This window comes from Actinoplanes sp. KI2 (assembly GCF_025630775.1).
Classification (GTDB): Bacteria; Actinomycetota; Actinomycetes; order Mycobacteriales; family Micromonosporaceae; genus Actinoplanes.
The window spans coordinates 57672-104222 of the sequence record NZ_JAOSZE010000040.1 but is presented as its reverse complement, the minus strand read 5'-3'; the positions used below and the strand labels follow the sequence as shown (position 1 = coordinate 104222).

Genomic DNA, 46551 nt, shown 5'->3' with positions numbered 1-46551 from the left:
AACGGTCGGGCCAGGGGCCGCCGGAGCTGTGTTCGTCGACGACGGGGTCATCAGCAGCCGAGACTGAACCGGCGCAGCACCCGGGGCATCGCCACCAATGAATCACCAAAATGGAGCCGGGCATGCCGTGGCCCGGTCACGCAAGACGAGATCCTGGGAGGACTCATGGGACACGTTGCCCGTCGAATCGTAACCGTCTCGCTGGCCGCGGCCGGCTTGTGCCTGGCGGCCGCCGGTTCCGCAGGCGCTTCGCCGGCCCCATCTTTCCAATGCGGAACGGACGTCCTATACGGGCCCGGCGGCCCTCAGGCCGGCGGGGAGGTCTGTGTGTGGATCGACAACGGAGAGGTCAGTGGGGTAGACAGCTCTCAGTACACGTACATATATACCTGGATCACCCAGTGCAATGCAGCCCAAACGGCCTGTTCCATGATTCCGAGCACCGAGGTTTCCTCGCCGGCGACCCCATCGGTGTCCACGACGCCCGGCGAGTACTACGAAGCCTGCTCGACTGTGATCCTCAACTACGGTGGGGTCCAAGCTTTCGGCGGTGGATGCAGCCCGTTGGTTCCGGCCTGACGCAGGGACGCCCAACCGGCCGCGCGGGCACGCCGCCTTGTGTTAGCTCGGCGCCCACCCGCTGAGCATGAACGGCTGTCCGTCGCGGTAGGCGCGCACGCACGCGGCCGTGTACGGGTAGGTGTTCTGCGGCAACAGGTCGGCGGGGAACCATTCGATCTTGGCGCATTTGTGCGGCTCGGCGTTGACCGGTTCGCCGTGCCGCGCTGGATCGAACGCCACCGCGAACGCCAGCCCGACGCGGGAGAACCCGGCCGCGTTGCGGTGGTGCACGGTGGTGACCATGCGTGGTTCGGAAAGGCCGAGGCGTACGCCGATTTCTTCGCGTGCCTCCCGGATGACGCCGCTGATGGCGTCCTCGCCGTGCTCCAGTTTCCCGGAGGGCAGGTTCCATTGCCCGTCGGCGTAGCCGGTGCCCTCGCGCAGCGCCAGCAGGACGTGATCGGCGTGGGTGAGCAGCAGGAGCACGTCAACGGGGTGGGTCGGTGGGGCGGTCACGGCCGCTGAGGCTAGCCAGTCCCGCCGCTCAGTAGGGAATCGACCCGCCGGGCCATCCAGGCGACTCGCCCGGACGTGTCCGGTCCGGCGGGTACGTCGATCAGCGCAAACCGACGTGCGCCGCCGGTCAGTCGGACCGCTTCGGCTGGCTCGGTACGGGGCTGCGCTTGCGGTTCGCCGCGAGCTCGTAGGCGCTCGCCACGATTGCGACGGCAGTGAGCCCGATGCTGAGCCATAGGTACACGGCTCCTCCTGCGACTCATCCGGCGACGGTGCGGCGCCACGTGAGGGACATCTGCGGGGAGAAGGCATGGACGACGATCAAGAGCATGACTACCTCGCGTACGCGGGCGGTAGGGTTCCGGCGCTGAGACGCCTGGCGATTCTGTCGTGCGGCGACGACGACCGGGCCGACGACCTCGTGCAGGAGACGATCACCAAGCTGTACGCGGTCTGGCCGCGGGCCGGCAAGGTCGAGAACCTCGACGCGTACCCGCATGCGATGCTCGTGCGCGCGTTCCTCGACGACCGCCGTCGCGGCTGGTGGAAGGTACGGCTGTTCGACGCCGTGCCCGAACCGCCCGCATTTACTGTCGGTCGGGTATGGGTGTTCCTCGTCGCGCCTAATGGCTGGTGCTCAGTTGCCGGGCCGGGCACACCTCGAGCGTTTTGGGGGCCGGGATGCGGGCCGCGGGTGAGCAGTCGAACTGGGCGGCGATGAGGTTGCGTACCTGTGGGCTGGATCGGTTCACGTTGAACCAGCCTGGTTGCAGGATCAGGTAGCGGGCCTGGTGGTCGTCGGTGAGGCAGCGCAGGTTGTCGGCGTAGCTGGGGTAGGCCCGCACGCGGAGGATGCCCGCGCCGCGCTGTAGCCATTGCGGTGACGGATACCGGCAGGACGTGGGGTTGCCCATCAGGTTGTTGACCGAGCCGAACGTGAGGTAGAGCACCGGCGTGTTGGCGCCGATCCGGGCCCGCAGCGCGGTGAACGCGGCCGTCGACTGGTGGTTGATGTGGTACTGGTAGTCGTAGGTGCTGAACGCGTACGGCGATCCGGGTAGCGAGGCCACCGCGAGGGTCGCGCCGAGGGCGGCCGTGCCGAGCACGATCGGCGGCGACCACGGTCGGCGATTGGCCGTGACCCAGACGACGACGGCTACCGCGATGGCGGCCACGGCAAACGCCGAGTCCACCGCGGTTGCGTGCGTCAGTCGCCACGCGGCGGGCCGGTGGAGCAGCAGGAATGCGGCTACCGCCCCGAGCGCTGCGGTCGCGGCCAGCGGCAGCCGCGCGGCCGGGCAGAGGGCGAACGCCGCGCCGACCGTGCCGGCGGCGAGTACCGGGACGCTGGCGTAGTGGTACATGTAGAACTCGCCCTGCCCGTACGCGGCGGCCAGAGACAGCCCGGCGGCGACCACCGCGACGGCGGCCCCCACTACTCGGGAACGGCCGGTGGGAAGCCGGCGGATCAGTGCCACCGCCGCGGGCGGCGCGGCGAGCATGATCGGGCTGAGCACGGCCACGTCGCCGGTGCCGATCAGCAGGTGGTGGAAGTCGGCCCAGCGCAGGCCGTGGTGGATCGGCGAGTCGTCGACCAGGTTCGCCTGATCGTTGAGCCAGGTCCATTCCCAGGGCAGGAAGTGCTTGGTGGCGGCGTACCAGAGCACGGTGAAGCCGGCCGTGGCCACGGCGGTCCACGCCGCGCGACGCCGGTTGAGCACGCCGACCAGCAGCACGGCCAGTATCGCGATCGGCAGGGTGGCCAGCTTGACGGCGATCACCAGGGTCACGGCGAGGCCGCCGAGCAGGGCGCCGGCCCAGACCGGTCGCGGCGCGCACGCGGCCCCGACAGCCAAGACCGCGGCGAGCGCGGCGACCCAGTCGGGTTGCAGGAAATGCCACGGCGGCGCGGCGATCAGCGCCAGGCCGGTGGTCACCGCGGCGATGGCGGCCACCTGGGGCTCGAGGAAGTGTCGCAGGCCGAGGAACAAGACAGTGGCGACGGCGGCGACGAGCAGACCGGTCTCGGCGCGGATGACCAGTTGTGTGATGGTGAGCGACGGGTCGCCGACCAGCAGGGATCGGCCGCTGTCCAGGCCGTGGATGAGCAGGCGGTAGGCGATGGGCCGGGCGACGAAGACGTCCCAGACGCTGACCCCGCCCTTACCGGCGTTGGCGATGCCGCCGAACGCGTACGTCACATCGTTGTTGAGGCTCGGCCAGACCGTGCCGGCCATGGTGGCGAGCACGACCAGCAGGGCCGCGATCACATTGCGGCGCTGCGGCGCCGGTGGCGCCGTTGGGCGTTCGGCGCTCTCATGGCTGCCGGTCAGGGCGATCGGAAGCGTACTCATCGAACGCGGACTGTATAGCACGGTGTGAATCCCGGCCAAACCGGGAGGTCTTTGTCCGGGACGGATCGTTGTGGTTTGTTCGTGGGGCGTGCCGATCGCGTGTTGCGGGCGGCACGCCCCCGGTTTGATGGCTAGTTGGCGGCCTGGTTGGTTATGTCATCGATGGCGAGAATGCCCTGATACGCGTGGATCGCGTCGATATCTCCGGTGAAGTAGTTGGTGTTGGTGTCGGCAGACCGGTTTCGGCCTCCGGCAAAGGCGCCGGTGGCGGTCCAGGTTGCGGCGGGCACAGTCTGGCTGGCGGCCTGGGTGCCGTTGACGTAGAGCGTGGCGGTGTTGTGCTGGGCGTCGTAGATCGCGGTCAGGTGGGTCCAGGCGTTGAGGGTGGCGGCCGGTCCCTGCACCGTGGTCACGGCCGGCGTGGCGGTGTCGGTTTGGGGTAGGACGAAGGTCCAGCAGCCGCAGCTCTTGGCGAATTGCAGCTGGAATCCGCTGGAGTGGGTGCCGTCCTGGCTGAGCACGGTTGCGGTGTTCGCGGTGGAGGTCAGCCGTGCCCAGGCTGTCACGGTGAAGGACTGGTCGGTTCGCAGGACCGGTGCGGCGGTGATCGCCGCGTTGGTGCCGTTGAGAGTGAGTGCGGCAGGGTCGATGGCGTTGTGCCCTGGTGCGGTCCAGGTGGCGCCGCCGGCGATGGTGCCGGGGTGGTTGTAGGTGCTGGTGTCGTTCACCGTGGTGGCGGAGCCTTCGTCGAGTTCCCAGTCGATGACCGGGGTCGCTGCCGTTCGTGCTACGACCTCGGCCGGGTCGAGGGCCCGCTGCCAGACGTCGACGTCGGCCATGGCTCCGGCGAACCAGGTGCTGGATCCGCGGCCGATCCACATTGCACCGTTGGGGTCGTTGAACGGTGTGACGTCGGCGGTGCCGCCACCGGAGGCGCCGTTGACGTAGAGCGTGAGTGTGGTGGCGTCGGCGTCGTAGACGGCGGTGAGCTGGGTCCAGACGCCGACCTGCGGTGTCTGGTCCGATCCGGCGACGAACAGGGTGGCCGCGCCGGAGGTGGCCGATGGCATCTCTGCCAGCCACTGGTCGGTGGATTGCTGGTAGAGCAGGGAGAAGGACGCGTTTCCGCTGGCGTCGCGGCTGAAGACGGTGCGGTCGGCGGACTTGTCGGTCAGGCGTACCCATGCAGACACCGAGAAGCTCTTGGTGGTGTCGATGGTGAGGTCCGTGCCGGCGTAGCTGCTGGTGCCGTTGAAGACGGCGGCGTTGTCGCCGACGAGGCGGCCCGCTCCCCAGGTCGCGTTGTGCAACGTGGCCGGGTGGGTCTGTGTCGCGCCGGTGTCGGCGGCGGTCGTGCCGGTGCCGTCGTCGAAGCTCCACGATCCGGCCGGGTCGAGACCGACCGTGCCGGAGCCGCCGTCGCCGGAGGAGTCGTCGATGTTGCCGGCGTCGGCGAGGTACCGGGCCGCGAGGTCCTGATAGTAGAGATCGTTCGGGTACGTCGTGCCCGAGCTGGTGAAGAGATCGACGCTCTTGACGGTGTCGGAGGTGTCGTTGGCCCCGGTGGAGACGGCGGCGGCGAAGTCGACGACGCCGTCGGCGTTGCCGTTGAGGTAGGTCTGTCCGGAGCCGAGAATGTACGCGTTGACGTTCTCGCGGGCGGTCTCCTGGGCCGCGGTGTGTGTGCCGGTGAACGGCGGGATGGTGGCCACGTAGACGGTGAGGGCCCCGGTGCCGTTGTCGAAGTTGACGTTGAGGTTCAGGGCGTCGTCGGCGTAGTACTTGCGGAGCTGGCCGGCCAGGGCGACGAGCTTGTTCTGCACCGTCGCGGCGCAGGCGGCGGCGGTGCCGGTGCAGGTGAGCAGGTCGGCGGTGCCGGCCGAGATGAGCACGGTGCGGACGTCGGCCTGGCTGAGGACCTCGCGGTCGACGAGGTCGACGGCGCTCTGCGGGTTGGCGCCCGGGTCCACGGCCACGTTCGGCAGCAGGAAGGCGTTGCCCCAGCTGCTGCTCCCTTCGTTGAGGACGCCGAAGGGCACGTTCCCGTCACCGTTGGGATCGGCGACGAAGGCGTTGGCGATGTCGTCGCTGAGCAGGCTCTGCCCGTCGGGGGTGGCGGTGTCTGAGTTGACGGTCTGGTCGCCGTAGAGCACGAGCGCGCCGACGGGTCGGGTGGTGGAGGTGCTGACGTCCACCGCGGAAAGGAAGGGCAGGCCGGTCATTGCCGACTTCGTGAAGTTGGCCGCTGTCTGGTCCTTGGTGTGGTCGGCATTGTCCGAGGCGCTGGCGTAGACGGCATTCTTGGAGTCCTTGTGCCCCTGCATAGAGCTGAGGCTGCCGTGCACCTTCAGGCTGACCAGCAGGGTTCCTTGCGGGGGAACGCTCAGGGTGACCGGATCGGTGAGCAGGTCCGTTCCGGCTGGCAGCGTTGCGGTCGCGTTGCCGGCGAAGGTCAAGGCGATCGGTGTGGCCGCGGCGTTGGCGCCGCCGGCCGTGCTGTCCTGCAGGGCGACGCTGACCGCGTCGAAGGTTACGGGCGTGGTGCCGAGCTGGTTGGACAGGTGTATCCGGATCTGGTCGCCGGTGAGTGTGCCGGTGCCCAGACTCAGGTGGACGGGGATGCGCAGCGTCTGGTTGTTCAAAGTGGCTGTGGAGGCGGGGCTGGTGTCGCTCGTCTGGGCCTGGACGGCCGCGGTGTCCTGGGCGGCCGCCCAGCTGCCGACCCAGCGCATCGCGGTGGTGTCGCTGCCGGTGGCCGAGATCGGGCGTACGCCCAGGCCGATGAAGTGCGCCGAGGGCACCTTGTCCTGGGCGCTGTTGGAGACCAGGGGCAGGGTGATGCTGGCGATGGGGTCGCCGGGGCAGCTGAGCGGCACACTCATCGCGAACAGGCTCGGGTGAACCGTGGTGTCCTGGGTGGCGTTGTTCCAGTTGCGGCGCGGCATGGTCAGCACCGTCCCGCCCGCGGATCCTTGTGCCCAGTCGGTCACGTTGTCGATGGTGTATGCCTGGCTGCGCAGGCAGCTTCCGGCGGCGTAGTTGATCGTGCCGGTGATGTTCTTGACCGAGGCCTGGGTGGCGAAGCCGACGAAGACCAGGGCGTTGCCACGGTCGACCGCGTTCCCGCCCGCGAACGTGATCGTCTGGCCGGAACCGAGCATGTTGTCGCTGGCACCGTTACCGAAGGCGGCGGGCAGTTTGACGGCGGCGCCGTCGACGGTGACGGTGCGACCCGCGGTCCAGCCGGCGGCGGTCAGGTCGGCGGCGTTGATGGTGTAGCCGCCGCCGTCGGCATCGCCCGTGGTGACGGTGGCGGGGCTACCGGCGGTGTAGGTGGTTATTGCGGTGTTGTTCAGGCATTTCGAGGTGTCGTCGATGGTGCAGGTCACCGACGGTGCGAGCCGGATCAGGTCGATGCCGGCCTGGTAGCCGGCGGAGCCGGGGTTGATCCCGACCATGGTGAAGGTGAGGGTGTGCACGCCCTTGGCCAGGGCCAGCGGCTTTCCCTGAGCGTCCTTGATGATCCCGAAGTCGACGTACTGGGTCGACAAGGGCGTCCCGGCCGCCGAGTATCCGTCGTGGTTGGTGAGCACCGTGGTGGCGGTGGACTTGCCGGCGTCCAGCACGATGTCCCAGATGCCGTCGGCGGTTCCGCTGGTCAGGTCGGCGCCGATGTCCCAGTTGCCGGTGGCCGGGATGTCGAAGGAGAACGTCGCGGTGTCGCCCTTGGCGACCTTGCCGGTGTTGTGATTGCTCAGCACGGCGTCCCAGCCGTCGCCGAAGTAGAGGCCGGGGATCGCGGCCTGACTGACCAGGTATCCGCCGGTGGTCGTCGTGGTGGCGGCGGGAACGACCGTGGTGGTGCCATCCGTGTTTGTGGCCGTCCAGCCGCTGATCAGCTTGTCGCCGTACGCGTAGGTCGGCGAGCCGGCGCCCGCGTAGAACAGGTAGGGCGTCTGGCCTGAGGTGGAGCCGGCCTGGTCGACCGCCTTGACGTAGAGGGTGTGCGCGCCGGCCGTGCCGGGAGCGAAGGAGATCCCGGCGTTTCCGTTGATCACCACGGTGCCGGTTCCGGTGGCGTTGTCGGCCTTCGCGTAGTAGATCGTGCCGGCCTTGATGGTGGTCGAGGTCGTCCAAGCGGTGCCGTGGTTGGCGGCATAGGTGGTGTTGGCCAGGGTGCTGTCCATGGCGAACAGGTAGCCCATGACGTTGTTGGCCTTGTCATGCGGATTGATCGCGAACGTGCCCTTGTCGCCGTAGGCGGCGCCGACCTGTCTCGGCGGGAACTGCTCCGACGTGATGTTGGGCGGGGCGGGGGCGCTGGTGTCGATGGTGAAGGTCTGGTTGGGCCCGAAGCCGACCATCCATAGGCCGGCGGCGTTCTTGGCGTTCACCTTCCAGGTGTATGTGCCGTCGGCCAGCGAGGGTGTGGTCCAGTCACTGCCGTTGGTGTTGTAGATGGTCTTCGGTCCGTAGCCGTAGGCGACCTGGGTTCCGGCGGAGTTGTAGACGTGGTACTCGACCTCCACCAGTTCGTTGCCGCCGGCCAGATCGGGGTCGATGGCCCGGGAGGACAGGGTGGGCGTATGCGTGGTGGTCATGATCTTGCCTTGGTCGACCACCGACGGGTGCACGGCAGGGTCGCCGGTTCCGTCCTTGAGTTTGGGCCGGTAGCTGTAGGTCACCGACAGTGTCGCGCCGCCGCCGTAGCCGAGCTGCTTCCAGGAGTACTTGTCGCTCTCGTTGGCGGCGACGACCGCGAAGTTCGCGACCGACCAGTTCCCGCCCGCGGCATTCTTGATCCAGCTGCTGACGTCGAAGTCCAGCTTTGCCGGTGTCACGTAGGGCGTCGAGCTGGAGCAGTTCGCCTCGTGGCTCGCCGCCGTGTCGACCGCCGACGAGGAGCGGCCCGGTTCGTGTCCCCAGTACAACGTGGAGGAGCTGAACCCGGTGGCGCCGGCGCCGTAGACGGCGGCCGTCGTGTCTGAGCAGGAGGCCGCCCAGCGCTCGGTGACGTACAGGTGAGCGTTGAAGATCACCGCGCCCTTGATGCCGGACGTGTTCATCTGGTAGTACGTGCGCGCCTTCTCGGCGTCGCCGGTCGGCCAGTTGTCGTAGCCGATCCGCGCGCTGGTGGACCCGGTCGTCGAGGTCGAGTTGTAGACGTTCCAGCCGTTGCTGGAGATCCGCGCCCAGTTCAGCTGAGACCTGCCCGGCGAACCGGACCACTCCGGGTCCACGAAGACCGGGAACTTGGTGGTCTTCGCCGTGAGCAACGACCTGTTCAGCGTGAGGGTCTGCTTGCCGCCGCTGACCGAGACCGTGACGCGGGCCCGATGCCCACCCACCCGGGCGGACGCCGCATGCTCCGCGTTCGGGCCGGCGAGCGCCGCCTTGGCGCTCGGCCCGGCGGGCTCACCCGCGGCCGGGCTGCTGTCCCACATCAACGCCGTGTCGCTGTGAAAGACGGTCCGTCCGGTGGCCTTGTCGATCGCCTCCGCGCCGTCCCGGGTCGCGCGTACCTTCACGCCGGTGCCGCCAAGTCCGAGCTGGAGGCTCGCCAGAGCCGGATTGGCGGCGGCCTCGGCGGTCTTCACGACCAGCATCGAGGAATAGCCGGTGGCGTCCGCGGTGATCTGGAGGTCGACTCCGGACAAGACATTCGCGTACGTCGCGGTGTCGCCGCTGACCGTCGGGACCGGCAGCCTGCCGGGCCAGGTGAAGCCGAGGGAGTGCCCGCTGTCGGCGAGCGACACCAGGCGGGTGCTTCCGCCACCGCCGATCGTGACCGAGGTGACCGCCGCCCGGGGTGCGTAGCTGCCGTCCGTCCGGCGCACCAACGTGGTGTCGATCGGCACCCACTTACCGTTCTGCAGCACCCGTTGGGGGTTGGAAGATGAGATCTTGGTGAGCGTGCCGTCGGGGTTGGCGAGCACCGTGGACGACTCAGTCGTCTGGGCCGCGATGCCGACCGCGGCCCCGGTCTGCTTGGCCTTGGCGATGGCTGCCGCAGTGGGGTTGGTCGGCTTGGCCACGGCGGGCGGCGTCTTCGCTGCCGGGGTGACCTTCGCGGCGACCGGGGCGGCGTGTGCCGGTGTGGCTACGCCGATGGCGCTTGCGAAGCACAGTGTTGCCATGGTGGTCGCCAACGCGAGGCGGCCAGTGGGCGTCGAACGTCGCGACATGTCTTTCTCGTGACCCCTTCGTCGAGCGACAGCTAATTAGACGGAACTCAAAAGAATGATTAGACAGAACTCGAAATTTGTCTTATCGGATGGCCAGGCGCCGGCGATGATCGCCGGTGCGCGGCAGCCATTGTGGCCCCTTGTGGCCCCGACTTCGACCCCGCCTGCCCCGGCTGAACACCGACGTTCCAGGCCGAATAGGGGTAATTGGACTAGCATCCAAAAATTTAAGTGACCAAATGCATGGCGGTACAGACAAGGACGCTGTGCGGCCGTAGTCTGCTCCCGCCGGAATCGGCGATCATTCGGTAGGAATCACCGTCGTACCACCGTCCTCAGAGGACTTCCGGCACGACGTACGGGGAAAGGCCGCGGTCGATGCTGTCCAGAAAACGCCTTCGTGCTCCTCGCCGAGCGCATCTCGCCGCCGCCGTCATCCTGGCGGTGATCCCGGCCTTGACCAACACCGTCCTGCCGGACGACGCGGCTGCCGCACCTCGCGGCGTGACGTTGCCGACCGCACCGGCCACCAAGCGGGTGACCCTCGGCAAGTCCAGGGCCGTACGCCATCAGGCGCCGCCGAAGCCGTACGCCAAATTCGACCCGTCCGGTCATGCCTCGTTGCCGGGCGCGACGACGGCGGACGTGACGTTGACTGCCGCGACGGCCGGCAAACGCGTCCCGGCCGGCTCGTCGCCGGTGTCGCTGTGGCCGGCCGGTCATGGCACCGCACCGATCGGCGTACGTGTGCAGACCGTCGATCAGAAGACCGCCGTCAAGGCCGGCGTCCACGGCGTCATGTTCACGCTCAAGAGCACCGCCGGCGCCGGCGCCGTCGGCGTCACAGTGGACGACACGACCTTCCGCAACGCGTACGGCGGCGACTACGCGGCCCGGCTGCACCTGGTCCGGCTGCCCGGCTGCGCGCTGACCCAGCCCACCGCCGCCCGCTGCCAGACCCAGACGCCGCTGACCACTCCGGCCAGCACGCCCCTGTCCGCCCAGGTCACCCTCACCGCGCCAACCGCGGCCGGCGCGACGACGGCGAACGTCACGGTACTGGCGGCCACCACGAGCACCAGCAGCTCATCCGGGGATTACACGGCCACCAGCCTCTCGCCCGGCGGAACCTGGTCGGCGGCCGGCAACACCGGCGCGTTCACGTACAGCTACCCCGTTTCGGTCCCGGCCGCCGTCGGGGGTGCCGCGCCGACCATCGCGCTGAGCTACAACTCGTCGTCGCAGGACGCCCGCACCGAAGGGACCAACGACCAGTCCTCCTGGCTGGGCGACGGGTGGTCCTCGACCGAGAGCTACATCGAGCGCACCTACAAGTCCTGTACCGACGTCACCGGCTCGGGCGCGCCGACCGGCGACGGCGACCAGTGCTGGGACGGGCAGATTCTGACGCTCTCGCTCAACGGCACCTCGACCCCGATCGTGTACGACGCCGGCGCGAACAAATTCCGCCCGGCCGACGACGACTCCACGACGAAGATCGAGGACCTCAGCGGCACGGCCGGTACGGACAACGGCACGAGTAACCGTGAGTACTTCCGCGTCACCGAGGACGGGGTGCAGTACTACTTCGGCCTCAACCGGCTGCCCGGCTGGGCCGCCGGCGACGAGACCACCCAATCGGCGTGGACCGTTCCGGTCTACCGGGCGCACGCCGGGGTGGGCGACTGCCCCGACGGATCCTTCGCCGACACCGCCTGCACCCTGGGCTACCGATTCAACCTCGATTACTCGGTCGACCTGCACGGCAACGCCACCGCCTACTACTACACGCCGGAGACCGGCTACTACGGCGCCGACATGAAGAACACCGCGGTGGCGTACACCCGCGGCGGCACGCTCAAGCGGATCGACTACGGCATGACCGCGTCGACGATCTACTCCGCGACCGCGCCCGAGCAGGTGGTCTTCGACGCCACCGCGGAGCGGTGCATCGCGGGCGCCCCGGCGGGCAACACCTGCTCGAACGACCAGTTCACGGTGTCGCACCCGGAGTACTGGCCGGACACACCGATCGACCTCAACTGCGCCGCCGGAGCCACCGACTGCACCAACCACGGCGCGAGTTTCTGGTCACGTAAGCGACTCACCTCGATCACCACCCAGGTGCAGGTCGGCGGCGCGACCAAGCAGGTCGACCGCTACGACTTCACGCAGACGTTCCCCGACGGCGGCGACCACCCGCCCACCCTGTGGCTCGCCTCGATCACCCACACCGGCCTGGACCGGCTCGGCGGCGCGGCCGCCGACACATCCGCGGGGACGGTGAGTTTCGGGACACCGCTGCAGCTGCCGAACCGAGTCGGCACGCTGCCCGGCCCGCAGCTGATGTACCACAACCGGATCCAGACCGTGCTCACCGAAACCGGTGCGGAAACGACGATCGTCTACAACACGCCGGACTGTTCGGGCCTACCGGCCACCAACACGCAGGATCCGGCCGACACCGACGTGAAGGCGTTCGCGTCGACCAACAAGACCGGCTGCTTCCCGGTCTACTGGACGCCCGAGGCGCAGCCCGCCCCGCTGGTGGACTGGTTCTACACCCACCCGGTCCGGTCGGTGACCACGACCGACGGGCACGACAGCTACCAGGACGGCTCCGAGCCGGAGCTGGTCACCGAGTACAGCTACGTGGGTAACCCGGGCTGGCACTACGACGACAACGAGGTGACCAAGGCCAAGTACCGCACCTGGGGCCAGTTCCGGGGCTATCCCGAGGTCGACGTGACCACCGGCGATCCGAGCATCTTCCACAAGACCAACGGAGCCAAGGTCTTCGACCAGAAGACGTTGACCAAGACGTACTACTTCCTCGGCATGAACGGCGACACCATGCCGAGCGGCACCCGCAGCGTCCCCGCACTGACCAGCCAGGACGGCACCATCTCGGTCGCCGACAACAGCGTCCTGGCGGGTCAGGTCTTCGAGACCGACACCTACACCGGCGTCGGCGGCACGATCGACAACACCGCCGTCACCGTCCCGACGATCATCGGACCGACCGCCACCCGTACCCGATCGGGCTTGCCGGCGTTGACCGCCCAGATGGTGCGTACCGCCAAGACCGTGACCCGGCAGTCCGTCTCCTACGGCTGGCGCAAGACCGAGAAGGACAGCTTCTACAACACCACACTCGGGCAGAGCACGACCGGCATGGAAGTCCAGTCGGACGACCGTGGCGAGGTCGGAGCCGCCGGCAACACCCCGGTGTGCACCTTCACCCGGTACGTCGACGGCGCCAAAGACACCCTGGTCCTCCCGGCCGAGATCATCACCACCACCCAGGACTGCAACGGTGGCGCAGCGACACCGACCGGCACTCTCACGGCGGACGCCCGAACCTCCTACGACAACCACGGCTTCGTCTACAACGGCGACGGCCAGAGCAACCCGGCCCTGCCGACCGCCGGTGACGCGACCCTGATCCAGACCGCCTCCACGGCCAGCGGCACCACGGTCAGCGCCTTCGTCGACACCGTCAAGACCGCCTACGACTCCTACGGCCGGAAGACCTCGATCACGCGCACGCCCAACTCGAAGTCGCCCAGTGGCTCGAGCCTGTCGCAAAGCTCGTATTCGAAATTCTCTCCCGCAACCGGAGCGCTACCCACCCAGGTCACCACGATCACGCAGGTGACACCGGGCGCGAGTTGTGCCGCGGCCACCTCGTCGAGCAAGGACTGCGAACTCGCCACCACGGTACTGGACCCCGCCCGCCAGCAGGCAACCGCCAAGACCAACGTCGCCGGGCAACTCACCTCGCTGACCTACGACGCGCTCGGCCAACTAACCGCGGTGTGGCTGCCGAACAAGAGCAAGGCCGCCGGAGCCGCCGCCAACCTGACCTACACCTACCAGCTGTCCAGCACCGGCCCGACCGTCATCACCAGCAACACGCTGCTCGAGGACGGCACCTACAGCCAGAACGAGACCCTCTCCGACGCCTTCCTGCGCCCATTGGAAACACAGAAGACCGGAGAGAACGGCAGCATCACGGTCACCGACACGCAGTACGACTCAAACGGCTGGACCGTGATCACCAACAACGGCTACTCCGCCGCCGGAACCCCGAGCAGCAAGCTCGTGTCGGACCAGCTGTCACAGGTGTCGATCCCCGACAGTACGGTCATCGACCACGACGGCCGCGGCCACGCCACCCTGACCACCGAGGAACACAACGGCATCCGGACCTGGGACACCCGAGTCGCCTACCGCGGAGACACCACCACCGTGCTCCCGCCCCAGGGCGGCGTCGCCACCACCACGGCCGTCGACGCCCGCGGCCGGACCACCCGACTGGACCAGTACACCGTCGCGCCAACGCTGAACGGATCGGCAGCCACCGGATACGCCGCCTCCGGGGGTACCAGCCAGGCCATCACCTACGAATACACGCCCGGCGGCAAACAATCCAAGGTGACCGGGCCGGACGGCTCGGTGTGGACCTACGGTTTCGACCTGCGTGACCGGCAGATCTCCTCGACCGATCCGGACAGCGGCACCACCACCGTCGGCTACGACGACGCGAACCAAATGGTGTCCACGACCGATGCCCGCAACATCGAGCTCGACTACACCTACGACCTGCTCGGCCGAAAGCTGACGGCAACCGACAAGACGAACGGCAACTTCAAGTTCGCGTCCTGGACGTACGACACGGTGCGGATCGGGCAGCCGACCTCCTCGACGCGGTACGTGCCCGGGGTCACTGGCGGCTACACCGTCGCCGCCACCGGCTACACCGCCCTCAACCACGTGTCCGGCACGACGATCACGCTGCCCGCCGCGGAAAGCCCACTGCCGACCACCTACACCACCAAGTACACCTACAGCACCAACGACGAACTGCTCACCTCGCAGACCGACCCGCGCACCCAGGGCCTGATCGGCGAAACCATTACCTACAATCACGACACCCTCGGCGCGGCCACCACCGCCTCCGGCACCGACCTGTACGCGGCGAGCACCGTCTACACCGACTTCGGGCAGCCCTCGAAGATCACCATGGGCGCGTCCACGAACCAGGCCGCCGAGATCTTCTCCTACGACGATCAGACTCTCCGCCTGACCGAGCGGACGGTGTCCCGGACCCAGGCTCCGGGCCCGCTCGTGGACGACACCACCTACACCTACGACGCCGCCGGCAACCCGCTCTCGACCGTGGACAAGCAGTCGGAGACCGGTAGCACCATCACCGACACCCAGTGCTACCAGTACGACGGGCTGAACCGCCTGACCCAGGCGTGGTCGGCCGTCGGCGACTGCCCCGCGCAAGGCACTGACCCGACCGCGGCCACTGTGTCGAGTTCGGCCGGCTCGTACTGGCAGTCCTACGCATACAGCGCGGTCGGCAACCGCACCCAGGTGGTCGACCACTCGACCACCGGAGGCGTCGACGCGACAACCACTTACCACAACGCCTGCGACAGCAACTGTGCCGGCGTGACCCAGCCACACACGCTCGCCTCGACCAGCGGAGGCTCGGCCCCGACCACCTTCGGCTACGACCCGGACGGACACCTGCAGACCCGCACGCCCACCACCAGCGCCGGACAGAGCCTGAAGTGGGATGACGAGGGCAACCTCGCCGAGGTCGACACCACCGGCGCCAGCCCGACCAGCACCAAGTACCTCTACGACGCCGACGGGCACCAGCTGATCCGCCGCGATCCTGGCCGTACGACGCTCTTCGCCGGCGACACCCAGATCGTGGTCAACACCAGTGTCACCCCTAACGTGCTGCTCGGTGCCGTCCGCACCTACAGCCACGGCGGGACGGGCCAGGCCATCGCGACGCGCTCCAGCCTGGACGGCGGCACCGTCGACTATCTCTTCAACGATCCGCACGGCACCGGCACGCTGGCCCTGGACACCACCACCCAGCAGGCATCCCGCCACCAATACACGCCTTACGGCACTCAACGCGGCAGCGCCAACGCCACCGCCTGGCCGGACATGACACACGGCTACCTCGGCGCCGCGCAGGACACCAGCACCGGCTACACCGACCTCGGCGCCCGCAAGTACGACCCCGCACTCGGCCGGTTCATCAGCGTCGACCCCGTGCTGGAGACCACCGACGCCAACCAGCTCGGCGGCTACGCCTACGCCGGCGACAACCCCATCTCCCACTCGGATCCCAGCGGGCTCTGCAATGCCGACATCTGCGCTCCCAATCTCGACCCTCAAGACAACGGCAAAGCCCCGTCACCCAAGCCGAAGCACCCACGCGTTGTCCACCATCGCCACCTCGATGAAGTCAATAACCTGGACGGCTCGATCGAGCTCGGCGGCATCCACGTCGACGTCGACGCGGTCACCGACGTCCACCAGTTCGCGGTGGACGTCGACCAGCAACTGGACTCCCTGTACAACACGTACGGCCCCGATTGGAGCCTCGACGACACCAGCAAACTCCTCAGGGCGATGAACCTTGCCTGTGCCCTAAAAGGCACCGCCTGCAGAGCCATATACGCAAAGGAACTCTGGGACACAAACGCCAAGCGCCTCGACTATCTCACCCACTGCGGCAGCAAATGCACCCTCGGCAGAGAGATCATGACAGCCAGCGTCGCAGGCCTGGTGGCCGCAGGCGCCGAGGCCGGTGCAGCGAAGGCGTACTCGAGTGCAGAGTCGGTCGCCCTCACCCAAACCGAGCTGGCTGATATCGCTGCTGGAACCTCCTCGCCCGGCTGCCTGACAAACAGCTTCTCCGCGGACACGAAAGTCCTGATGAGCGACGGCTCCACCAAGCCAATCTCACAGGTACGCATCGGCGACAAAGTCCTCGCCACCGACCCCGCAACCGGAAAGACCGCCGCCCACGAAGTCACCGCACTACACGTCAACACCGACACCCAGCTGACCGACCTCACCATCAAAACGCCCGATGGCCGGACTGCAACGCTGCACACCACGGCGCACCACCCCATCTGGAGCCCGCAGCGACACAAATGGGTCGACGCCGCCGCTCTCGGCGCCGACGAGAGGCTCGCCGCCCCGATCCCTCTCTCTCGCCCGATCGTGGGCGCGGTCCGCGCCTTCGCGGGCTCCCGCACGATGTACAACCTGACTGTCGCCGACATCCACACGTACTATGTACTCGCCGGCAACACGCCTGTCCTCGTACATAACGACGGCGGTTTCGTTTGGGTCATTCCCGGCCCTAACGGCGAATTGCTTCCGGGAATACCCGACGGGGCAACCGGAACAATTTCCGATAACGGCAAGGGGATGACCTACCAGATTCCTCGCGGGACCGAAGGAGTCGATCCCCGGGTCACGCAGATGCGCGTTATGGAGCCAACGTCTCGATACCCGAACGGGTACGTTGTGTATATGAACCAGTCTGGTCAGACGGTGAACCCCACAACGGGCCGGACTACAATGGGTAAGAGTGACCCCTACGGACACATTGGGCTGGCGCCATCATGCAAATAGAGGATGTTCTCAAGAAATCGAGCAAGGTGCGTGCAGCGCCCGTGGACGTGGATCCGTTGCGGCAGGAAGATGTCCTTCACGAAGCCCAACTTCTGAGCGCACGCCTGGATGCACTTTCGTCCACGGTTGGACTGTTGTTTGAGCTTCGCACTGCGATGAATTTGATGGAAGGCAATACGGCGGTGCTTGCTGCGCGCGGTGTGCGAGAATTCACATGGTCAGCAGATGAGCAGTACATCGACAAGACCGCTTGGAATATCGTTGGCTCTGAACCGCAATACCTCGACGGGATTTTCGTGCTCAAGATGGCCTTTCTCCCGGTTGCAAGGATGCGACTCGTCGCGACGTCGGCGGCATTTTATGTCGGAGACGTTGTTGGTCTTGCCGAACAGCTGCCCGACTATGTAGAGGACGACGAGGCAACAATCGCAGGAAACTTGCCCAATTGGCAGTCTGTGTTCGAACCGATCTGGGCGACCAGAATCGATGACTCGCTAGTCTGACATTGTGCTGGGGCAGCTACTCTATGTGACGAATGGGGTTCGCCGTCGCTGGAGGGTCTGTCAATTTAACGGCTCTGTCTCATTTTCGGTGGTGACTGTCGGTGAGTGTTCAGCCGAGCAGGATGCGGTGGCGTAGGAGTTCGAAGCTGGCGCGTCCATACATTCGGCGTTTCAGCAGTTTCGTCGGGTGAAGGCGTTCAGGTGGGGCAGGTCTTCGTCCCGGACACCGGTGATCCAGTCGGTGAGCAGCTCCGCGTTGTCATCACAGGGTGTGAGCAGCGCGGCGAACGAGGTCACCAGGTTGGCCAGGGTGGTCATCTGCGGGCAGGCGGTCGGCCTCGACGCGGCCTTGGTGGATGTACTTGTGGAGCGGGTTCAGGCTGCCGGTGTAGCCCGGGTCTTGATCTCGTGGAACAGGTGCAGCACCGGGATCGCGGGGTTCTGTTCGCGGCGGCGGCGTAGGTGCTCGCGGTAGGGGTCGACGAGGGTGAGCCGGTACTTCGGTGCGCGGACCAGCCGTCTGGTTCGGTGACGCTTGACCGTGTTCAGGGACAGGTTCAGCCGGCGCGCGCATTCGAGCAGGCCGACGCCTTCGTCGAGCAGGGCGTGGATCTGCTGCCACCGTTCCCGGGTCGTCGCGGCCTGGGGCCCGTCGCGCGGTGGCGGGCCGGCCTTGGCCCAGCAGACGCTGTGCGCTGCAACCTCTTTGACGACGGCTTCGGCGAGGTTGTGCCACAGATGCCAGCGATCAGCGACCTGGACCGCGTCGGGCAGCGCACGACGGATCGCTTCGGCATAGGTGGCGGGCGAGTCCCGGCAGACGATCTTCACGCCGCGATGCCCACGCAGCCAGGCTTCCAAAGTGTCGGCTCGGCGGCCGGGCAGGACATCGACACGTTCATGAGTCTCGGCATCGATCAGGACCGTCGCGTACTGCCGGCTGCGGCGCAGCGCGAAGTCGTCCACCCCCAGCACCCGCGGCGTCGGCCGCGGTGATGGCGGCAGTCCGAGCAGGATCCGCAGAGCGGTGTGCCGGGAGATCAGCACTGTCAACGCCGATAACAGGCGAGCACCGGCCCGGCCGGCTAACTCCCTGACCACGGCGCCGATCTGGCCGGCCAGCCGTGATGTCCGGCGTTGACAGCGTTCCAGCACGCCGGGGACCTGTTCGCGGCACGTCTGCCGGCAGCCACGGGTCGGGCAGACAAGGCGCCGCACCCGGACCCGCAGCACGACCCGTCGGGCATCGACCGGCACATCGGCGACGACCCGTTCGTGATAGCCATGCACCCGCTGCGACGGTGCCCCGCAGCCCGGACACGCCACGATTCCCAGCGGTGTTCGTGCCTGAATCAGGATCAGTTCGCCCTGCTCAGCGACCCGTTCGATCACTAGCGGAGACAGGCCCGAAAACACGATACGGACCAGTTCATCGACATCAATCATGCGGGCACAACGAGGCCGATCACTTTCCGTCACCACTGAAAGTCAGACAGAGCCGTTAGCGAGACAGTCCCCGATCCACAGGTTCTGAGCATTGCTCGGCTTCGCTGGCTCGGGGGTTGCTGGTGCGGCGTCGGCTGGGTCGGTGCCGGTGTTGGCCTTGTACTTCGCGATGTCCTGGTGCGCGGCCTTGAGGTCGGCGAGTTCCCGGGGCGTTCGTCTGGTCGTGCAGTTAATCCCCGTACAGTGCCGACACCCACAGATGGGTCAGGGTGTCGACGAGGACCGCCCGGTCGTCGAACGGCGGGACGCCGCAGGCGGCCAGGTAGTACAGGCGCTCGCCGGTCCAGGTCAGCGAGGCGGCGAGCGCGTGCACGTCGAGGTCGCCGACCCGGGCGGTGACCTCGGGGTCGTCCTTGATCCGGGCGACCGCCGCCTCGGTGAACGTCGCCATCTGGGCCAGCCATAGTTCGCGCAGCTGCGGGTCGGAGGCCCAGCTTTCCACGATCGCGCGGAGCACGGCCGCGTTCTCCTGCCACAGCCCGGCGCCGGCGTCGATGCCGGCGCGGAGTGCCTCGCGGGGGTCGTCCTGGGCCCGCACCCACGGCTGGGCGGCCCGGTGGCCCGCGCCCACCGCGCGGCGCACCAGGTCGGCCAGCGCCGCCTGTTTGCCGGGGAAGTAGAAGTAGAAGCTGGCCCGGGAGACGCCCGCGGCGGCGATGATGTCGGCGACGCTGAGGGCGTCGAAGGGGCGTTCGCTCAGCAGCCGGCGCAGCGCGTCGAGGATGCGTTCGCGCAGCTCGGAATCGGCCTGCTGGGGCGTGTCACGGCGGGCAACCACGCTGACACCGTACCGCATAGATTGTCTGGACACCGTGACCAGACACTGTGTATGGTCGGTGCATGACGCAGATTGCTGTTCATCTGGTGGTGCACGATCCCGACGCCGCCGCTGCGTGGTATGCCGAGGTGCTCGGCGCGCGGGAGACCGGCCGGGTTCCGCTGCCCGACGGCCGCCCGCTGACGGTGGAGCTGCACGTGGGCGACACCGTGCTCGCACTGGCGGGGGAGTGGCCCGACCGGGGCATGCGCACGCCGGCCGCGCTGGGCGGCACGCCGGCCGCGTTCCACCTGCCGGTGCCGGATGTCGATGCCGTCTGGGACCGGGCGATCGCGGCGGGGGCCACGGCCTTCGAGGCGCCGCACGACGCGTTCTGGGGCGACCGTACGGCGCAGTTCCTCGATCCGTCCGGCCACCGCTGGGCGATCGACCGGCACCTGCGCGACGTCTCCGCCGACGAGATGGCCGAGCAGGTGGCGGCGATGTTCGGCTGAGGTGGACGCCGCCCTCTCCCCAGAGATCGCCGCTCTCTCCCAAGAGATCAAGGACAGTATTGGTGATCCGGGTCGGGCTGGGCGGTAAGACGTAGCGGAAGGAGGCGATTCGCATGGCAGGCACATTGAGCCCGTGGCCCCAGATCAGCCAGGGCGCCAAGGAACATCCGGTACCTACTCTGCAATATCTGCTGCGGGCGCGCGGCAAGACGGTGACGGTCGACGGCCAGTTCGGGCCGCAGACCGACGCGGCGGTCCGTAGCTTCCAGCACGACAAGGGCCTCACCGTCGACGGCATCGTCGGCCCGAAGACCTGGGGTGCGCTGATCATCGAGGTCAAGCAGGGCGCGCAGGGCGACGCGGTGCGCGGCGTGCAGGAGGAGTTCCAGTTCCGCAACCTTTCCGGCGACCCGTCGAAGGGACTTGCGGTCGATGGCATCTTCGGGCCGAAAACCGATGCTGCCGTACGCGATTTCCAGTCCGCGATCCACGCCGACGTGCCGTCGATGGCGGTCGACGGGATCGTCGGCCCGATGACGTGGCAGGCGCTGGTCAGCGGGATGCTGTCGTTCTGACCTTCCGGGAGACACGCCGCTCGGTGGTGATCGCGGTCCCGGTCGCGGTCACCACCGGCCTACCCTGATCTCCGGCGCCTGCTGACACCACCGAAGGGATCACGGCAATGGCAAAGGTCGTCTCCACGCTGTTCATCTCGGCCGACGGTGTGGCCGAGATCGATCTCGACTGGCATTTCCCGTACTTCGACGAGAACATGGGCCGCGCCGTGGGCGAGGACTACGACACGGCCGACGTGCTGCTGATCGGCCGGGTGACGTACGACAGCTTTGCCGGAGCGTGGCCCGGCCGCGAGGCGGCGGGTGGCGACGACGCGTCGTTCGCCAAGCAGCTCGGGGACGTGCGCAAGGTGGTCGTCTCGCGCCAGCCGCTGGAGTTCTCGTGGCGCAACTCCGAGCTGATCGGGGGCGACCTCGTCGAGGCCGTCGCCGCGCTCAAGGCCGATGCCGGCAGCAAGGGCATCCTCATCCCCGGCTCGATCTCCGTGGTGCAGCAGCTGCTCGCCGCGGGACTGATCGACGAGCTGCGCCTGTTGGTGCATCCGGTGGCGGCGCGCAAGGGCCGCCGGCTGTTCGACGACGGAGACACGCCGTACCACCTGAAGGTGACGGCGACCGAGACGTTCCCGACGGGTGTGCTCCGGGTGATCTACGTGCCGACTGAGGCGCCCGCCAAGGTCAGCTACGACGAGGTCAAGGGACAGGTGCCCGAGGGGAAGTAGAACGCCGTCCTTCTCGCCGGAGATCATCCCTGATCCGGCACTACCGCATTTCCGCTGAGGCCTTCCTGGATCGGGAGTGCGGGTGCGCGCCGGGGACGTGCCACGGCGAGGGCGGCGGCGAAGGCGAGCAGGCCCGCGACGGTGCCGGCGGAGGTCAACGGGAAATCGCTCGGGCCGTAGACGACGTAAGGCTCGGGAGAGCCGTGGGCGTAGACCATCACCTGGTACGCATCGCAGTAATGCTGGTACGCGGCGATGATCGCGGCCGCGAAGCCCGCCGTGGACAACACCGTCGCCAGCCGGCGAGGAATTGGTCCGCTTCCTCGCACCCGATATGCCCCCGCCGCGGCCAGCAGCCAGCCCAGCACGGCACCGACGACAATTCCGGCGACGGTCAACGGCCGTACCAGGATCGGCTCCCGCGGCCAGACGTCGATGCGGTAGTCCCCCTGGCCGGCCACGCCGGCGTCGTTGGTAACCGTGCCGCTGCCCGAGAGCCTCGTCGCCCCCTTGGTCGCCTGGAAATAGGCGGACGTCTGCGGGGGGATGGTTATCCCGCCTGTGCTGCTTTCAATACGGGTGGACTGATCGGTGGCCTCCTGCCGGAAGGACGTGAGGTGCCAGCCGGCGGCCGACAGGGCGGACCGGATGCGCTCGGCCGAGTAGTCGCCGGTTCCCGAGGCCCGCACCGCCATGCTCGGTCCGCCCATCGCCGAGGTGTCCGACGCCACCCACGAGAACGAGGGGGCCGACATGCCGGTCACCGCGGTGTTGAGCGCCCACATCTCCGAGGTGGACGGAAGCGGTGCGGCGGTACGCCAGCCCAGCCACGTGCCGGCCGCCGCACCGAAGCCACCCAGCACCACCGCCGCGAGCACGGCGGCCACCCACGCCAACGGCCGGCGGGCGGGCAGCCGGAACCGTTGCCGCAGCCCGCACAGCACCAGATGCAGCATCTGCCCGGCACCGGGGGCGCGCCCCGCCTCCGCCAGATCCACCATGGTCGTGACGATCTCCGGCCCGTGACCGGCCCGGTAATGCCGCGGATAGGCCCACATCAGCCGCCGGAAGCGGCGTTCCAGGCGAGCGCCCATCAGGCACCGCCGAAGGCGATGCGCAACCGCGCCGCCGCCGCTTCCGCGTTCCGGCGAAGCCGCTCCACCTGCGCCGAGAGTGCCGCGGCGCCGGAGTCGGTGAGCCGGTAGTAGCGGCGCAGCCGCCCGTCGACGGCCTCCTCCCGATCAACCTCCACCAGGCCCTGCTCGGTCAGCCGGTCGAGGGCGCCGTACAGCGTCCCGGGCCGCAGCACGACCTCCCCTTGGGACAACTGCTCGACCGCACGGATCACCCCGTACCCGTGTGCCGGCTCCGCCGCCAAGGCGGTCAGGATCAAGAACGTCGGCTCCTGCATGCGCCGGACACTACCTCCACCGATATATAACGTCAACCGTTATATAGGGAGACTCGGCGCGAGTTTTTGTCGGACCCATCCGATACAACTACGCGCACCTGTTCGAAGGAGGATCGGTTGTGACAAGCGAGGGCGTCGCCTACGAGCGGCGCAGCGCAGCCCCTGTCATCGCGTCGGTGCGGCCCCGCAAGCTGGCCAAGGTGCCGTTCGTGGAGCTGGCCGAGGGCCGGCTGCAGGGAGTGGTGTCGAGCGGGTCGGACGTCTCCCGGGTCTACGTTTCGTCGATCACCGCGGGCGAGCACGGCCTGAGCTGCAACACCAACAACAACCGCCCGTGCGGTGGGCTCAGCGGCGCCCACCCCTGCAACCATCTGCGCGCGCTGGTCGAGGCCGCCGTCGCGCAGTACGGTGCCGACCGCGTCGCCCGCTACCTCAAGGTCGAGCCGCCCGAGGACGAGACCGACCTCTGGTCGATGCTGCACCCGATCGCCGCACCCAACCGGACGCCCGAGGTGTTCAGCAGCTTCCTGCGCCACCTTGCCTATCTCGCGTTGCCGCCGAGCGTCGATCCGCTGCCCGAGCTGCAGTGGTTCCCGGCCACCGGCGCGGTGGTGCGGTGATGCTCGCCGACGCGCTCCGCGCACACCCGGCCGGCCTCGACGAGGCGTTCGCCCTGGTCGACGGCCTCGACGACGCTCTCGTGCACGGCCTGGCCCGGCTCGACGACGATCGCGCCGCCGCCCTCGACGCCCTGGTCGCGGCCTTCTCGGCGGCTCCGCTCGCCGATCGGGTCACCGACGCGATCGGCAAGATCATTTCGGGTACGGTGACCGACGAGCATCTGGTCGTGCTCGCCGGTTGCCGGGTGGCCCTGCTCGGTGCGGCGCACGACGCGCTGCTCGCCGGCCTCGACACCGCACTCGGCCGCACCCGCGAGCCGTATCCCGCCGCCGGCGCCACGACCGACGCCGGTCACCCGGCCGCGGGCAGCCGGTCCTGGCTGCGCGAGCTGGCGATCGCCGGCTGGCGGGGCGTCGACCACGAGCTGGCCGCCGGCGGTTCCCCGGCGGTGCAGGCGCTGCTCGACGTCGACCCCGCCATCCCCGACGAGACGAGCGGGCTCCGCCGCCGGCTCGCGGTGCTGCTCGACGGCTTCGCGGCCGAGCTGCGGGCGGCCGCCCCGGTCGCCACCCGGCCGCGGGTGCCGGTGCGTCGCTGGGCCGACCTCTGGGCCCGCGCGCTGATCCTCTCCCAGGACGGCCTGCCCGCCGAGCCGTCCGCCCCGGTCGACGGCCGGCTGTTGATCCTCGGCGCCGACCTGCACGAGCACCCGACCGTGTTCCGTTGCCAGGTGCACGGCCTGCTCGAAACGGCCGGCGGGGTCCGCCTGGTGCGCACCAGCGTGGCCGCGGCCAAGGTCGACACGATCAGCGGTGCGTCCGCCTGGCGCATGCTCTCCGCGTTCCCGATCCTGCTGGCCGGCCTGGCCGAGCATCGCTGCCTCGCCGTGGCGCAGATGACGCTGACCGCCGGCGGCGATCTGATCTGGGACGAGGCGCGCGCCTCGGCAGGGGAGCCGGCCGACCCGTTCGCGAGTGCCCGGGTGCTGCTCGCCGGTGCGGTTGCGGCGTCCACCGCCCCGCTCGACCGGCACCCGTCCGCGATCGCCGAGCCGGTGCTGCTGGAGGGCTACACCGCGACCGCCGAGGCGTTCGATCTGGGCGGCGTCACCGTCGGCCTGGATGTCGACCGGCTGCCCGCGGCCGGCCCGCTCACCCCCGAGCTGGTCGCCGCCTCCACCGCGTGCATCGGGCTGGTGCGGTGCGACGGCGGCCGCTGGGTGGTTCAGCCGATCGCGGTGCAGGCCACCGTCCGCAAGAAGGTGGTCGCCATGCACACCGGCGACTGGGCGCTCGGCCCCCCCGACGCCAAGGCCGCCAAGGCGGAGGCGGCCGCCGGCACCGCCGTCGACGTGTTGCGCGAGCGCGCGGGAAGGCTGCTGCGCCAATGACCACCGACGAGCTGAACCGGCGCACCGAGGCCGAGCGCGCCGACGCCGCGGAAAACCGGCGACAGGTTCTCTACTGGCGACTGCTGGCCCGGCTCTTCGATCCCGAGGAGCAGGCCACGCTCGAGTCGGCGAGCGTCGCGGTCGTCGACGAGCTGGGGCTGCCCACGGCACTGCTCGACCCGACCGTCTCGATCGACAACGTGGTGCAGCGGTTCCCTCAGCTGGCCGCCGAGTTCGACGGCCTGATGACGCCCGGCGACGACGATCGCGAGGGCGAGGTCCGCCGCGCCGCGCTCGCCTCGAAACTGCTGCTCAACGTCTTCGCCACCGGCTCCGGCGAGGTCAGCGCGGGTCAGCTGGCCCGCTGGCAGGCCGACGCCGGCTGGTTCGAGCGCGCGCTCGGTCACGAGCCGGGTCAGCTGCGCGGCCGTCCCGAGGGGGAGGTGCTGGCCGGTCTCGAGGGCGACCTGGTCAAGCGGATGCACCTGCGCGAGGTGCTCGCCGATCCCAAGCTGGCCAAGCAGCTCACCCCCAGCATGTCGTTGATCGAGCAGCTGCTGCGGGACAAGAACAACCTCGACGGTGTCGCGCTCGCCAACGCCAAGCGGCTGATCCGCCGGTTCGTCGACGAGGTCGCCGAGGTGCTGCGCACCCAGGTCGCGCAGGCCGGCGCAGGCACGATCGACCGGACGATCCCGCCGAAGCGGGTGTTCCGCAACCTCGACATCGACCGCACGATCTGGAAAAACCTGCCCAACTGGAACCCCGACGACCAGCGCCTCTACGTCGACCGGCTCTTCTACCGGCAGACCGCGAAACGGGTCACGCCGGCCCGGCTGATCGTCGTGGTCGACCAGTCCGGGTCGATGGTCGACTCGATGGTCAACTGCACCATCCTCGCGTCGATCTTCGCGGGGCTGCCCAAGGTGGACGTTCACCTGATCGCGTACGACACTCGCGCGCTCGACCTCACGCCGTGGGTGCACGACCCGTTCGAGGTGCTGCTGCGCACCAACCTCGGCGGCGGCAACGACGGGCCGGTCGCGATGGCCCTGGCCCGCCCCAAGATCGCCGACCCGCGGAACACCGTGCTGGTGTGGATCTCCGACTTCTACGAGTTCGACCGGTCGCAGCCGCTGTTCGACGGCATCGAGGCGGTGCACCGCTCCGGCGTCCGCTTCATCCCGGTCGGCTCGGTCAACAGCTCCGGCGCCCAGAGCGTCAACCCGTGGTTCCGCCAGCGCTTCAAGGACCTGGGCACCCCGGTGATCTCCGGTCACATCCGCAAGCTCGTCGTCGAGCTCAAGAACTTCATCGCCTGACTCTTGATTCTGGAGAACCCATGACTGAGATGCTGCGCCCGCCCGCCGAGGTCAAGTACGCCGACGAGCTCGACTGGCTCGAGTCGATCGACGACGGGCCGAAACCGTTCTCCTGGCGCCTGAGCCCCAAGATGGTGCGCCTGTTCATCCTCGGCTCCGAGCGCGCCGACGGCCTCGACCGCGAGGTCGAGCAGAAGTGGTACGGCGACCGCAGCTTCGTCGAGCGGTCGATCGTCACCCTCGCCTCCGACCGGGGCCTGCTGCTGATCGGCGACCCGGGCACCGGCAAGAGCTGGCTGGCCGAGCTGCTGGCCGCCGCGATCAGCCGCAACTCCACCCTCGTGGTGCAGGGCACCGCCGGCACCACCGAAGACCACATCAAATACTCGTGGAACGTCTCGATGGTGATCGCCAAGGGCCAGTCCCGGGCCTCGATGATCCCGTCACCGATCATGACCGCGATGGAGGGCGGCGTCATCGGCCGCTTCGAGGAGCTGACCCGCTCCACCAGCGACGTCCAGGACGCGCTGATCTCCATACTCTCCGAGAAGTACATCTCCATCCCCGAGCTCGACGCCGACAACATCGTCTTCGCGAAGCCCGGCTTCTCGATCATCGCGACGGCGAACAGCCGCGACCGCGGGGTCAACGATCTGTCGTCGGCGCTCAAACGGCGGTTCAACTTCGTCCGCATCCCCGTGGTGACCAACAAGAGGAGCGAGGCGGAGATCGTCCGGTTCCGCACCGAGGAGCTGCTGCGCCGGCACAACATCGAGCTCGAGGTGCCGCCCACGCTGCTCGACGTGCTGCTGCAGAGCTTTGCCGACCTGCGTGCCGCGGCCGGCGCGGCCACCAGCGACGAGGAGAAGCTCGAGTCGGCACTGTCCACCGCCGAGCAGATCGGTGTGCTGGAGGACGCGATCCTGCACAGCAACTTCTTCGGCGCCGCCGCGCTGAACGCCGAGACCCTCGCGGGTTCGCTGGTCGGTTCGCTCGCCCGGCGCAGCCCGGAAGACCTGGCCATCCTCAACAAGTACTGGCACGGCGTGGTCGAGCCGCGCAGCAAGGAGAACGGCGGCGAGTGGACCGGCTTCCTGGAGGGCGGCCGCCAGGCGATCGCCACCCTGTCGTGAGCGGGCCCTTCGACGCCCTGCGGGCCCAACTCCTCGGCGCCGCCGAGGCACTCGGCGACGGCCCGGACGCGCTGCCGGAGATCCTCGCCGGGCTGGTGGACGACGTCGAGCACGCGCTGCGCGAGCCGCTGGAGATCTTTCCGGTCTGCCACCACTCGCCGGCCTCCGCGCTGGCCATGGTCCGCCGGCTCCGCGAGAAACAGCCGAAGGTCATCTACCTGGAGCTGTGCGAAGATCTGACGCCGCTGCTGACCGAGCTGCGCAACTGCCGGCTGCCGGTCGCGCTGCAGGCGTTCGCGTCCGAGCTCGACGGATTCCCGGTCGAGTCGGCGCCGCTGAGCGTCATCGCCCCGGTCACCGAGGGCTCCGCCGAATACCAGGCCATCGCGTACGCGGTGGAGACGCCCGGGGTGGAACTGGTGCTCGTCGACCGGTCCACCGACCACGTCTTCCAGTGGCAGCCCTTGGCCAGTGGGCCGCCGGCCGATGCGCCGGAGGATGATCTGCACGGCGACGCGGTCGGCGTCGAGATCGGCGACCTGCGACCCCGCTTCGCCGAGCTGGAGGAGCACCTGCTGCACCACGGACGGGTCCGGCACTGGTCGGAGTGGTGGGACCAGTACGTGGAGCAGCCGCTCGCGGGCGCCGACCATGACACGTACCGGCAAGTGATGGTTTTGATCGGAAGTTTGTTCCGGCGGCTCGCGCCGCACGACACCGCGCGGTGGGACAGCGACGAGGACCGCGAACGGTACATGTGGACCCGCATCCGCGAACACCTGGCCGCGACCGGTGCCGATCGGGCCGACTGCCTGTACGTCTGCGGGGCGTTCCACGCCGCGAGCCGGCTCGCCGAGGTGGGTTCGGCGGACGGCACCCCCGACTTCGAGATCACTCCGCGCACCGGCACGAAGTGGCTGTACGGCCTCATCCCGAGCAGTCACTCCGCGATCGAGGCGCAGTTCGGCCTCGCGCCCGGCTCGGTCTCGATCGCGGCCGCCACCTGGCAGAAGTCGCTCACCAAGACCCGCCTCAAACCGTTCCGCCTGACCGGGCAGAAGGGCCGGGCCGCGCTGCCTTTGCCGAGCGCCGAGGCGGCGCCGACCGATCAGCTCACCGGCTACCTGTCCGGCCCGCCCGTGCTCGGCGGCCTGGACGAGGAGGAGCTGCGCGGCTGGTGCGTGGACATCGTCCGGCTGGCCCGCCGCAACGGCTACCTGGCGAGCACGGCCGACGCGATCGCGATCTTCGAGACGTCGATCCTGCTGGCCGGCATGCGCGGCCGCGCCCGGCCCACGCCCTACGACTTCTCCGATGCCGCGGTCACCTGCATCGAGAAGGACGTCGTCCCCGGTCGCCGGGATGTGCACCGGCTCTGCGAGATCCTGCTCGGCGGCGATCGTGTCGGCCAGGTCGGCTACGACGCGCTGCCGCCGCTGGCCCGCGACGTCTACGACCGGCTCGCCCCGCTCGGGCTCAACCTGGAGCAGCGCACCATCAAGCGCGCCCTGCTCGACCTGGCCGCGAGACCGGAGCTCGCCGACTGCTCCCAGCTGCTCTGGATGCTGCGCTACCTGCTGCCCGACCACGCCGTACGCCCGGTGATCGGCTCTCGCCGCTTGGGCGAGAAGCATTTCCAGGAGAGCTGGGATCTCGACCTCGGCCGCCACCAGCGCACCGTGATCGAGCTCGGCTACGAGGGCGTGACCGTCGAACAGGTGCTGGAGCAGCGCCTGCGCCGGGCCGCGTGGGACCCGAAGGCGACCGCCGCCGTGGCGCTCAAGGCGGTCGAGGACTCGCTGCTCTTCCTCACCGCCCCGCGCCTGACCGACGAGCTGGGCGCGCGGGCGGTCGAGCTGCTGGCCGCCGAGCGCACGGTCGACGACGCCCCGGTGGTCCTGCGTCGCATCCGCCGGCTGCTGGCCCACTACCGCAGCACTGCTCCCGGCCAGTTCTGGCGATCTTTGCCCCGGCACACATTGCCCGGCTGGTGCCAGCGGTTCGTCACCGAGGGGTACGCGCACTACTGCACCCTGCTGCCGACCGCGTTCGTCGACGACGAGGCCGGCGTCCGGCAGGTCGGCGCGATGCTCGGCTTCCTGTTCAGCATGGAGAGCCTGGCGTTGTCGCTCGGCTGCGACCGCACCCAGCTGGAGCTGGCGGTCCGCCAGTCCCACCCCGAGTCGCCGGCCAAGGTGGCCCTGCTCTGGGCGGCCAGGCACCAGCTCGGCGCGCTGTCCCTGGCCGACCTGCGCGCCCGGGTCGACGACCTGCTGGCCAACCCGCTGGTCGTGCCGGCGTTCCCGCAGTACGTGAGCGGTTTCGTGCAGGCGCTGGAGCCGGTGTCGCGGCTGGCGCCGTTCGTGGTCGAGACGTTGTCGAAGGCGTTCGCCCGACTGCCCGATCCGGTGCTGCTGCCGTGGCTGCCCACCCTGATCACCACGCTGCGCGCGCAGGCCGCCGAGCTGGTCCCGGTGCTGACCCGGGAGGCGGGCCGAACGTTCCCCGGCACGCTGGCTGCCCTCGACGACTGGACCGCGCCGTGGAACGCGAGCAGCGCGGCTCCGGTGCGGGCTGTCCCGGCGACCGGGGCCCTCGCGGTCATCGCCGAGCATCCGGCGGCCACCGACGCGGTCGCCAAGCTGCTCGGTTGCGCCGGCGAGTGGCTTGCGTCGGAGCCCGGCCTCGGCCGGCCCGCGGTGCTGCTGACCGAGTTCCCGGAAACGGCCGTGGCAGTGCGGAGGCTGGTATAGGGCGATCAGCAGTCGGAACACTGTGTGGATAGGGCTGGGGTGATCAGACCGATCCTGCTCATGCCGTAAGCCTTGGCCGGCCGCGCTATCGACGTGGCGCTCGCGTACTGGTTGACTGCCGCGGTGCAGCTGACGAGGACCTTCACGCCCGAGCAGTACGCCATGGCGACCGAATCATGGGCTTGGCTCGACCTGGCGGGCAAGACGCCGATCTTCGCCTCGGCGTTCGGCGACATCTTCTTCCGGGCGGCCGACGGCTTCTGGTGGCTGGACACCGTCGAGGGCACGCTCACCCGGCCGTGGCGGACCGCGGACGAGCTGAGCGCCGCCCTGAACTCGGCCGAGGGCAAAGAGCAGTATCTGCTGCGCACGCTGGCGGCCGAGGCCGAGCGGGCGGGCCTGATCCCGGGCCCGGATCAGGTGTACGACTTCAAGGTCACGCCCGCGCTGGGCGGCTCGATCGACGTCAGCAACATCGGCGTCATCGACTTCGTCGTCGGCGTGAACATCTCCGGGCAGTTGCACGACCAGGTGCGAGACCTGCCGGCGGGCACGCGGATCACCGGCGTCACGATCGGCGACGACGGTCAGGTGCGCGTCTCGATGTAGCGGGCCGTGCGCCGCCCGTCAGGCAATCGCCACAGACCGGCGTACTCCGGCACGGCCACGAACGGCAGTGGCCGGGAGCCAAGCCGCGGTCGCGACCTGACCTTTCGGACATTTGGCGATCGTTCGGCCCCGGCAGCGGATCCGGGGCAGCGGATCCGGGGCAGCGGATCCGGGCAGCCGATCCGGGCTCAGCGTTCGCAGTTGACCGCCGTGTCGGCGCTGTCGAGATTGCACTCGTCGCCCACCCCCGTGTTGGGGCCGCCGTCGAGGCGGTCGGCGGCCTCGGGCGTCTCGTCGTTGCCGAAGAGCGTGTCGTCGCCCTCGTCGCCGCACAGCGAGTCGCGGCCCCTCGTTCCTGCCGAGGTTGTCGTTCCGCCCAGGCCGTGGATGACGTCGTTGCCGCCCCCGCCCAGAGGCCTTTGGCCGCGGCGTTGCCGGTGAGGTGGTCGGCGCCGCTGCCGCCCTCGATGTCCTCGACGTCGGCGCCGACGGTGTCGTGTTCCCGGCCTGGCCGTCGTCGCCCGTCCTCGCCCGGCTCCCCGCCGACCTGCTTGACCGCCTCGACGTGTCGATCGCCGACGGCGACTTCCAGATCGAGGTCGGGCTGCGGCGGGAACCGGCGGAGCATGAGCTCGAGCGGTTGAACGAGGTCTTCGTCACCGCCAACGCGGAGTTCCGCCGGCGGCTCGGCTGAGGATTTTGTCCGGCCGACGACTAGCTTGCGGATAATTGCCCGCCGACCGGTGCTGTGAGGTTCCCGACGAGTGCTGAAGCGGGACAGTGCGGCGCGCCGACGGACATTATGCTGCCCAGCACCAGTTCGCCGCGTCCGGCGAGATTCGGCCGAGGAGCAGCAGATGTCCGACCCGTACGCACCCCAGCCGCACCAGCCGAATCAGCCCTATTCCGGCCAACCGTACTATCCGCAGCAGCAGGGCGGCGCGCAGCCGAACCCGTACGCGGATCCGTTTGCGGCCCAGCCCGGTGCCGATCCCTACGGGCAACCGCAGCAGGGCTACCAGCAACCGGCGTACGGGCAGCAGGCCCCCACCGGCTACCCGTCGCAGCCGCCCGTGGGCTACCCGCCGCAGCCGCCGGTGAAGAAGCGCCGGACCGGGCTGATCGTCAGCCTGGTCGTGGCCGTGTTCGCCCTGGTCGCCTGCTCCGGGATCGTGGCGCTCGTGCTCAAGTTCGGCTCCGACGACAAGACCGGGTCGTCCGGCGCCACCTCGACCGGTGCGAAGGTGACGCTCCAGGCGCCGGCGACGATCGGCACGCTGAAGAAGTCGTCCGATCAGTCCTCGGCAAAGGCCATGAGCAGTCAGCTGACCAAGGCCGGGTTGGACAACCCGTTCGCCGCGGTGTACCAGGACACCAAGAACGCGGCGCACCGTGTCATCATCTGGGGCGGCACCGGCGAGATCTTCAACGCCGGTGGTGCGCAGACTCAGCTCAACAGCTTCTTCAGCAGCGCCGGGAGCCAGCTCGGCGGCGCGAAACCGGAAGCGGTCGACGCGGGCAGCGTCGGCGGCAAGGCCGAGTGCGCCAAGTCCGGCCTCAGCGGCGCAAAGATCTCGATCTGCGCCTGGGTCGGCACCGACGCCCTGCTGGGCTTCATCTTCAACGCCGTCGAGCCCGACGCGGCCGCCGCGCAGATGCGCGCCATTCTGCCCTCGATCGTGGTCAAGGGGTGACGAGCTCACGGCTCATGCCGCGGTGAGCACAGGGCGCAGGCGAGGATCGTCAGCATGAGCAGGACGCCGCCGTAGTAGCCCCAGCCGGCCGAGCCTGAGGCCAAGGCGTCCCTGACTATTTCGTCCGGCCGCGGCACGTCCGCAAACGTGGTGACAAAGGTCAGGGACGCGCCGCCGCCGTATGATTCGACCCGGGCCTGCAGCCAGGTGCCGACAGTGGTCACCGCGGCGGCAAGCGCGACGACCACCGTGGCAGCGACCCGCCCGCGTGGCGAGCGCCGCGGCCAGAGCAGCCAGCCGCCCGCGGCCGCCAGCGCCAGCACGATCCCGGTCGACCAGCCGGTCGAGGCCGCCCACGCCGACGCCGCGGTGGCATGTTCGGTCGTCTGCCCGGTGCCGTAGCGGGTAGTCGACCAGCGCTCGACGTACCACGGCAGGAAGCTGTCGATGACCAACGCGACCGTCGCGACGCCCATGACGAGTTCCGCGCGTCTAACCGGCACGGCGCTCAGGCTATCGCAGACGGTCGACGCATCGCCGGAGCTCGATCTACCACGCCACGGGGCCGGCTCAGGACTTTCGTATCTCAAATTGCTTGGCGATCGAGATCGGGACGGGCATCCTCGACCGGTGGAATGGACGGACGAAATGACCGTGCGCCTGGCACGGGGAACGTCGGCGCCTGCCCTTGTCCGATATCTGCGATCGGCGGTCGAGGAGGAGACATCCCGCCGCGATGTTCTTGCCGTCCTGACCGAGCGGTTCGCGCTGCCGTTCGACGATGCGCGGCTCGCGATGGACCGCGTCGCGGGCGGCGTTGTTCGTGCCGCGTCCGGCAATCCGGCGAACGAGCCCGACCCCGACAAGGACCCGTTGGCCTGGATCTCCTACCGGCTCGAGCTCGGGCTGCCCGTCGACGACGATGCCGTGGGGCCGTCGCCCGACGAGCGGGCGTCGGCGGAGGCTCTCCTGGCGCGAGCGAGGCGCGGCAAGGCACCGACCGGTACCGAGGAGGTGGCCGTGGCGCTCGAAGTCGCCCGCCTGGCGGTCGCGTCGCGGGAGCCGGACCGAGTGCGCTTTCACCTGCTCATCGAAGCGGCGACCGCGCTGTCCGTCGCGGCCGAGGCGTGCATCGCGCGGTTGGGGCAGCGGCCTTGTGCTCCCGAGGGTTCCCAGGAGTGGGTCGACGGTGTCGCGCTCGCCGTGGCCGCCCGACGGATCACCGCAGAGTTCGCCGCTCAGCCCGATCCGCAGTTGGAACAGCAGGGCCTCGGACTGGTAGGGCGCATCGTGACGCGGCTGCTGGGCCAAAGTCACGCCCTCGTGGGGCGGGTGATGCTCGAATCGGCCCGCTGCATGCGGCGCAACGGCGATCCCGGCCGTGCGGCCGCTCACGTCGAGGCGGTCGTGGCCGACTTCCAGGTCGTGCTCGACTGGTTCGAGGGCGACGCTCCCTTCGATGAGCATGTCATCGCCCTGGAGTACCTGCTGGCCGCCGTCGAACTCATCGTCGAGGTGCGCGGCAGCTCTCCCGAGCTCGACGCCGTCGGCAACCGGACCAGGCAGGCGCTTGCCCGCGCGTCGACGGAGTAAAGCGATCGAGCAGAGCGATCGTGGTGGGGACGCTCCTCCGCCCGGCCCGGAGGCCGGGCGGAGCCGGATTGGTGTCAGGTGCGGCAGGCGGCGCCGTTGAGGGTGAACGCCGAGGGCGCCGGGTTGCTGCCCGACCAGGTGCCGAGGAACCCGAAGGCGACCGACGCGCCAGGAGCGATGGTGGCGTTGTAGTCCAGGGCGCCGGCGCTGACCGCGCCCGTCGACGTCTGGGTGACGGCGGCGTTCCAGGCGGAGGTGACCCGCTGCCCGGCGCTGTAGGCGAAGGTCAGCGTCCACCCGTTGATCGCCTGGCCGGTGGTGTTGGTGATGGTGGCCTGGGCGACAAAGCCGCGGTCCCACTGGGACGTGACGCGATAGCTCACCGCGCACGGCGGAGCGGCCGCGGCGATCGGGAGGTCCGCGGTGGCCCTGGCGAGCGAGGTGCCGGCCGGGTCGGTGACGCTGACGGACACCTCCAGCGTGGTTGCCGTGCAGCCGGAGAAGACCGAGTAGCCGGTGCTGCCGCTCCAGGAGCCGTCGCCGGCGAGGGTGACCTGCCGTGGGGGCAGCGGGTCGATGACCGGGCATCCGGCCGGGATTCCGCTGGTGGCGCCGAGGAACCGGGCGATCGTCATGACCGAGAAGGTCTGCGGCTGCGCGGTGCAGTTGTGCACGACCACGGTGGCCGTGCTGCCCTGCCCGGGCGCGACCTGGGGTGGGTCGAAGGTCAGGGAGTCGATCTGGATGGTGGAGGCGCACGGGGCGGCCTGGACGGCGGCCGGCGCCGCGAGCGCCCCGGCGAGCCCGGTGAGTGCCGCGAGGGCGACGGCGATGAGTTTCCGCATACCTCACACGAGACTGCACCGATCGATGCAGGTCAATAGGCGTCTCACTTGGGGTTGGAGCTGTCCAGGATGTGCACCCCGGCGGCGAAACGCACCAGGTCGGCCTCGCTGATCGTGGTCTCGCCGGTCTCGCGCACCTCGAGCGTGGCGTTCCAGTCGGTGACGTCGACCTCGAGGGTGCGGCCGGTGAGCGTGGCGTCGTACTGACCGACCTGCTCGTTGACGTCGCCGAGTGGCTGCCGGGTGCGCAGCACGACGTCGAGCTCGCTGCCGTTCGGCGCGACGAAGCTCATCGTCGACTCGTTGACGGTCTTGACGCGGAACCCCTCGGGGCTCAGGTCGAGCCGGAAGGGAGGCTGGACGGCGACCGCCGCCGGCATGAGCGAATCGGCGAGATTCACGACCTGCTGCGGGGTGTACGTGTCGTCCGTGGCCACCTGGATCCACCGGCTCGCGGACTCCCGCCAGTACAGGGTGAGCCGCCGGGCCGGCTCGACGTGGACGGTGCGCAGCGTGCCCGAATGCCCGCGGACCAGCACCGGCGTCTCGGAGGCCGGCCCGGTGAACGCCGGTTCGCGGCTCGACACGGTGACGGTCGTGTCGGCGTGGTGCCGGTCCTCGGTTGCCTCGAAGTACGCGACGAGGTCATCGCTCTCGATCGAGGCGACCGGCGCCTTCATGCCGTTGGTCGGCGGCAACGTGTAGGGGAACGTCGGCGCCGTGTAGCCCTCCACCAGCCGCAGGCTCGTCACGGCGGGCGGCGGAGCCGGCGGGGGCCGGAGCAGGAACGCCGCCACGCCGGGAATGCCCACCGCGAGCGCCGCCGCGACCGCGGACAGCGTCGTGGCCACGCGCCGCCGGTGGTAGCGGCCCGATCGCCGGTGGACGGCCGTCAGCAGCCCGTCGTCGGAGGGCGCGTGTTCGGCCGCGTCGCGCAACGCCGCCGAGAGCATCCGGTTCAGGTCATCGTTCGCCATGCGCGGCCTCCTGCCCAAGAATCGTCCGCATCCGGGCGAGCGCCCGCGCCGTCTGCGACCGTACGGTCGATTCGCCGCAGCCCAGCAGCCGCGCTATCTCGTCGTCGGGCAGGTCGCAGTAGAAGCGCAACACCAGGACCGCTCGCTGGGCGCGCGTCAGACCGGCCAGCAAACGCCACATCTCGTCGCGCGCCAGCACGCGCTGTTGCGGCTCGGCCCGATAGGGATCGGCGACGCCGGCGGGCTCGGGCACCTCGGCGAGGATCGCCTCGCGAGCCGAGCGCCGCCGGCGCCAGGACAGGAACTGCCGCACGATCGCGGAGCGCACGTACGCCTCCGCGTGCTGCATGGCGGTGACCCGGTCCCAGCGCCGGTACATCCGCGCGAGGACCTCCTGGACGAGGTCCTCGGCGAGATCGGCGTCACCGGAGAGCACGTACGCGAATCGCAGCAGGGCCCGGCCGCGGCCCTGCACGAAATCGTCGAAGGTGCTCTCGGTCAACAGGTCTTGAAGACGTACGAGCCGGAGCCCGGTGCGGTGACGTCGACGTCCCGCAGCACGATCGACAGCGTCGAGCCGTAACTGTTGCAGGCCTTGGTGAACCCGCTCTGCTTGTACTCGATCACGATCACATGATTGCCGTACGTGGCCGTGTAGTCCTGGCACTCGCTGTAGTCCGCGCACTCCTCGGCGACGGCGAAGTCGAATCCGACCTGCCGGGCGTTGGCCGTGCCCAGCTCGGCGTCGTTCTTCTGCCCGATGGCGAGCCCCTTGCCGTGCGCGTAGGTGGCGAGGGACTGAGCGTAGGCGACGGCCTGGGACTCGGTCAGCAGTCCCTTCGACCGGGTGTAGGAGTCGAGGTTGTCGGGCTCGAGACCCTTGAAGCCCTTGCTCGCGCACTGGTCGATCCAGGCGCCGACGACCGCAGTGAGCCCGCTGCGCTTGGCCGCCGTCGAGTAGTCGAGCAGGATCTCGTTCCAGTCCTTGTCGATGACGAGGTTGCCCCTCGCGTCGTGCAGGAGCAGGTCGGGGTGGTTCGTCTTCCACCAGGAGGCGGCGTCGGTCTGCGCCTGGAACGCGTTGACGTAGCAGATGTTGTAGAGGCCGGCCGCGGGGGCGGCGTCGTGGTCGCGGCTCACGACGGTCACGCCGGCCGGCGGGGTGTAGGGCGCGCCGATCTGATAGTCGAAGGGTGCGTTGGCGGGCGGCGGTGCCCAGCCGGCGGCCGCGGCCTGCGTGCCCGCGTCGGCGGTGCCGATCCCGATGCCGGCCGCGACGACGGCGACCGCCGCCACCGCCGCCCCGACCGCGATCCGTCGGCGATACCAGTGCGACATGATGACTCCTCGAGTATTGGGGGACTACTCCAACTCATCAACGCGATGAACGCCCGCCCCTGCTGCTGCGGGGTCCGAACTTTCTCACTGCCCGTACGTCAGCGGGTTGGTATAGAAGGTGTTGCCGTTGAACACCGCCTGCTGGCTCGCCGCCGGGTTCGCCAGCGCGCTCAGCGGCACCGTCCACGAATAGGTGGCGCCGCTGACGGTCATGTTCGGGCTGACGCCGGTGACCGGGGTCCAGCTCCAGCCGGCGGAGAGGCTGCGGTAGAGGATGTTGTTCTCGATCATGTAGTCGGCGCCGAGCCGGGACGGCGACGGTGACGGCAGCTGGAAGCCGGTGGCCGCGTTGTTGTCGGTGTTCAGGTAGACGTGGTGGAAGCTCGCCGCGGTGTTGTAGGTGGCCTGGAACCGCAGCGACGTGGCGTCCTTGCAGGCCGAGATCGCGGTGATCGCGCCCGATCCGGCCGACGAGGCGCAGCCCGTGCCGCCACCGCCACCGCCACCGGAAGAAAGAGCGCGCGTCAGCTCGTCGGACCAGTAGGCGCCGGTCGGCAGGGTGTCCCACGGGTTCGGCAGGTCGTCCGGGGTGACGTAGACGTAGCCCGCGTTGCGCTGCTTGCTCAGGGCCATCGCGTTCGCCTCGTTGGCCTGGCTCGGGGTGGCGTAGACGAGGTGATAGAACTTGTTCGGGTCGCCGTAGCTGAGCTCCCAGGCGGGCGCGCTCCACCCGGTGTACGAGGCGTACGTGCCCTCGAACATGACGATCGTGTCGGCCGCGTCGGCGTAGCACTGCTCGGCCGCCGTGCCCGGGTTGTCCACGGTGTAGGCGCCCGGGTGGTTCTGCTTCGTGTAGGTGTTGACCGCCTGGTAGAGGCCGACGTGCCCGCAGTCGGCCAGCCCGTCGTCGAAGAAGATGCCGCCGAGACCGTACCCGCCGTACAGCGAATACCAGGTGGCGACGTCCCCTTCGGACTGGGCGGTCCAGGCCGCCGTGGTGGTCTGGCCGGTGCGGGTGGTGCGTCCGGTCGTACCGAAATAGCCGGTGTCGACGTAGCCGATGACGCGCACGCCGGCGTTGGCCGCGGCCCGGATCGCGGTGGCGTAGCCCTGGTCGAAGGCGGTGCCGGGCCCGTTGTCCGGGTTGGCGATCGCGACGCCGACCGCGGGCGCGCCCTGGGTGAGCTGGCTCCAGTAGGAGCTGCTCGGGCTGAAGTAGGCGGGTACGGCGATGTGCTGAGTGGTGGCCGCGGCCAAGGCCGGGCCGGCCCCGAGACCGGCGGCGAGGACGGTGGCGAGGCCGAGGATGGCTGTTCTTCGCATGACTGTCCCTTCTCGATCACTTGATGCCGGTGAAGGCGATTCCCTGGACGAACTGCCGCTGCATCACCACGAACACCGCGATGACCGGCAGCGAGGCGAGCAGCGACCCGGCCATCAGCACCGGGTAGTCGGTCATGAACTGGCCCTGCAGGGAGGCCAGGCCGGCCGAGAGCGTCATCTTCGCCGGGTCGTTGTTGACCACCAGCGGCCAGAAGAAGTCGTTCCAGGACCAGATCGTGGTGAGGATGGCGAGCGCGACCAGCCCGGGCCGGGCCAGCGGCATCATCACCGACCACCAGATGCGCAGCGGGTTCGCGCCGTCGAGCCGGGCCGCCTCGTCGAGCTCGGCGGGCAGGCCGAGGAAGAACTGCCGCAGCAGGAAGGTGCCGAACGCGCTGAACAACCCGGGCACGATCAGCGCGGGCAGGCTGTTGAGCCAGCCGAGCTTCGCGATGATCTCGTACTGCGGAATGACGAACAGCTGGGGCGGGACCATCAACACCGAAAGAAAAAGTCCGAACAGGAGGGTACGGCCGGGGAAGCGCAGCCGGGCGAAGGCGTACGCGGCCATCGCGCAGAGGATCACCTGGCCGATGCTCCGCGCGGCCGTCATCAGCAGGGTGTTGAGGAACTGCCGCCCGAACGGCAGCAGGTCGAAGACCTGCGAATAGTTGCTCCATTGCCCGTCGGGCACCAGCGTCGGCGGTACCCGGGTGGCGTGCGGCAGCGTCTTGAGCGAGGTCAGCAACTGCCAGGTGAACGGGGCGACCATGCCGATCGCGCCGATGGTCAGCAGCGTGTGGGTGAGCGGCGACCGCGACCTAGGCATAGGTCACCCACCGCCGCTGGAGCCGGAACTGCACCGCGGTCAGGACCACGATGATGACCAGCAGCAGCATCGCGATCGCCGCGCCGTACCCCTTGTCGTTGGTCTGGAACGCCTTGGCATAGAACAGGTAGACGATCGTCTCGGTGTTCGGGAAGGCCGGGTTCGCGCGCGAGCTCTGACCGGAGCCGCCCATCAGCACGTAGACGAGGTCGAAGAGCTGGAGCGACCCGATCACCGAGATCACCGAGAGGAAGAAGACGGTCGGCGACAGCAACGGCACGGTGATCCGGAAGAACTGCTGGACCGGCCCGGCGCCGTCGATCTCGGCGGCCTCGTAGTAGTGGCGCGGGATCGCCTGGATGCCGGCCACGAAGATGACCAGGTGGTAGCCGAGCCCCATCCAGATGCCGACGACGACCATCGCGTAGAGCGCGGTCCGCGGATCGGCGATCCAGTGCGGCCCGGGGATCCCGGCCCGCGACAGCAGGTAGTTGATGATGCCGAAGTCGCCGTTGTAGAGCCACCGCCAGATCATCGCGACGGCGACCGGGGTGGTGACCACCGGAAGGAAGAACAGGGTGCGGTAGACCGCGACGCCGCGCAGGCCGGGCCTGCTCAGCAGGGCCGCGAAGAGCATGGCGACCGGTACGCCGAGAAGACCCAGGATCGTGTACGCGACGGTGTTGCGCAGGGCCCGCAGCACCTCCGGGTCGTGCAGCAGCTCGCGATAGTTCGCGAGCCCGGTCCACTGGGCCGCACCGCCGAACGGTCCCGAGTGGGTGAACGAGAGATATCCGGTCTGCAGCACCGGCCACAGGTAGAAGACGAGCAGGCCGAGGCCGGTGGGGGCGATCATCGCGTAGCCCCAGAGGGCCTCGCCCCGGTTGATGCGGCGGCGGCGCCGGGCCGCGGGCTTGCGCTCCGCGACCCGGGCCGTCTCGACGACCGTGTCGATCACGCCGCTACTCCTTGGCCAGGGCGTCATTCATGGCCGAGGCGAGCTTGCCGGCCGCCGAGGACACGTCCTCCTGCTGGTTCCAGGCGGGCGTGAGGTACGTGGTCTCGAGCTCGTTCCACGCGGCGGTGTTGCGGGACACCGGGTACGGCACCGCGTAGGCGAGCTCGTCGAGGAACGCCTGCAGATGCAGCTCCGGGTGCGCCTGCACCCACGCCTGCTGGGTGCCGGTGAACGCCGGGATCACGCCCGCCTTCGCCTCGACCTGCGCGGCCTGCTGGGAGCCCAGGAACTGCACGAACTTCCAGGCCTGCGCCTGGTGCGGCGACTTCGCGCTGATCGTGTTCGCCAGCCCGTGGATGATCGTCGCCCGCTTGACGCCCTTGGGCAGCACGGCCACGTCGACCTTCGACTTGGTGTACGAGTTGGCGGTGAACTCGGCCGCGTCCCACGAGCCGCCGTAGTACATCGCGGTCTTGCCGGACTCGAAGAGGTTGATCGGGGCGGTGTCGGTCATCGTCTTGAGATCGGGCGACTGGCCGGCCGCGATCAGGTCGGTCCAGAACTTCAACCCCTGCACGGTGGCCGGGTCGGCGTACCCGGAGGTCTTGCCGTCGGGCGAGATCACGTACCCGCCGGCCTGGTAGACGGTGTTGTAGTGGTACTCCTGGGCCGAGCTGAGGTTCGCCGCGATCGCGTACCGGCCCTTGGCCTTGTCGGTGAGCTTGCCCGCCGCGGCCTTGACGGTCTCCCAGGTCCAGGTGTCGTCCGGGTATTTCACCCCGGCCGCGTCGAACAGTGCCTTGTTGTACCAGAGGCCGACGGTGTCGAAGTCCTTCGGCAGCCCGTAGTGCTTGCCGTCGAGGGTGTAGAGGTCGACCAGCGACTTCGGGTAGTTGTTCGGGTCGAAGTCGCCGAGCGGGGCCAGCACCCCGTTCGCGGCGTAGAGCTGGAAGTTCGGGCCGTTCATCCAGAACACGTCCGGCGCGGCTCCGCCGGTCGCCGCCGCCTTCAGCTTCGTCCAGTAGGTCTCCCACGGGGTCAGCTGAACGTCGACCGTGATATTCGGGTTCTCCCTCGTAAATGCCGAGGCGAGCTGCTGCATCGAGGGGACCTGGTTCTTGTCCCAGATCGCGTACGACAGGGTCACCTTGGCGTTGGTGTCGCTTCCGGAGTCGTTACCGCCGCCGCAGGCCGCGGTGGCCAGAATCAGGGCGGCCGCGCCCGCCAGGGCGAGCGCAGCACGTCGGAACCTTGCCATGACCAGTTTCCTTCCACGCCGGCTCGAGCGTGCCGTCAGGTTGGAAACTATTTATGGTCTCCATGAAAAGTTTGTCAAGGACGGACGCCGAACAGGCGCAGCTCGGCGTCGTCCAGCGCGAGGCGTGCCGCGCCCAGCACGACGCTCTCGTCGCCCAGTTGCGAGGCGAGCACCTCGGGCGTCCGGATGCACTGTTTGTCGAGCTCACGGCGCAGCAGGTCGAGCAGCACGTCGGCGGAGCGGGAGAAGCCGCCGCCCAGCACCACCATCTGCGGATCCAGCGTGAGCACCAGCGCGGCGGTGCCCACCGACAGGTCGCGCACATAACGGCGGACCGCGGCCGTCGCCTGCCGGTCGCCGGCCCGGGCCGCCGCGAACACGTCGCCGGCCTCGCCGCCGGCCTTGCGCAGATGCTCCTGGGCCCGGATCCACCCGGCGGCCGGCAGCGCGCCGATCTCGCCGGCCGCTCCGCCGAACCCGCGGTGCAGCTCGCCCCCGATCACCAGCCCCAGGCCGGTGCGCAGGCCGGCCAGCAGGTAGACGAAGTCCTTCGCGTAGCGGGCCACGCCGCGCCACCGCTCGGCCAGCGCCGCCAGCCGCCCGTCGTTGTCGGCCAGCACCGGCACGCCCAGCCGGGCGCGGAAGTGCTCGGAGAGGCTCAGCCCGGTCCACTCCGGGATGTCCACCGACAGCACCACCTTGCCGGTGGCGTCGATCAGGCCGCTGCTCCCGACCCCGGCGCCCCACAGCTGGTCGGTGGTCAGCCCGCTGCGCCGCAGGCACTGCGCCACGACGTCGTCGGCGGCCGCCAGGCGGCGGTCGCGGCCCGCGGACGCGTCGACCTCGTCCTCCGCGCGGCCGAGCACCGCGCCGTCCAGGTCGGTGATGATCGCGCGCACCCGGTGGCCGCCGATGTCGACGCCGAGCGCGTGCGCGGCGTCGCTGCGGAACCGGAACCGCCGGGCCGGCCGGCCCATCGCCCCGGCGGTCGGTGCCTCCTCGACCACCCAGCGCTGGGCCAGCAGGTCGTCGACCACGTCCTCGGTCGACGCCCGGGAGAGCCCGGTGCGTTTCGACAGCTCGGTGAGCGTCATCGGCTCGGCGCCGCGCAGCACCCGCAGGGCGCTCTGCGTGTTGAGCTCCCGCAGCCGCGAAAGACTGCCTCCGACGATGGCCTCGGCCATGCGGCCCATCCTCTCCCTTGACCCATCCGACCGGTCCAGGCTACTAATGATGGAGAGCATAGAAAGTGAGACCGGCGTGGACCAAGTCGGAGTCAACCCCGTCAGGCTAGCGGTTGTCGGAGCGGGCCTTCGCGGCCAGCGCTACGCCCGGCGCGCGGTCGCCACCGGCGCCGGCCGTCCGGTCGCCGTCGCCGAGCCGGATGCCGGCCGCCGCGAGCGGTTCGCCGCCGAGTTCGGCCTCGACCAGAGCGCCGTGTTCCACGACTGGCGCGAGCTCGCGGCGGCGGGCCGGCTCGCCGACGCGGCGATCGTCGCCACCTCCGACCGGGAGCACTCCGGCCCGGCGATCGCGCTGGCCGACCTGGGCTACCACCTGATGCTCGAGAAGCCGATGGCGCCGACCGAGGACGAGGCGGTGCGCATCGCCGAGGCGGTCGAGCGGAACAAAGTGATCTTTGCGCTGTGCCACGTGCTGCGCTACACCGAATACTCCCGCACGGTGAAGCGGCTGCTCGACTCCGGCCGGATCGGCGCGCTGGTCAGCGTGCAGCACCTCGAACCGGTCGGCTGGTGGCATCACGCGCACTCGTTCGTCCGCGGCGAGTGGAGCAGCAGCCGTACGTCGTCACCCATGCTGCTGGCCAAGGCGTGCCACGACATCGACTGGCTGATGCACCTGGTCGACCGGCCGGTGGCCCGGGTCAGCTCGTTCGGCGGCCTCGCGCATTTCCGGCCCGAGGCGCGGCCGGACGGCGCCGCCGACCGGTGCCTCGACTGCCCGCTCGAGCCGGCCTGCCCGTACTCGGCGCCCAGGCTGTACCTCGGCTGCCTGGGCGATCCCGAGAAGGAGTTCTGGCCGCTGTCCGCGGTCACCGCCGACCACACCGAGGCCGGCGTGCGGGCCGCGCTGCGCGACGGGCCGTACGGCCGCTGCGTGTATGCGAGCGACAACGACGCCGTCGACCACCAGGTCGTCACGATGGAGTTCGCCGGCGGCGCGACCTGCTCGTTCACGATGACCGCGTTCAGCCCGTTCGAGCTGCGCAAGACCCGGCTCTTCGGCACCCACGGCTACCTGGAGGGCGACGGCGCGCGGCTGCGCCTGCTCGACTTCCGGACCGGCGAGGAGGAGGTGATCCACACCGGCGGCCCCGGCGGCCTCGAAGCCGACCACACCGACGCCGACGAGACGCTGACCGACACCTTTCTGGCCGCGGTCGCCGCGAACGACCCGGGCCTGCTCGACTCCGACGCCACCACCAGCCTCGCCAGCCACCAGGTGGTGTGGGCGGCCGAGCGCTCCCGGCACGCGGGCACGGTGGTCACCCTCGGCTGACGGCCCGCGCCGCAGTCCCCAGGCCGGCGGCGTCCGGGGTGCCGTACGCCGCCGGCATGGTGAGGACGAAGACCGAGCCGCGGTGCCGGCCGGGGCGGTAGGTGACGTCGCCGCCGTTGGCCCGGGCCAGTTCGCGGACGATGTAGAGGCCGAGGCCGGTACCGGAGATGGTGCCCGCGGTGCGGTCGGCGCGGGCGAAGCGATCGAAGAGCCGGTTCCGGAACTCCGGCGGGACGCCGGGGCCCTCGTCGTGCACCTCGATGGCGACGGCCGGGCCGCCGGTCGCGGCCGCCTCGATCCGGGTGACGCCGCCGCCGTACTTGGCGGCGTTGCTGATCAGGTTGGTCAGGACGTGGTCGACGTGGCCGGGTTGCATGACGCCGATCAGGTCGCGCGGACAACTGACGGCCACGCCGGTGGTGGCGGTGGCGGTCAATGCCGCGTCGATGTGCTCGGCGACCCGGATCGGCACCGGCATCGCGATGAGCCGGCCGGCGTCGATGCTGACCAGGGCCAGGACCTCCTGGACGATCGAGTCGAGGCGGCGGACGTTGCGGTTGATCTTTTCGAGGAGCTCGGCGATGGCGTCGGGCACGTCGTCCCTGGTGCGGGCCAGGTCGAGGTAGCCGAGGATCACGGCGAGCGGGTTGTTGATCTCGTGGCCGAGCATGCCGATGAGATCGGCCTTGAGCTGGTTGGCGGCCGCCAGTTCACGGTGGCGTTCGGCCAGTTCCAGGTGGGCTTCGTCGCGGGCGGCCTCGGCCGCGCGGCGTGCGCTGATGTCCTGGAAGATGCTGATCAGGTGGACCGGCCGGCCGTCGGCGTCGCGGATCGCGGAGACGGTGACGTGTGCGGGCAGCTCGGTGCCGTCGGCACGCAGCAGGGACAGTTCGCGGCTGATCTGCGGTTGCCGTCCGGCGATCACCGCGCTCAGCAGGCGCCGGTGCTCGTCCCGGGCGGACGTCACGACCAGGTCGGTCAGCTTGGTGCCGGTCAGCGCGCGCATCGACCTGCCGATCATGGTGCGGAACGCGGGGTTCGCGTCCCGGATGCGGTCGTCGATGCCGTGCACGACCTGGCCGACGGCGGCGTGTTCGAACTGGGAGCGCAGGCGCCGCTCGCTGTCGGCGAGGCGGCGGTTGGTGGCCGCGAGGTCGCTGGTGCGGGCGGCCACCGTGCTCTCCAGCGAGTCGTGCAGGATCGCGCTGTCCAGGGACACGGCGAGTTGCCCGGCGATGAGTCGTACGGTCTCCAGCCGGTCGGTGGAGAAGACCGCGGCCTGCCGGCGGTTCTCCAGCACGGGCACGGCGCGGGCGACGTTGTGGCTGGGCACCGGTACCACCAGCAGCGCGCAGGTAGGCAGGCCGGCCAGGGCGGGGTCCCGGGCGAACCGGTCGTCGCGGGTGGCATCCGCGACCAGCAGCGGTTCGTGGGTGCGCAGCGCGTAGCGGATGGCGGACATCGGGAGGTGGCTGCCCACATCGGTGTCCGACCGGATCGTGGCCTGCGGGTCGGTGACCGGGGTGGCCGCGGCCGCGCTGCCGGTGCCGGTGATCGCCGACGCGTACCAGTGCCCGGTCTCCTGATTTTCCAGCACGAGGTGCACGCCGGTCGCGCCGGTCATCGCGCTGAGCACATCACCGACCTTGGCCTGCAGGCCGGCCACGGTGGTCTGCGAGCCGAGCGCCTGCGCGGCGCGCAGGATCGCCATCAGGTCGATCCGCTGCGAACCGGCCCCGGGGCCGCCGTCCGACCAGGTGATCGGCGGGGGTGTGGTGCGCAGGAACGGGTAGCCGGCCTCGATCGCGGCGACCTTGCCGTCCGCGCCCCAGGACCGGTAGGCGTCGCGGGCTTCGGCGAGCAGGTGCTCGCCGGCGTGGCCGAGGCCCTGGGCCAGGTGGAACAGGCCGGCCCGCTCGGCCAGCAGCGCGTGGTGCCAGGGCCGGCCGGAGACCTCGCTGAGCCCGGCGTCGAACTCGCGGATCGCGGTGGCGGCGTCTGCCAGCGCCCAGGCTCGCTCGGCCTCGACCAGCCGCAGCAGCGGCCGGAAGTTGCGAGGAGCGTCGGCGGCGCGCCGGGCGAGCCACTCGCGGAGCTCGGTCAGCTCGGCCTCCGTCTCCGGGTCGGCGCCCGCCGCGCGGATCCGGCCGGTGAGGCAGAGGCTGCGCACCAGCCGGATGATCGCCGAGAGGTAGAAGCCGCGGACCGGTCGGCTGTGCGCCATGGCGGCGGCCGAATGCTCTTCGAGCGCCGCCGTGTCGTCGAAGAACAGCGCGGCGAGGGCGCGGTTGACGTGGTACGTGGTCAAGGACGTCCCGTACG

Annotated in this window: 34 protein-coding genes and 1 pseudogene (1 of these 35 cut by a window edge); 16 read left to right on the top strand and 19 right to left on the bottom strand. The window is 69.5% G+C overall.

Annotated elements, in window-relative coordinates; all coding sequences use genetic code 11:
* Positions 1-621 precede the first annotated feature (621 nt).
* Entirely contained in the window at positions 622-1077 is a 456-nt protein-coding gene (locus ODJ79_RS35020) for an NUDIX hydrolase (protein WP_263027943.1), read from the bottom strand.
* A gap of 310 nt (positions 1078-1387) precedes the next feature.
* Here ODJ79_RS35020 and ODJ79_RS35015 point away from each other — a divergent pair, with 310 nt between their 5' ends.
* A complete protein-coding gene (locus tag ODJ79_RS35015) occupies positions 1388-1798 on the top strand; it encodes a sigma factor (protein ID WP_263027942.1) in 411 nt (136 codons plus the stop codon).
* Here ODJ79_RS35015 and ODJ79_RS35010 read toward each other — a convergent pair.
* Together ODJ79_RS35010 and ODJ79_RS35005 are read right to left on the bottom strand one after the other, a co-directional pair.
* Complete coding sequence (locus tag ODJ79_RS35010; protein WP_263027941.1) at positions 1701-3431, bottom strand: hypothetical protein; 1731 nt, start codon at positions 3429-3431, stop codon at positions 1701-1703. The two genes, ODJ79_RS35015 and ODJ79_RS35010, sit on opposite strands and share 98 nt — an antisense overlap.
* A 131-nt stretch (positions 3432-3562) precedes the next feature.
* Positions 3563-9616 (bottom strand): LamG-like jellyroll fold domain-containing protein, encoded by a 6054-nt coding sequence (locus tag ODJ79_RS35005; protein ID WP_263027940.1) that lies wholly within the window; start codon positions 9614-9616, stop codon positions 3563-3565.
* A 456-nt stretch (positions 9617-10072) separates the two neighbouring features.
* Here ODJ79_RS35005 and ODJ79_RS35000 point away from each other — a divergent pair, with 456 nt between their 5' ends.
* A complete protein-coding gene (locus ODJ79_RS35000) occupies positions 10073-17077 on the top strand; it encodes a polymorphic toxin-type HINT domain-containing protein (RefSeq protein WP_263027939.1) in 7005 nt (2334 codons plus the stop codon).
* A gap of 41 nt (positions 17078-17118) precedes the next feature.
* A complete protein-coding gene (locus ODJ79_RS34995) occupies positions 17119-17580 on the top strand; it encodes a hypothetical protein (RefSeq protein WP_263027938.1) in 462 nt (153 codons plus the stop codon).
* A 109-nt stretch (positions 17581-17689) separates the two neighbouring features.
* Here ODJ79_RS34995 and ODJ79_RS34990 read toward each other — a convergent pair.
* Positions 17690-19026 (bottom strand): annotated as a pseudogene (locus tag ODJ79_RS34990) (ISL3 family transposase).
* 229 nt (positions 19027-19255) lie between these two features.
* Entirely contained in the window at positions 19256-19864 is a 609-nt protein-coding gene (locus tag ODJ79_RS34985; RefSeq protein ID WP_263027937.1) for a TetR/AcrR family transcriptional regulator, read from the bottom strand.
* 62 nt (positions 19865-19926) lie between these two features.
* Here ODJ79_RS34985 and ODJ79_RS34980 point away from each other — a divergent pair, with 62 nt between their 5' ends.
* The 3 genes from ODJ79_RS34980 to ODJ79_RS34970 all read left to right on the top strand — a co-directional run bounded on the left by ODJ79_RS34980 (position 19927) and on the right by ODJ79_RS34970 (position 21655).
* Positions 19927-20358 carry a VOC family protein gene (locus ODJ79_RS34980; RefSeq protein ID WP_263027936.1) on the top strand — a complete coding sequence of 144 codons (432 nt, stop codon included), beginning with the start codon at positions 19927-19929 and terminating at the stop codon, positions 20356-20358.
* Positions 20359-20471: 113 nt separating this feature from the next.
* The gene (locus ODJ79_RS34975; RefSeq protein ID WP_263027935.1) at positions 20472-20933 is read left to right on the top strand and encodes a peptidoglycan-binding domain-containing protein; all 462 of its coding nucleotides are present in this window, start codon (positions 20472-20474) and stop codon (positions 20931-20933) included.
* Positions 20934-21040: 107 nt separating this feature from the next.
* Positions 21041-21655: a dihydrofolate reductase family protein gene (locus tag ODJ79_RS34970; RefSeq protein WP_263027934.1), complete on the top strand. Its 615-nt coding sequence runs from the start codon at positions 21041-21043 to the stop codon at positions 21653-21655.
* Between the two features lie 23 nt (positions 21656-21678).
* Here ODJ79_RS34970 and ODJ79_RS34965 read toward each other — a convergent pair whose 3' ends face one another.
* Positions 21679-22749, bottom strand: a complete 1071-nt coding sequence (locus ODJ79_RS34965; RefSeq protein ID WP_263027933.1) for a hypothetical protein — start codon at positions 22747-22749, stop codon at positions 21679-21681.
* Positions 22749-23066: a PadR family transcriptional regulator gene (locus tag ODJ79_RS34960; RefSeq protein WP_263027932.1), complete on the bottom strand. Its 318-nt coding sequence runs from the start codon at positions 23064-23066 to the stop codon at positions 22749-22751. Before ODJ79_RS34960 ends, ODJ79_RS34965 begins: the two co-directional genes overlap by 1 nt.
* A gap of 119 nt (positions 23067-23185) precedes the next feature.
* Between ODJ79_RS34960 and ODJ79_RS34955 the strand changes: the two genes are divergently transcribed.
* From ODJ79_RS34955 to ODJ79_RS34930, 6 genes are all read left to right on the top strand, one after another.
* Positions 23186-23686 (top strand): hypothetical protein, encoded by a 501-nt coding sequence (locus tag ODJ79_RS34955; RefSeq protein ID WP_263027931.1) that lies wholly within the window; start codon positions 23186-23188, stop codon positions 23684-23686.
* Complete coding sequence (locus ODJ79_RS34950; RefSeq protein ID WP_263027930.1) at positions 23686-25077, top strand: hypothetical protein; 1392 nt, start codon at positions 23686-23688, stop codon at positions 25075-25077. Before ODJ79_RS34955 ends, ODJ79_RS34950 begins: the two co-directional genes overlap by 1 nt.
* Complete coding sequence (locus ODJ79_RS34945; protein ID WP_263027929.1) at positions 25074-26399, top strand: vWA domain-containing protein; 1326 nt, start codon at positions 25074-25076, stop codon at positions 26397-26399. Before ODJ79_RS34950 ends, ODJ79_RS34945 begins: the two co-directional genes overlap by 4 nt.
* Before the next feature lie 20 nt (positions 26400-26419).
* Positions 26420-27532: an ATP-binding protein gene (locus tag ODJ79_RS34940; protein WP_263027928.1), complete on the top strand. Its 1113-nt coding sequence runs from the start codon at positions 26420-26422 to the stop codon at positions 27530-27532.
* A complete protein-coding gene (locus ODJ79_RS34935; RefSeq protein ID WP_263027927.1) occupies positions 27529-30285 on the top strand; it encodes a DUF5682 family protein in 2757 nt (918 codons plus the stop codon). Before ODJ79_RS34940 ends, ODJ79_RS34935 begins: the two co-directional genes overlap by 4 nt.
* A 72-nt stretch (positions 30286-30357) precedes the next feature.
* Positions 30358-30894, top strand: coding sequence for a DUF1851 domain-containing protein (locus ODJ79_RS34930; protein WP_263027926.1), 537 nt, complete (start codon positions 30358-30360; stop codon positions 30892-30894).
* A gap of 188 nt (positions 30895-31082) precedes the next feature.
* Here ODJ79_RS34930 and ODJ79_RS47265 read toward each other — a convergent pair whose 3' ends face one another.
* Positions 31083-31274, bottom strand: coding sequence for a hypothetical protein (locus tag ODJ79_RS47265; protein WP_411267400.1), 192 nt, complete (start codon positions 31272-31274; stop codon positions 31083-31085).
* 62 nt (positions 31275-31336) lie between these two features.
* Between ODJ79_RS47265 and ODJ79_RS34925 the strand changes: the two genes are divergently transcribed.
* Together ODJ79_RS34925 and ODJ79_RS34920 are read left to right on the top strand one after the other, a co-directional pair.
* Entirely contained in the window at positions 31337-31588 is a 252-nt protein-coding gene (locus ODJ79_RS34925; RefSeq protein WP_263027925.1) for a hypothetical protein, read from the top strand.
* A gap of 163 nt (positions 31589-31751) precedes the next feature.
* On the top strand, positions 31752-32588 hold the full coding sequence (locus tag ODJ79_RS34920; protein ID WP_263027924.1) for a hypothetical protein: 837 nt from the start codon (positions 31752-31754) through the stop codon (positions 32586-32588).
* Positions 32589-32593: 5 nt separating this feature from the next.
* Here the strand turns inward: ODJ79_RS34920 and ODJ79_RS34915 are convergent, their stop codons facing one another.
* Positions 32594-33091: a hypothetical protein gene (locus ODJ79_RS34915; protein WP_263027923.1), complete on the bottom strand. Its 498-nt coding sequence runs from the start codon at positions 33089-33091 to the stop codon at positions 32594-32596.
* Between the two features lie 127 nt (positions 33092-33218).
* On the opposite strand from ODJ79_RS34915, the gene ODJ79_RS34910 reads away from it, so the two are divergent.
* On the top strand, positions 33219-34181 hold the full coding sequence (locus ODJ79_RS34910; protein WP_263027922.1) for a hypothetical protein: 963 nt from the start codon (positions 33219-33221) through the stop codon (positions 34179-34181).
* Positions 34182-34255: 74 nt separating this feature from the next.
* Here ODJ79_RS34910 and ODJ79_RS34905 read toward each other — a convergent pair whose 3' ends face one another.
* From ODJ79_RS34905 to ODJ79_RS34865, 9 genes are all read right to left on the bottom strand, one after another.
* Positions 34256-35026, bottom strand: coding sequence for a cellulose-binding domain-containing protein (locus ODJ79_RS34905; protein WP_263027921.1), 771 nt, complete (start codon positions 35024-35026; stop codon positions 34256-34258).
* A 44-nt stretch (positions 35027-35070) separates the two neighbouring features.
* Positions 35071-36003 (bottom strand): hypothetical protein, encoded by a 933-nt coding sequence (locus ODJ79_RS34900; protein WP_263027920.1) that lies wholly within the window; start codon positions 36001-36003, stop codon positions 35071-35073.
* Entirely contained in the window at positions 35990-36505 is a 516-nt protein-coding gene (locus ODJ79_RS34895) for a SigE family RNA polymerase sigma factor (RefSeq protein WP_263027919.1), read from the bottom strand. The genes ODJ79_RS34900 and ODJ79_RS34895 overlap by 14 nt, the downstream gene beginning before the upstream one ends.
* Positions 36502-37341, bottom strand: coding sequence for an endo alpha-1,4 polygalactosaminidase (locus tag ODJ79_RS34890; RefSeq protein ID WP_263027918.1), 840 nt, complete (start codon positions 37339-37341; stop codon positions 36502-36504). The genes ODJ79_RS34895 and ODJ79_RS34890 overlap by 4 nt, the downstream gene beginning before the upstream one ends.
* Positions 37342-37425: 84 nt before the next feature.
* Positions 37426-38664 (bottom strand): spherulation-specific family 4 protein, encoded by a 1239-nt coding sequence (locus tag ODJ79_RS34885; RefSeq protein ID WP_263027917.1) that lies wholly within the window; start codon positions 38662-38664, stop codon positions 37426-37428.
* A gap of 16 nt (positions 38665-38680) precedes the next feature.
* Positions 38681-39493, bottom strand: a complete 813-nt coding sequence (locus ODJ79_RS34880; protein ID WP_263027916.1) for a carbohydrate ABC transporter permease — start codon at positions 39491-39493, stop codon at positions 38681-38683.
* The gene (locus tag ODJ79_RS34875; RefSeq protein WP_263027915.1) at positions 39486-40451 is read right to left on the bottom strand and encodes a carbohydrate ABC transporter permease; all 966 of its coding nucleotides are present in this window, start codon (positions 40449-40451) and stop codon (positions 39486-39488) included. The genes ODJ79_RS34880 and ODJ79_RS34875 overlap by 8 nt, the downstream gene beginning before the upstream one ends.
* A 4-nt stretch (positions 40452-40455) precedes the next feature.
* The gene (locus ODJ79_RS34870) at positions 40456-41709 is read right to left on the bottom strand and encodes an ABC transporter substrate-binding protein (RefSeq protein WP_263027914.1); all 1254 of its coding nucleotides are present in this window, start codon (positions 41707-41709) and stop codon (positions 40456-40458) included.
* 74 nt (positions 41710-41783) lie between these two features.
* Positions 41784-42893 carry an ROK family transcriptional regulator gene (locus tag ODJ79_RS34865; RefSeq protein ID WP_263027913.1) on the bottom strand — a complete coding sequence of 370 codons (1110 nt, stop codon included), beginning with the start codon at positions 42891-42893 and terminating at the stop codon, positions 41784-41786.
* Positions 42894-42969: 76 nt separating this feature from the next.
* Here ODJ79_RS34865 and ODJ79_RS34860 point away from each other — a divergent pair, with 76 nt between their 5' ends.
* Positions 42970-44229: a Gfo/Idh/MocA family protein gene (locus ODJ79_RS34860; protein ID WP_263027912.1), complete on the top strand. Its 1260-nt coding sequence runs from the start codon at positions 42970-42972 to the stop codon at positions 44227-44229.
* Here ODJ79_RS34860 and ODJ79_RS34855 read toward each other — a convergent pair.
* On the bottom strand, positions 44216-46551 hold the 3' end of the coding sequence (locus tag ODJ79_RS34855) for an AAA family ATPase (RefSeq protein WP_263027911.1). The gene runs 3163 nt beyond the window's last position; the window shows 2336 of its 5499 coding nt (coding positions 3164-5499); the start codon falls outside the window, past its right edge — the gene reads right to left on this strand; the stop codon is at positions 44216-44218. The genes ODJ79_RS34860 and ODJ79_RS34855 overlap by 14 nt on opposite strands.

Excerpts from the sequence above, each read along its gene's own strand:
- ODJ79_RS35015 (WP_263027942.1), top strand. The coding sequence starts at position 1,388 with ATGGACGACGATCAAGAGCATGACTACCTCGCGTACGCGGGCGGTAGG.
- ODJ79_RS35010 (WP_263027941.1), bottom strand. The coding sequence starts at position 3,431 with ATGAGTACGCTTCCGATCGCCCTGACCGGCAGCCATGAGAGCGCCGAA.
- ODJ79_RS35005 (WP_263027940.1), bottom strand. The coding sequence starts at position 9,616 with ATGTCGCGACGTTCGACGCCCACTGGCCGCCTCGCGTTGGCGACCACC.
- ODJ79_RS34980 (WP_263027936.1), top strand. The coding sequence starts at position 19,927 with ATGACGCAGATTGCTGTTCATCTGGTGGTGCACGATCCCGACGCCGCC.
- ODJ79_RS34975 (WP_263027935.1), top strand. The coding sequence starts at position 20,472 with ATGGCAGGCACATTGAGCCCGTGGCCCCAGATCAGCCAGGGCGCCAAG.
- ODJ79_RS34970 (WP_263027934.1), top strand. The coding sequence starts at position 21,041 with ATGGCAAAGGTCGTCTCCACGCTGTTCATCTCGGCCGACGGTGTGGCC.
- ODJ79_RS34965 (WP_263027933.1), bottom strand. The coding sequence starts at position 22,749 with ATGGGCGCTCGCCTGGAACGCCGCTTCCGGCGGCTGATGTGGGCCTAT.
- ODJ79_RS34960 (WP_263027932.1), bottom strand. The coding sequence starts at position 23,066 with ATGCAGGAGCCGACGTTCTTGATCCTGACCGCCTTGGCGGCGGAGCCG.
- ODJ79_RS34950 (WP_263027930.1), top strand. The coding sequence starts at position 23,686 with ATGCTCGCCGACGCGCTCCGCGCACACCCGGCCGGCCTCGACGAGGCG.
- ODJ79_RS34945 (WP_263027929.1), top strand. The coding sequence starts at position 25,074 with ATGACCACCGACGAGCTGAACCGGCGCACCGAGGCCGAGCGCGCCGAC.
- ODJ79_RS34940 (WP_263027928.1), top strand. The coding sequence starts at position 26,420 with ATGACTGAGATGCTGCGCCCGCCCGCCGAGGTCAAGTACGCCGACGAG.
- ODJ79_RS34920 (WP_263027924.1), top strand. The coding sequence starts at position 31,752 with ATGTCCGACCCGTACGCACCCCAGCCGCACCAGCCGAATCAGCCCTAT.
- ODJ79_RS34905 (WP_263027921.1), bottom strand. The coding sequence starts at position 35,026 with ATGCGGAAACTCATCGCCGTCGCCCTCGCGGCACTCACCGGGCTCGCC.
- ODJ79_RS34900 (WP_263027920.1), bottom strand. The coding sequence starts at position 36,003 with ATGGCGAACGATGACCTGAACCGGATGCTCTCGGCGGCGTTGCGCGAC.
- ODJ79_RS34890 (WP_263027918.1), bottom strand. The coding sequence starts at position 37,341 with ATGTCGCACTGGTATCGCCGACGGATCGCGGTCGGGGCGGCGGTGGCG.
- ODJ79_RS34885 (WP_263027917.1), bottom strand. The coding sequence starts at position 38,664 with ATGCGAAGAACAGCCATCCTCGGCCTCGCCACCGTCCTCGCCGCCGGT.
- ODJ79_RS34880 (WP_263027916.1), bottom strand. The coding sequence starts at position 39,493 with ATGCCTAGGTCGCGGTCGCCGCTCACCCACACGCTGCTGACCATCGGC.
- ODJ79_RS34870 (WP_263027914.1), bottom strand. The coding sequence starts at position 41,709 with ATGGCAAGGTTCCGACGTGCTGCGCTCGCCCTGGCGGGCGCGGCCGCC.
- ODJ79_RS34865 (WP_263027913.1), bottom strand. The coding sequence starts at position 42,893 with ATGGCCGAGGCCATCGTCGGAGGCAGTCTTTCGCGGCTGCGGGAGCTC.